The organism is Streptococcus lactarius (assembly GCF_016642265.1).
GTDB classification, from domain to species: Bacteria; Bacillota; Bacilli; order Lactobacillales; family Streptococcaceae; genus Streptococcus; species Streptococcus lactarius.
The window spans coordinates 234,688-290,188 of the sequence record NZ_MRXX01000001.1 but is presented as its reverse complement, the minus strand read 5'-3'; the positions used below and the strand labels follow the sequence as shown (position 1 = coordinate 290,188).

General features: G+C 39.9%; 68 protein-coding genes and 2 tRNA genes. 66 read left to right on the top strand and 4 right to left on the bottom strand.

The window, feature by feature from the left end:
- The first annotated feature begins 69 nt into the window (after positions 1-69).
- From BTU61_RS01555 to BTU61_RS01545, 3 genes are read left to right on the top strand one after another with little or no spacing between them, the layout of a single operon-like run.
- Positions 70-279 (top strand): helix-turn-helix domain-containing protein, encoded by a 210-nt coding sequence (locus BTU61_RS01555; protein ID WP_031575328.1) that lies wholly within the window; start codon positions 70-72, stop codon positions 277-279.
- 3 nt (positions 280-282) lie between these two features.
- The gene (locus BTU61_RS01550) at positions 283-1,194 is read left to right on the top strand and encodes a DUF3102 domain-containing protein (RefSeq protein WP_200772050.1); all 912 of its coding nucleotides are present in this window, start codon (positions 283-285) and stop codon (positions 1,192-1,194) included.
- Positions 1,191-1,616 (top strand): ORF6C domain-containing protein, encoded by a 426-nt coding sequence (locus BTU61_RS01545; RefSeq protein WP_200772049.1) that lies wholly within the window; start codon positions 1,191-1,193, stop codon positions 1,614-1,616. Before BTU61_RS01550 ends, BTU61_RS01545 begins: the two co-directional genes overlap by 4 nt.
- Positions 1,617-1,714: 98 nt before the next feature.
- Here the strand turns inward: BTU61_RS01545 and BTU61_RS01540 are convergent, their stop codons facing one another.
- Positions 1,715-1,987 (bottom strand): hypothetical protein, encoded by a 273-nt coding sequence (locus BTU61_RS01540; protein WP_049488111.1) that lies wholly within the window; start codon positions 1,985-1,987, stop codon positions 1,715-1,717.
- Between the two features lie 120 nt (positions 1,988-2,107).
- Here BTU61_RS01540 and BTU61_RS01535 point away from each other — a divergent pair, with 120 nt between their 5' ends.
- The 49 genes from BTU61_RS01535 (at position 2,108) to BTU61_RS01295 (ending at position 35,511) form a co-directional block, all read left to right on the top strand.
- Entirely contained in the window at positions 2,108-2,263 is a 156-nt protein-coding gene (locus BTU61_RS01535) for a hypothetical protein (protein ID WP_160312932.1), read from the top strand.
- 14 nt (positions 2,264-2,277) lie between these two features.
- Complete coding sequence (locus BTU61_RS01530; RefSeq protein ID WP_049472199.1) at positions 2,278-2,556, top strand: hypothetical protein; 279 nt, start codon at positions 2,278-2,280, stop codon at positions 2,554-2,556.
- Positions 2,557-2,647: 91 nt separating this feature from the next.
- A complete protein-coding gene (locus BTU61_RS01525; protein ID WP_157915963.1) occupies positions 2,648-2,824 on the top strand; it encodes a hypothetical protein in 177 nt (58 codons plus the stop codon).
- 10 nt (positions 2,825-2,834) lie between these two features.
- Positions 2,835-4,160: a replicative DNA helicase gene (dnaB, locus tag BTU61_RS01520; protein WP_200772048.1), complete on the top strand. Its 1,326-nt coding sequence runs from the start codon at positions 2,835-2,837 to the stop codon at positions 4,158-4,160.
- Between the two features lie 3 nt (positions 4,161-4,163).
- Entirely contained in the window at positions 4,164-4,925 is a 762-nt protein-coding gene (locus BTU61_RS01515) for a conserved phage C-terminal domain-containing protein (protein ID WP_200772047.1), read from the top strand.
- Complete coding sequence (locus BTU61_RS01510; protein ID WP_200772046.1) at positions 4,925-5,734, top strand: ATP-binding protein; 810 nt, start codon at positions 4,925-4,927, stop codon at positions 5,732-5,734. The genes BTU61_RS01515 and BTU61_RS01510 overlap by 1 nt, the downstream gene beginning before the upstream one ends.
- Positions 5,734-6,228: a MazG-like family protein gene (locus BTU61_RS01505; protein WP_200772045.1), complete on the top strand. Its 495-nt coding sequence runs from the start codon at positions 5,734-5,736 to the stop codon at positions 6,226-6,228. The genes BTU61_RS01510 and BTU61_RS01505 overlap by 1 nt, the downstream gene beginning before the upstream one ends.
- Positions 6,225-6,506 carry a DUF3310 domain-containing protein gene (locus BTU61_RS01500; RefSeq protein ID WP_049472206.1) on the top strand — a complete coding sequence of 94 codons (282 nt, stop codon included), beginning with the start codon at positions 6,225-6,227 and terminating at the stop codon, positions 6,504-6,506. The genes BTU61_RS01505 and BTU61_RS01500 overlap by 4 nt, the downstream gene beginning before the upstream one ends.
- Positions 6,507-6,511: 5 nt before the next feature.
- Positions 6,512-6,913 carry a helix-turn-helix transcriptional regulator gene (locus BTU61_RS01495; protein WP_200772044.1) on the top strand — a complete coding sequence of 134 codons (402 nt, stop codon included), beginning with the start codon at positions 6,512-6,514 and terminating at the stop codon, positions 6,911-6,913.
- Complete coding sequence (locus BTU61_RS01490; RefSeq protein WP_200772043.1) at positions 6,903-7,133, top strand: hypothetical protein; 231 nt, start codon at positions 6,903-6,905, stop codon at positions 7,131-7,133. Before BTU61_RS01495 ends, BTU61_RS01490 begins: the two co-directional genes overlap by 11 nt.
- Before the next feature lie 56 nt (positions 7,134-7,189).
- The gene (gene ssb, locus BTU61_RS01485; protein ID WP_200772042.1) at positions 7,190-7,600 is read left to right on the top strand and encodes a single-stranded DNA-binding protein; all 411 of its coding nucleotides are present in this window, start codon (positions 7,190-7,192) and stop codon (positions 7,598-7,600) included.
- A 61-nt stretch (positions 7,601-7,661) separates the two neighbouring features.
- Positions 7,662-8,036: a helix-turn-helix domain-containing protein gene (locus tag BTU61_RS10230; protein ID WP_244967042.1), complete on the top strand. Its 375-nt coding sequence runs from the start codon at positions 7,662-7,664 to the stop codon at positions 8,034-8,036.
- Positions 8,033-8,536, top strand: coding sequence for a helix-turn-helix transcriptional regulator (locus BTU61_RS01475; RefSeq protein ID WP_200772041.1), 504 nt, complete (start codon positions 8,033-8,035; stop codon positions 8,534-8,536). Before BTU61_RS10230 ends, BTU61_RS01475 begins: the two co-directional genes overlap by 4 nt.
- Complete coding sequence (locus BTU61_RS01470; protein WP_200772040.1) at positions 8,533-8,895, top strand: DUF1642 domain-containing protein; 363 nt, start codon at positions 8,533-8,535, stop codon at positions 8,893-8,895. The genes BTU61_RS01475 and BTU61_RS01470 overlap by 4 nt, the downstream gene beginning before the upstream one ends.
- A 128-nt stretch (positions 8,896-9,023) precedes the next feature.
- Positions 9,024-9,455: a DUF7448 domain-containing protein gene (locus tag BTU61_RS01465; protein WP_200772039.1), complete on the top strand. Its 432-nt coding sequence runs from the start codon at positions 9,024-9,026 to the stop codon at positions 9,453-9,455.
- Positions 9,456-9,465: 10 nt separating this feature from the next.
- Complete coding sequence (locus BTU61_RS01460; RefSeq protein WP_200772038.1) at positions 9,466-9,876, top strand: YopX family protein; 411 nt, start codon at positions 9,466-9,468, stop codon at positions 9,874-9,876.
- Positions 9,876-10,073: a DUF1653 domain-containing protein gene (locus BTU61_RS10355; protein WP_200772037.1), complete on the top strand. Its 198-nt coding sequence runs from the start codon at positions 9,876-9,878 to the stop codon at positions 10,071-10,073. The genes BTU61_RS01460 and BTU61_RS10355 overlap by 1 nt, the downstream gene beginning before the upstream one ends.
- 148 nt (positions 10,074-10,221) lie before the next feature.
- Positions 10,222-10,401: a hypothetical protein gene (locus tag BTU61_RS01450; RefSeq protein ID WP_200772036.1), complete on the top strand. Its 180-nt coding sequence runs from the start codon at positions 10,222-10,224 to the stop codon at positions 10,399-10,401.
- A 100-nt stretch (positions 10,402-10,501) separates the two neighbouring features.
- Entirely contained in the window at positions 10,502-10,741 is a 240-nt protein-coding gene (locus BTU61_RS01445; RefSeq protein WP_200772035.1) for a hypothetical protein, read from the top strand.
- A gap of 166 nt (positions 10,742-10,907) precedes the next feature.
- On the top strand, positions 10,908-11,357 hold the full coding sequence (locus tag BTU61_RS01440) for a hypothetical protein (protein ID WP_200772034.1): 450 nt from the start codon (positions 10,908-10,910) through the stop codon (positions 11,355-11,357).
- A 96-nt stretch (positions 11,358-11,453) separates the two neighbouring features.
- Positions 11,454-11,525 (top strand) — tRNA-OTHER (locus BTU61_RS01435).
- A 57-nt stretch (positions 11,526-11,582) separates the two neighbouring features.
- Complete coding sequence (locus BTU61_RS01430) at positions 11,583-12,125, top strand: site-specific integrase (RefSeq protein WP_195326944.1); 543 nt, start codon at positions 11,583-11,585, stop codon at positions 12,123-12,125.
- Between the two features lie 213 nt (positions 12,126-12,338).
- A complete protein-coding gene (locus tag BTU61_RS01425; RefSeq protein ID WP_200772033.1) occupies positions 12,339-12,656 on the top strand; it encodes an HNH endonuclease in 318 nt (105 codons plus the stop codon).
- Between the two features lie 128 nt (positions 12,657-12,784).
- Entirely contained in the window at positions 12,785-13,129 is a 345-nt protein-coding gene (locus tag BTU61_RS01420; protein WP_200772032.1) for a hypothetical protein, read from the top strand.
- The gene (locus BTU61_RS01415; RefSeq protein WP_200772031.1) at positions 13,126-14,766 is read left to right on the top strand and encodes a terminase TerL endonuclease subunit; all 1,641 of its coding nucleotides are present in this window, start codon (positions 13,126-13,128) and stop codon (positions 14,764-14,766) included. Before BTU61_RS01420 ends, BTU61_RS01415 begins: the two co-directional genes overlap by 4 nt.
- A gap of 13 nt (positions 14,767-14,779) precedes the next feature.
- A complete protein-coding gene (locus BTU61_RS01410) occupies positions 14,780-15,034 on the top strand; it encodes a hypothetical protein (RefSeq protein ID WP_200772030.1) in 255 nt (84 codons plus the stop codon).
- Between the two features lie 53 nt (positions 15,035-15,087).
- Positions 15,088-16,239, top strand: a complete 1,152-nt coding sequence (locus BTU61_RS01405; protein ID WP_200772029.1) for a phage portal protein — start codon at positions 15,088-15,090, stop codon at positions 16,237-16,239.
- Entirely contained in the window at positions 16,220-16,990 is a 771-nt protein-coding gene (locus BTU61_RS01400; RefSeq protein WP_200772028.1) for a head maturation protease, ClpP-related, read from the top strand. The genes BTU61_RS01405 and BTU61_RS01400 overlap by 20 nt, the downstream gene beginning before the upstream one ends.
- Before the next feature lie 14 nt (positions 16,991-17,004).
- Positions 17,005-18,120, top strand: coding sequence for a phage major capsid protein (locus BTU61_RS01395; RefSeq protein WP_200772027.1), 1,116 nt, complete (start codon positions 17,005-17,007; stop codon positions 18,118-18,120).
- Between the two features lie 16 nt (positions 18,121-18,136).
- Complete coding sequence (locus BTU61_RS01390) at positions 18,137-18,406, top strand: phage gp6-like head-tail connector protein (protein ID WP_200772026.1); 270 nt, start codon at positions 18,137-18,139, stop codon at positions 18,404-18,406.
- A gap of 13 nt (positions 18,407-18,419) precedes the next feature.
- On the top strand, positions 18,420-18,605 hold the full coding sequence (locus tag BTU61_RS01385; RefSeq protein WP_234700064.1) for a hypothetical protein: 186 nt from the start codon (positions 18,420-18,422) through the stop codon (positions 18,603-18,605).
- Complete coding sequence (locus tag BTU61_RS01380; protein ID WP_200772025.1) at positions 18,598-18,978, top strand: phage head-tail adapter protein; 381 nt, start codon at positions 18,598-18,600, stop codon at positions 18,976-18,978. Before BTU61_RS01385 ends, BTU61_RS01380 begins: the two co-directional genes overlap by 8 nt.
- Positions 18,971-19,375, top strand: a complete 405-nt coding sequence (locus BTU61_RS01375) for a hypothetical protein (protein ID WP_200772024.1) — start codon at positions 18,971-18,973, stop codon at positions 19,373-19,375. Before BTU61_RS01380 ends, BTU61_RS01375 begins: the two co-directional genes overlap by 8 nt.
- Positions 19,372-19,752, top strand: coding sequence for a hypothetical protein (locus tag BTU61_RS01370; RefSeq protein ID WP_200772023.1), 381 nt, complete (start codon positions 19,372-19,374; stop codon positions 19,750-19,752). Before BTU61_RS01375 ends, BTU61_RS01370 begins: the two co-directional genes overlap by 4 nt.
- A 14-nt stretch (positions 19,753-19,766) precedes the next feature.
- Entirely contained in the window at positions 19,767-20,369 is a 603-nt protein-coding gene (locus tag BTU61_RS01365) for a major tail protein (RefSeq protein ID WP_200772022.1), read from the top strand.
- Between the two features lie 89 nt (positions 20,370-20,458).
- Entirely contained in the window at positions 20,459-21,097 is a 639-nt protein-coding gene (locus tag BTU61_RS01360) for a hypothetical protein (protein WP_200772021.1), read from the top strand.
- Between the two features lie 42 nt (positions 21,098-21,139).
- On the top strand, positions 21,140-21,433 hold the full coding sequence (gene gpG, locus BTU61_RS01355; protein ID WP_200772020.1) for a phage tail assembly chaperone G: 294 nt from the start codon (positions 21,140-21,142) through the stop codon (positions 21,431-21,433).
- A gap of 14 nt (positions 21,434-21,447) precedes the next feature.
- On the top strand, positions 21,448-21,624 hold the full coding sequence (locus tag BTU61_RS01350; RefSeq protein WP_200772019.1) for a hypothetical protein: 177 nt from the start codon (positions 21,448-21,450) through the stop codon (positions 21,622-21,624).
- A 38-nt stretch (positions 21,625-21,662) separates the two neighbouring features.
- Positions 21,663-26,048 carry a phage tail tape measure protein gene (locus BTU61_RS01345; RefSeq protein WP_200772018.1) on the top strand — a complete coding sequence of 1,462 codons (4,386 nt, stop codon included), beginning with the start codon at positions 21,663-21,665 and terminating at the stop codon, positions 26,046-26,048.
- The gene (locus BTU61_RS01340; RefSeq protein ID WP_200772017.1) at positions 26,048-26,743 is read left to right on the top strand and encodes a phage tail domain-containing protein; all 696 of its coding nucleotides are present in this window, start codon (positions 26,048-26,050) and stop codon (positions 26,741-26,743) included. The genes BTU61_RS01345 and BTU61_RS01340 overlap by 1 nt, the downstream gene beginning before the upstream one ends.
- Entirely contained in the window at positions 26,740-30,099 is a 3,360-nt protein-coding gene (locus tag BTU61_RS01335) for a phage tail spike protein (RefSeq protein WP_200772016.1), read from the top strand. Before BTU61_RS01340 ends, BTU61_RS01335 begins: the two co-directional genes overlap by 4 nt.
- Before the next feature lie 13 nt (positions 30,100-30,112).
- Complete coding sequence (locus tag BTU61_RS01330) at positions 30,113-30,334, top strand: hypothetical protein (RefSeq protein ID WP_200772015.1); 222 nt, start codon at positions 30,113-30,115, stop codon at positions 30,332-30,334.
- Complete coding sequence (locus BTU61_RS01325) at positions 30,334-31,002, top strand: hypothetical protein (protein ID WP_200772014.1); 669 nt, start codon at positions 30,334-30,336, stop codon at positions 31,000-31,002. Before BTU61_RS01330 ends, BTU61_RS01325 begins: the two co-directional genes overlap by 1 nt.
- 49 nt (positions 31,003-31,051) lie before the next feature.
- On the top strand, positions 31,052-31,306 hold the full coding sequence (locus BTU61_RS01320; RefSeq protein ID WP_234700063.1) for a DUF7365 family protein: 255 nt from the start codon (positions 31,052-31,054) through the stop codon (positions 31,304-31,306).
- 21 nt (positions 31,307-31,327) lie between these two features.
- Positions 31,328-31,591, top strand: coding sequence for a phage holin (locus BTU61_RS01315; RefSeq protein WP_200772012.1), 264 nt, complete (start codon positions 31,328-31,330; stop codon positions 31,589-31,591).
- A gap of 66 nt (positions 31,592-31,657) precedes the next feature.
- Positions 31,658-32,503: a lytic exoenzyme target recognition domain-containing protein gene (locus tag BTU61_RS01310; RefSeq protein WP_200772011.1), complete on the top strand. Its 846-nt coding sequence runs from the start codon at positions 31,658-31,660 to the stop codon at positions 32,501-32,503.
- Positions 32,504-32,514: 11 nt separating this feature from the next.
- Positions 32,515-32,979 carry a hypothetical protein gene (locus BTU61_RS01305; RefSeq protein WP_200772010.1) on the top strand — a complete coding sequence of 155 codons (465 nt, stop codon included), beginning with the start codon at positions 32,515-32,517 and terminating at the stop codon, positions 32,977-32,979.
- Between the two features lie 14 nt (positions 32,980-32,993).
- The gene (locus tag BTU61_RS01300; protein WP_200772009.1) at positions 32,994-33,338 is read left to right on the top strand and encodes a hypothetical protein; all 345 of its coding nucleotides are present in this window, start codon (positions 32,994-32,996) and stop codon (positions 33,336-33,338) included.
- Between the two features lie 10 nt (positions 33,339-33,348).
- A complete protein-coding gene (locus BTU61_RS01295; RefSeq protein ID WP_200772008.1) occupies positions 33,349-35,511 on the top strand; it encodes an SGNH/GDSL hydrolase family protein in 2,163 nt (720 codons plus the stop codon).
- Positions 35,512-35,590: 79 nt separating this feature from the next.
- On the opposite strand, the gene BTU61_RS01290 is transcribed toward BTU61_RS01295, so the two are convergent.
- A complete protein-coding gene (locus BTU61_RS01290; protein ID WP_200772007.1) occupies positions 35,591-35,782 on the bottom strand; it encodes a hypothetical protein in 192 nt (63 codons plus the stop codon).
- Between the two features lie 590 nt (positions 35,783-36,372).
- On the opposite strand from BTU61_RS01290, the gene BTU61_RS01285 reads away from it, so the two are divergent.
- From BTU61_RS01285 to BTU61_RS01250, 8 genes are all read left to right on the top strand, one after another.
- A tRNA-Ser gene (locus BTU61_RS01285) sits at positions 36,373-36,460 on the top strand.
- A 95-nt stretch (positions 36,461-36,555) separates the two neighbouring features.
- Positions 36,556-39,657, top strand: a complete 3,102-nt coding sequence (locus BTU61_RS01280; protein WP_338058540.1) for a DNA polymerase III subunit alpha — start codon at positions 36,556-36,558, stop codon at positions 39,655-39,657.
- An 83-nt stretch (positions 39,658-39,740) separates the two neighbouring features.
- Positions 39,741-40,754, top strand: a complete 1,014-nt coding sequence (gene pfkA / locus BTU61_RS01275) for a 6-phosphofructokinase (protein WP_200772005.1) — start codon at positions 39,741-39,743, stop codon at positions 40,752-40,754.
- A gap of 65 nt (positions 40,755-40,819) precedes the next feature.
- Positions 40,820-42,325, top strand: coding sequence for a pyruvate kinase (gene pyk, locus BTU61_RS01270; protein WP_200772004.1), 1,506 nt, complete (start codon positions 40,820-40,822; stop codon positions 42,323-42,325).
- Between the two features lie 159 nt (positions 42,326-42,484).
- Positions 42,485-43,045, top strand: coding sequence for a signal peptidase I (gene lepB / locus BTU61_RS01265; protein WP_200772003.1), 561 nt, complete (start codon positions 42,485-42,487; stop codon positions 43,043-43,045).
- 101 nt (positions 43,046-43,146) lie between these two features.
- The gene (locus BTU61_RS01260; protein ID WP_200772002.1) at positions 43,147-43,788 is read left to right on the top strand and encodes an amino acid ABC transporter permease; all 642 of its coding nucleotides are present in this window, start codon (positions 43,147-43,149) and stop codon (positions 43,786-43,788) included.
- Between the two features lie 12 nt (positions 43,789-43,800).
- On the top strand, positions 43,801-44,430 hold the full coding sequence (locus BTU61_RS01255) for an amino acid ABC transporter ATP-binding protein (RefSeq protein WP_200772001.1): 630 nt from the start codon (positions 43,801-43,803) through the stop codon (positions 44,428-44,430).
- 9 nt (positions 44,431-44,439) lie between these two features.
- Positions 44,440-45,267: an amino acid ABC transporter substrate-binding protein gene (locus BTU61_RS01250; RefSeq protein WP_200772000.1), complete on the top strand. Its 828-nt coding sequence runs from the start codon at positions 44,440-44,442 to the stop codon at positions 45,265-45,267.
- Between the two features lie 27 nt (positions 45,268-45,294).
- Here BTU61_RS01250 and BTU61_RS01245 read toward each other — a convergent pair whose 3' ends face one another.
- The gene (locus tag BTU61_RS01245) at positions 45,295-46,485 is read right to left on the bottom strand and encodes a cation diffusion facilitator family transporter (RefSeq protein ID WP_200771999.1); all 1,191 of its coding nucleotides are present in this window, start codon (positions 46,483-46,485) and stop codon (positions 45,295-45,297) included.
- Between the two features lie 152 nt (positions 46,486-46,637).
- Here BTU61_RS01245 and pcrA point away from each other — a divergent pair, with 152 nt between their 5' ends.
- From pcrA to BTU61_RS01225, 4 genes are all read left to right on the top strand, one after another.
- Positions 46,638-48,923 (top strand): DNA helicase PcrA, encoded by a 2,286-nt coding sequence (pcrA, locus tag BTU61_RS01240; protein ID WP_200771998.1) that lies wholly within the window; start codon positions 46,638-46,640, stop codon positions 48,921-48,923.
- 337 nt (positions 48,924-49,260) lie between these two features.
- Positions 49,261-50,535: a DUF2130 domain-containing protein gene (locus tag BTU61_RS01235; RefSeq protein WP_200771997.1), complete on the top strand. Its 1,275-nt coding sequence runs from the start codon at positions 49,261-49,263 to the stop codon at positions 50,533-50,535.
- 9 nt (positions 50,536-50,544) lie between these two features.
- The gene (locus tag BTU61_RS01230; RefSeq protein WP_200771996.1) at positions 50,545-50,988 is read left to right on the top strand and encodes a GNAT family N-acetyltransferase; all 444 of its coding nucleotides are present in this window, start codon (positions 50,545-50,547) and stop codon (positions 50,986-50,988) included.
- Between the two features lie 31 nt (positions 50,989-51,019).
- Entirely contained in the window at positions 51,020-51,820 is an 801-nt protein-coding gene (locus BTU61_RS01225; RefSeq protein ID WP_200771995.1) for an alpha/beta fold hydrolase, read from the top strand.
- 313 nt (positions 51,821-52,133) lie between these two features.
- Here the strand turns inward: BTU61_RS01225 and BTU61_RS01220 are convergent, their stop codons facing one another.
- Positions 52,134-53,450: an FAD-containing oxidoreductase gene (locus BTU61_RS01220; protein ID WP_200771994.1), complete on the bottom strand. Its 1,317-nt coding sequence runs from the start codon at positions 53,448-53,450 to the stop codon at positions 52,134-52,136.
- A 180-nt stretch (positions 53,451-53,630) separates the two neighbouring features.
- Between BTU61_RS01220 and truB the strand changes: the two genes are divergently transcribed.
- Both truB and BTU61_RS01210 read left to right on the top strand, forming a co-directional pair.
- Complete coding sequence (gene truB, locus BTU61_RS01215) at positions 53,631-54,527, top strand: tRNA pseudouridine(55) synthase TruB (RefSeq protein WP_200771993.1); 897 nt, start codon at positions 53,631-53,633, stop codon at positions 54,525-54,527.
- 4 nt (positions 54,528-54,531) lie between these two features.
- Positions 54,532-55,452 (top strand): bifunctional riboflavin kinase/FAD synthetase, encoded by a 921-nt coding sequence (locus tag BTU61_RS01210; RefSeq protein WP_200771992.1) that lies wholly within the window; start codon positions 54,532-54,534, stop codon positions 55,450-55,452.
- Positions 55,453-55,501: the final 49 nt, after the last annotated feature.

Sequence of the window (55,501 nt, the reverse complement as noted above, 5' to 3'; positions counted from 1 at the left end):
AGTTGTCAATCATTTTATAAAAAAATTTACTAACTCTTTAACTCTATAAAAAAATAAAGGAGAAAAAACATGAGCCAACAACATCGCAAGTGGATCGAGCTTGTAAAAGATCGAATTGAAAAACGTGGATGGTCACAGACAGACTTGGCCATTGTTGTAGGTGTTAGTCCATCAGCTATCACACAACTTTTCAAAGATGGAAAAGGTAGTGATGACTTGAAGCTTCGTATTAACAAGAAGTTGAGAATTAATGAGTCGTGGGAAAAATTTGAGGAGTAGGAAATGAACGAAATCACTTTATCAAATAACCTAGCTCAAATTGAGTTAGAAATCAATCACCACAAGCAAATAGCTGGTCAATCTATCTGGGAAATCGGCAGACGATTGAATCATGTGAAAGAAAATGACTTGGTACATGGTCAGTTTTTGGAATGGCTGGCAAAGATGAACATCGAGCGAACAGAAGCTCATAGAATGATGAAGGTTGCAGAGGAACTTCCAAATGTTGCAACGTTGCAACATTTAGGAACCACAGCACTTCATCTGATCGCAACTCTTCCAGAAGAAGAGAAAGAGGAGCAAATCCAACGCATCGAAGATGGTGACACTCCGACAGTGCGAGAGCTACAGGAAGTTAAGAAAAAACTCAAACTCAGCCAACAAGCAAATGAGCTTCTACGAGCTGAAAACGAGAAAATCAAGTCTTCCAAGCTAGAAGTCAAGGAAACTATCAAGGAAGTCGTACCGGAAGATTACAAGGCCACACAGGACCTTAACAAGCAATTGCTGGAAAAGAACAAGGAACTATCTAAAACTGTCAAGGCAATGGAAGAACGCTCCGAATTCATCGAAAAGCAACTTGCTGAGACACTAGCCCAGCGTGAAGAGGTCGATAAGAAATCTGCTCAGTACGATGAATTGACACGAGCGATTGAAGAATCGCAAGGGCAACTCAATAGCGTACAGAAGCAAATCTCAGCTTACAAGAACATCACAAACCTTTTACAAAAGGGGAACGATTTCTTAGCAAGCATGGGAGGTCTGATCTATGCAGATGAAGAAAAGGTCCTCAAAGCAGATGGGATCATCCGAAACGAATTTGATAGTTTTATCAGTCGTGGTTTACGCTTTTTCCATGATCTGGATAAGATCAGAAAGGAAGGCAACGATATTTTAGAAGGAGAATTTGAATGATGAATGAAGTCGAAAAGGTCAAACAGGACCTAACAACAGAAGATGTGATGATTCACGCTTTGCAGGAATTGAAAAAACTGAAAGAAGGGCAATCGGTTCTATCTGCCGATGTGGACTATCTTAAGAATGAACAACCAGTAAATCCATCCATTTGCTTGGCGTTGGAAAAGCTTCGTAAACAGAAAGTTGTGTCACTACTTGGTGGAAAAGATAGTCAAGCTTATCGTGATCGGCATTTTGCCCAATCTGTATTTTCTCAGGCTGCTAAAGATTTCAAAGATTATTTCCGTATTCCACGGTACGATCTATTGAAGCGTAAAGATGAAGAGCGTGCATTTGACTATTGGAATAGCTGGGAGCCATCAGCAAATACCAAGCTAGAAATCAAAGCCCGTAACGGACAGATGAGTTTAGTCGGGTGAAGAGGTAAATATGAAAATAAAATTTAAAAAAGAACTTGTTAAAAAACAAGTCCTTATATCAAAAGACGGGAAAACTACTGTAATACTTAGTGATTCGACTATTCACTTTCAAAAGTAATTACAAGTTTACCATCAACAGTATTGGAAATTGGTTTTCTATTAGACCACACTTCATTTTCTTCACTTTTAACTAATAGAACTAAACCATTTTCATGTACCGACAATAAATCAATAAATTTCTCGTTATCTACTGTTGTAGCAAATTTCAAAACAGATTTAGATGATGGATCAACACTGTCTACATCTGAGGTTGAAAAACGATATGGCAAGAAACTTACTTCATTAGGCAACATTTCATTAATGTAATTCATAGATTCCCTCCTTTCATAAAAATTGACAGACGATTTTCATAAGGAGTAAGAGGTCTTATTTAATCGTTTTTTGTCAGTAGTAAGTTAACACAATAATATAGAAAGGTCATCGGTCTTGAGATGGATTTTGAAGATGAAATTATAAAGTTATCTGACTTGCTAATTGAACAATCAGAAACTTATAGTGAAGCTTTGATTAAGTTACAAAAGCTCACAAAAGATATAGCTCATGAAGTAATTTTAAGAGCTATAGAACAAAAGAAAAATAAAGAATAGAAAGGATTAAAAAAATGGTCCTAGAACTATTTGGAACTGAATTTAAAGATAAACTCTTTGAAGAGCTGGTTTCAATCAACATCAAAGCTATGGAAGAAGCTAAGCGTAGATCAAGCAGAAATATTACATGGGTGCCGATCAAACAGCTACAGGAAGCGACCGGATGGGGTAGAACTAAACTAGAAGAATGGAGAGATCAAGGGAAATTCCAATTTCAACAGTCCGGAAAGGGCGGGAAGTATCTCTACAATTTGGAAGATGTTCAGCGATTCTGTCGAAGCTTACAAAAATAAAAAAAGCGCCTTGAGAAAGGCACTTTGAAAGAACTATAAACTAATTATAACACAGGAATTATTTTTATAAAAGAATATTGGAGGAATTAACATGTTAGCAGAAATCTTAGTCGGAGTATTAATCATCGTAGTCCTATTCCAAATGATCATCATCAGCTCAATCAGTGAGCGGTGCAAGGAATCAAAACGAGAACTAAAGAAGATGATCGCTGAACAACAACGTATCCAAGAAGCACGAGAAGCAATGCGTTTTGGTTATCGTAGATAGGAGCTAGTTTATGGCAGAAAAAAACACAATCCTGCCTCACGATATTCTTGCTGAACAAGCGGTAATCGGATCAATATTTGTCGATCCAGATAAGATCCTCATTGCTTCTGAATACCTCACAAAAGAAAGTTTTTACAAACTATCACATGGCATCGTCTTTGGAATCATGGAAGATTTGTCGGACAGGGGGGAACCAATCGACCCCGTATCAGTTAAATCAGCGCTTGACTCAATAGGCGAATTTGATCGAATCGGAGGGATGGCATTTCTTGCTAGTCTCATCAATGCTGTACCAACCAGTGCTCACATTGAGCATTATGCCAAGGTTGTAGCCGAAAAAGCGAGAGCACGAAAGGTTATTGAAGATCTCAATCAAACAATAGCTAACGTATATGATGGGCAATCAGATCTAAATGACATACTCGTTCAGACTGAGCAAGCATTATCAAACATAGCAAATGACAAGCAGACTGGCTTTCGTCCAATCATTGATGTCATTGATTCCACGCAGTCAATTATTGACGAGCGCTCCCAGCGTGTTGGTGATGTAACAGGAACACCAACAGGTTTTACAGATTTTGACAATATCACGACTGGTCTACATACTGACAATCTGATTATCCTTGCAGCAAGACCAGCGATGGGAAAAACAGCTTTCGCTCTAAATATCGCTCAAAATGTGGCAATAAGAGCTGGAAAACCAGTGGCAATATTCTCTCTTGAAATGGGGGCAGAAAGTCTTGTAGAGCGTATGCTTTCAGCCGAAGGACTGATTCCGTCATACCATGTAAGGACAGGTAATCTTTCAGAAAGTGAATGGCGCAGGATGATCCTTGCTCAGGAACAACTTGCAAAAGGAAAAATCTATATTGACGATACAGCAGGAATTCAAATCGCTGAGATTCGATCCAGAGCCAAGCGCTTGTCTCAAGAAACTGGCGGTCTTGGATTGATTGTAATCGACTATCTCCAGCTAATTACTGGTAGAGGTCGAGAAAATCGACAACAAGAGGTGTCTGAGATATCTAGACAGTTGAAGATATTAGCAAAGGAATTGAAAGTTCCGGTAATTGCATTGAGTCAGCTATCTCGTGGGGTTGAACAACGAAACGACAAAAGGCCTGTGCTCTCAGATTTAAGAGAGTCAGGATCGATTGAACAAGATGCCGATATAGTCGCATTTCTCTATCGAGAAGCTTACTACAATCGTGAGGAGCAGGAGGAACCTGATAATGTTACAGAATTAATCCTTGAAAAAAATAGACATGGCAGTTTAGGAACGGTCAAACTATTCTTTCACAAGGAATATGCAAAATTTTCAAATAAGGAGGCCTGATGAATGGTAACTGAGAATCGTAGATATTACTGGTTACAGCTAAAAGATGACTTCTTTAATTCCAAAGAAATGAAGCTCATGAGAAAGCTTCCTGGTGGAGAAGAAATCACGATCATCTACCTAAAAATGATGCTGGCAAGTCTAGCAGAGCAAGGGAAACTTTATTTTGAGGGATTGGCAGAGGATCTAGCAGAAGAACTATCTCTGTTGATAGACGAAGATCCAGAAGCAATCAGATTGACACTGATGTTTTTAACGAAAAAAAAATTATTGACTACATCAGACAATTATCAGTTTAACCTCGAACAAGTTCCAGAAATGGTAGGGAGTGAAACAGCAAGTACCCGTAGATCTCGCAAGCATCGAGAGAATCAAAAAGTGTTGCAATGCAACACCGATGCAACAAAAGGCAACGGAGATATAGATATAGATATAGATATAGATATAGATAAGGAGAAAAAAGTCCAATCAGATGTCTATGACGAAATTATCAAATATCTAAATGACAAAACAGGATCTCATTTTAAACCTACTAGCAAATCAACTCAAAGACTAATTAATGGTCGTTTAAGTGAGAATTACTCAATAGATGATTTTAAACATGTTATTGATGTAAAAAGCCTTGAATGGAAAAATGATTCTAAGATGTCCAAGTACTTAACTCCAGACACTTTGTTTAATGCGACTAAATTTGAAAAGTACTTAAATCAAAAGATGCCTTCGAGTGCATCAACTCAGCAACAAGATGAAAGGTTGGGATTTTAATGTATCAGGATTATACAGTAGATTCTACCAGCGAACCTAAAATTTGCAACAAGCATGGTTCCAAGATGATCAATGCAAAAGTCATGATTGATGGATCCCAGAAATCGCTTGACATTTGTCCAGAATGCGAAAAAGAAGAAATCAATAAATTTCAGGAACACTTAAAGCAAGAAGCAGCTATCCAGTCCATTCTAGCGAATACATACAAAGTATTTGATCGTGAGAGCATCTATTCCAAGGAATTGGAAGATAAAACACTTAATAATTACGATACTGGAAATAAGTCGTGTGAACGAGCTTTGAATTTTTCAAAAAGAATGTTGCGTGACTTTCTGAAGTACGAAACAGGAAATGTAATCTTGAGCGGTCCTCCAGGGGTCGGAAAGAGCCATTTATCTATTGGAATAGCCAAAGCATTGAATGAAAAATTTAAAGAATGCAAGCAACCAAAGAGTGTGCTATTCATTTCGACTTCTGCGCTCTTTTCAAAGATTGAAGAAAGCTTCAATGGTCGAGGAGACTTCACAGAAAGTTATGCTGTGAATCTATTGAGCAATGTTGATTTTCTCTTCTTTGACGATTTGGGAAAAGAAAGTAGCATGAGCGGAAGCCTCAAAGAAGCAAATGAGTGGAGACAACGAGTACTGTTTAAAATCTTGGACAATCGTCAAACAACATTCTTTAACACAAACTTATCGAGCAACGATATTAAAACAATTTACAACAAGGCCCTTGCTGACCGAATTTTCAAGGGTGCAAGCAAACATATTTTTAAATTCCCAGAAAATACAGAAAGCAGGAGATATTGATGGAAAACAAACAATTAAAAGATTTAATCGCAAAAGTTCAGCGCTGGTTTTATGACCGAAATTTGCAAACGCAAGATCCTAACAAGCAATTTTTGAAATTGTATGAAGAGATCGGTGAATTATCACGAGGACTGGCAGAGAACGATGAGGAAGTCACGAAAGACAGCATCGGAGACATCACCGTAGTATTGATCGGTTTGACATTACAGTTAGGAATCAAAACAGAAGAAATTTTCCCAGAAAATAATACATTCGTATTTTCCAAGGCAGCAAAGTCAGAAGACTATTTTGTCTTAATGATGGACCAATCATTGGCCGCATACTTTAACCGACAATCATACCAACTAAAAAATGTTGTTTATGAGTTGATGCGAATTTCAGCATTGCTACATCATGATTTCGTTGAGTGCTTGAATATCGCTTATGAAGAAATCAAGGATCGAACAGGGAAATTAGTGGATGGTGTTTGGATTAAGGAGGAGCGACTAAAATGACAGAAGAAATTTTAAACAATGGCTTTGACAAAGTAAATAAACCTAATCATTACTGTGGACAGTATGGTCTGGAATCTATTGATATTATTCGCAATTTTGCTGGAGGACCAAAAGAAGTCCGTGGATTTTATTGGGGAAATGTCATCAAGTATCTTTGTCGCTACCAAAAGAAAAACGGATTGGAAGATCTAAACAAGGCAAAGAAGTACTTAGACTGGCTCATCGCAGATTTGAAGCGTGAAGATCTCGAAAAGACAGCGATTGTTAAACAGGAGTGAAAGTTATGAGACATTATACTAAAAATCAAATGGATCACTTTCGTCAGCAATTACAATTGTTGATTTTAGGAAAAGGTCTCACTCGCAAAGAACTCTCTAGGAATCTATATCGTGGTGAACAGACGATACAAGAATGGATCACTAAGGATGGCATCAATCCTGACCATGTCCAAGAATTGTGCGAGTATTTCGGTATTGAGGAAAAAACTTTGATGGGTGATCCGGAAATTCTTGCCGACTATAAGCTATATGATCGTGATAAGTATATCTGTACAGGGACTTTAAAAGAACTGAGCAGAATTACTGGAAAAGATGGTGCATTACTCAAATACTACATTCACTTAAACGAACAAGGACGACATGCAGGACATCTAAAACTAGAAAGGGTAAAAGAAGATGAAACGTAAAATCGATTGGCTAATCATTAACTTGGTATTGCTGGCAGGAGTTACATTGGTAGTTGCTATCAATCTCAACTCCAGATTGGCCAAACAAGAAAAAACAATCAAGGATATGCAGTGGACTATCCAAGAACATGAATTAAGTATTCAGCGCTTTGCTGAACAAAATACTGCGCAAGAGGTAATCCTAAACAAATTAAATCGGGAGTATCAATCGCAGGAATGAAAGAAAGCAGAAGCAGTTAAGGAAGCTGCTGAAATGAATAATGTTGGAGGATAATAATGATCAACAATGTGACTCTTATTGGTCGGTTAACCAGAGATGCAGAGCTACGCTATACACCGAGCAATATAGCAACAGCACAATTTAATATCGCATGCAATCGAAATTTTAAAAATACAAATGGTGAATACGATGCAGACTTCATCAACTGCGTGATGTGGAGAGAGCAAGCGGAAAGATTTTGCAATTGGACCAAAAAAGGAATGCTGGTCGGAATTACGGGAAGAATTCAGACTCGAAACTATGAAGGAAATGACGGAAAACGTGTATATGTGACTGAAGTTGTTGCAGAAAATTTCCAAGTTTTGGAAAAGCGTGACAACACTGCCAACCAGAACAGCACGACTGAACAGATGCCACCTAACTATGCAAATCCGATGGACATTGATGAAAGTGATTTGCCATTTTAAGAACAAAAGGAGAAAAAACAATAGCATTTACTTTGAAGAAAGAAATTTAGGAGGTGGAGTGGTGAATAGGCTTAGAGAGTTACGAAAAGAAAAGAAACTAACCCAAAAATATTTAGCGCAAAAATTAGATGTTGCAAAATTGACTATTTCAAGATGGGAGAGAGGGATACATCAAATAAAACTCGATAAAGCGGAAATGTTATCCAGCATCTTCGGAGTGTCTATACCATACTTATTAGGAATTGATGCCGAGAATAGCACAAACTTGCCAGCATACAAAACGCACATGCTGAATATAAATAATATTTTAATTGACTTGCTCCGCAATGCAGATAAACTGACAGCCCAAAATTTGAGTGATATTAAACGAGAGGCTAGAAATTTATACGAAAATCTAGTGTGGCTGCAATACGAGGCAGAAAGGATAGAAAAATGAAAAAAGAGTTAGAAAACCACTATGCAGAAAAGTTTAATAAGCCGGATCCCGCATGTGAACTCAAATATGGTAAACGTATTAAAGAGCTTAGAAAAGCTAATAAGATGACTCACAAAGAGTTAGCAGGAAAAATAGGGATTGCCCCTAGAACTCTTCAAATGTGGGAAAGTGGAAAAAATCTTTCTTTTATTTCTAAAATGTCAAAATTGGCCGATCTCTTTGGCATATCAATTACTGACCTTTTTGACCTTCATGGACCAAAAGGAATGGATAAAATTAAAGAGTCGGGACAACTCAAAAAAATCAAAATTGTTTTTTCAAATTCACAAGAAACTGAATTCTTGGTGAACGATCTCACCCAAGATGAACTGACAGAAATCCTCAGTCAGTTTTACGATGGAAGATTGATGGTAATTCGAAATTTTTATGCAAACCCAACAAACGTCAATTATATTATTGTTGATGATTTTGAAGAATACAATGAGGAGGTGGAAAAATGAATAAACAAGAATTGATAAAAAGTTATGAGAACGCTCGCTTTGGTATTGTTTCAGTAAATGGAGTTTTGAAAGATTTACGGCAATTAGACGAATCACAAAAAGTCACAGTACCGCAGTTTGTGGCGGATTATATTGAATATGCCATAGAGAATGATTGGGATTTTCAAGATTTATTTAAGTGTATAGAAGATGAAGAAGATGAAGAACTTCTGAGATGGGTTTATCACGAACGTAATCAAGAAACGCTTGCTGCCGCTTGGATCAATGGCTATACAGTTGAGAAAGAGAAGCGGTATTTGGTGAAGATTAAAGGGATCGACAGCAAAAGTTGCTATTTAAAACGTGTCGGCAACAAGTAGATTATTAGTGGATCTGATGAATATAGGTATATGTATATACACACGGCACACACCCAAAAAGAGCTTAAAAAAGCTGGTTTTTGTGAGGTGTTTAATAGCCCATTATTTGAAGTTGAGGAGGTGGAAGGATGACAAAAACTATAGAATCGCCAGACTACTATGCACCATACGGGAGAAATGCACGTTATGGAACTCTGGAAGAGTTAAAAGAATTACTACTCTATAAGCGCATTGTGAGATGGGATGCTGATTATTTGTTGCTAGAAAATGGAGTTAAAGTGACAATCGAGATGTCAGAGAATGATTGTTGTGCTTGTGCTGGTGGGGAATTTCAAAACGTAACGCTTGACGCAGTAATCACTGACATAAAAATTGGAGAGCAAACAAAAGAAGAAGACGATTTTGGAACAACTACCAGTACGAACACGGTTATTATTTATCATAACCAGAACCCGATAGCCTTAGCTGAATGCGAGGCAGATAATGGAAATGGTGGCTATTATTATAGCGTGGCTTCTCTAGTGATTGGAAATATCCATTTTCCAGTGGTAGATGCTTAGGAGGTGCAAGATGATTCCAAAATTTAGAGGACTATCTATTGATGAGAAAAGTAAAGGAGAATGGCAATATGGTTATCTGATTGAAGACAATGGACAAGCCTTTATTATCAACGAAGTGGTAGAAGCTAACGAACAATACATAACTATTGGTTCTTGGGATCCAGTAAGACCAGACACAGTAAGTCAATCAACAGGCTTGTATGATAAGAATGGTAAGGAAATTTTTGAGAGGGATATCCTTGATTATAATGGCAGAAAAGTTATTGTTAAATGGCATGGTTCTTATGCTTGTTTTATCTACGAGTTTGTAGACGAACTAAAAAATAGAACGACAGAATGGCAACCGCTATATCTCTCTTATTATAAGTTTGAGATTATCGGAAATTCGCTAGAAAATCCGGAATTGTTGGAGGTAGAGTGATGAAAAAACCTACGGTTGGATCATATTGGGTTCACAAGAAAACTCTTAGAGTATGTAAAGTAATAGCTGTAGGCCTATGGGAAGAAACGCTAGAAGAGTGCGTGGTCTATGTGTCTTTGGATAAGGACCAGAAATGTTGGATTAGACCATTAGAGATCTTCATGGACGGAAGGCTTTATGAGCGACCATATAATTAAATTGAAGAGGTGGAAGAATGACACGACCAAACAGATACCCATATACTAAAAATCAATGGGAAGAAGAAACAACGCTGGTATGTTTTGGTGATGATAGTCGCCTTGAATTAAAGACCAAAAGAAATCGATTGACGGGGGAAACGAAGCAATGACGATTGTATTTTATTTAAAAGATGGCCGTGAATTTGAAGCGCACGGATGTAGTTGGAATGATTTGGATAGATTGGCCAGTCAATTTAATAATGGGCATCTAATGCGTGTTAAGGGTCTATATATCAATCCAAACGAGCTAATTTCTTACGTAGTATACGATGAAGAGGACAACTAATGGACTTACAAAATTTTATCTATTTACTATTCTGTCTAGTCTGGCTAACTGGCTTGATCTGGGCTAGTGTGATCGCTTTTAAAAGCAGAAAGGACAAGCGATGAGTTTAGATGATGTACATATACCAATCAACGAAGATGAGGTACTTTCGATAGCTCAAATAAATAATCGTTTAGAGATTGCCGTTTTATCAAGCATTGGAAAAAAATATGGATATGATCCATCATTTATAACTGATTCATATTTTGATGATCTGTATGATGCGGTATTACCGTTTAACGATATACAAGATTTAAAACGTATTATCGACCGTATTATTGAGGTGGAGGACAATAAATGAGGGTATATGTTGTTAGAAAATACCATGGACGCTCAAGCTGGTGCGATCCTAAACACTTAGCAAAGTATACAGAGAAAGAATTCCACGATAGATCCGAGGCACTTGCTTACCGTGAAAGCTTAGGATTGAATGGAATTATAGAAGTATACTGCAGGGAGGTTAGTAAATGAATCTAAGAAGTCGGTTTGGATATTTGATTTTAGCTTTAAAACAGTATCCTTTTGACAAAGAAATCAAGGAGCGAATTGAAGAAATTGAAGTTCCATGGAAATTAACTGATCCAAATACTGGGATCAAAAGCAATAAGGTGATGACTCCAAAAGCCTTATCTGATATTATCAAAAAAGAATCAGATCCAGAGTTGCACAGACTTGAATTGTTGAAAGAAGCTATCAGCATGGTCAAAAATTCAACTCCAGAAAAAGAGTGGGCAGCAATCAAAGATGTATACATCGATGGAACGCTGACAGTCGAAGGGGCTTCAATCAAATATCTGCATTGTAGTAAGTCACTTGCATACAAAGGAGTGATTGAACCATTCTTTAGTAACCTTGAAAAGAAAATCTATGAACTATCTGTAAATACTAAAATTAACATTAATTTGGAAAAAAGTTAAAAATACGGTCAAAATCGTGGAAAAAATTTAAAATCAAGGTGGTAAAATTGTATTATCGGGTAAAACCGAAGAGAGGTCTCCTTATAGAAAATTGGTTGAGAATTAGTTCAGGAGGCAAGAATACTGGACAATTATCCAGAGACGCAGGTTCGAATCCTGTATTCTCAATGAAACAAGTCAGCAGTTGCTGGCTTTTTATTTTGTAAAGAGAGAGGGGGTGACACTATGAACATTGTGGATCCTATTCGGGATAAAGACGACATAAAAGCGATGAAGGAATACCTCAGAGAATGGAATGAGAGAAACTATCTGTTATTTCTGTTTGGGATTAATTCAGGCTTGCGTGTTGGAGATATCTTGAGGATACGAGTGAAAGATGTTCAAGGATGGCATATCAAGATAAAAGAGCAGAAGACTGGTAAGCAGAAACAGATCAAGATGACAAAGACTTTGAAAAAGGAAGTCAGAGAATATATCAAAGACATGCCACTACATTATTACTTGTTTCAAAGTCGTATCGGAAAAAATAAACCACTCGATAGAAGAACGGTAGACTGGATATTAAAGACGGCTGCTCTCGAATGTGGCATTGAAAACATTGGGACTCATTCAATGAGGAAAACATTCGGATATCATTACTACAAAAAATATAAAGACGTGGCAATGCTCATGGATCTATTCAATCATTCATCTCCTGCAATCACCTTGCGATACATTGGAATTAGACAAGATCAACGAGATAAAGCCATGTCTAATTTTGATTTATAGTTATCAATTAGACACAACGAGTAAAACGCTAGTTAGTTTTTTAAAATCCGTCTAGATTGTTTATCTTATTGAGTTCTTAACACAAGGGCGAATCAGACAGAATATAAGATATGTCTAATTCAAACGAGGAAAACAGAAGAATTTTCAGAAATAACATAATGAATTTCAGAAACAAGTCTATGAAACTATGAAATGTTACAGAGGATTTAAGGATTGAAAGTAGATATTTCGACAAGAGAAAGTCGCAGGGAGTTTTATCTTTCGAAATCATGGAGACAATTAAGACTCGAAGCAATGAGTCGAGATCATTTTGAATGTGTCTGGTGTCGAGATGAAGGAAGGGTGACGACAGATAACCTTGAAGTCGATCACATAAAGGAACTGGAATACTATCCAGAGTTTGCCTTAGATATAGACAATCTTCGCACTCTCTGCAAGGAGTGTCATAATAAGCGACACAATCGCTTTCAATTTCGCAAATCTTCCAAGTTACAAAATAAAAATTTTCGCTCAGACGAATGGTGGGGCTGAAAATTCAAAAAATAAAAAAATTAAGACCCCCCGGTCGAAAAAAATCGATTGAAATCGGATCTTGGGAACCGGTGGGAGGGGTCGATTGTCCAAATATAAAGCACTATTTTTAGAGGGGGAGGGGGCTCATGGAAGAATACTCAGAAAAAAATATAAAAGAATTAGAAAATCAGTTACTTTCTAAAATCAGTTATTTCAGCACTCGAAAAAAGGACGCTGTCCAACTCGAAAAAGTTCACCGCTATCTTTACTTGGTTCGGTTGCTTTACGAATTGAAAGACAGACTTAAACAAGACGGCCTTGTTATCACTGTCCATAATGGCCAGCAAAGATTTCAGAAAGCAAATTCATTGATCAAAGAGATTAATACAACCAGTAATCAGCTTCTTGCAATTGAAAGATCGTTTGACTTTGAAGTTGAGAATTCACCAGTTGAAAAGAAACCGCCATCAGATGGAAGTGATCTATTGTGATTTCTCATCCTTTAGTCGACGAATACATTAAACTTTTTGAAACTGGGAAAATAATTGTCAATAAAGAGCGATCTTTGTTGTTCAATATCGTCAAAGAGAAAATTTATCCAAGGGATGATCTCTATTTTGATGATGAGTTGATTGATAAGTACATTCAGTTCACCGAAAAGAATTTTTTCCCACTTGCTAAATATCAAAAATTTTTGACACCGTTCATTTTCCTTTTCCGAAAAGAGGATGGTGAACCTCAATTTGACGAATTCCTTCTAACATTGGCTCGTGGTGGAGGTAAGAATGGATTCATGTCTAGTAGGGATGCTTTTTTTATTAGCCCGTTATACCCGATCAGGGATTACGATGTAACAATCACAGCCAACTCTGAGAAGCAGGGCAAGGTGTCATTTGAAGAGGTGTACGAAACTGTACAACGAAGAGGATTAGAGGACCATTATTATTTAACAAAGATGTCTATTACAGGTCGGGCGAATAACTCGGTCTTTTCTTATCGGACGAATAACCCGAAGACAATGGACTCTGCACGTGATGGATGTCTTGAGTTTGATGAAATTCACCAGTTCGAAAACGATTCAGCAGTAAAGATCCAGCGGTCAGGGCTTGGAAAAATAGCTCATGCTCGTACATTTTACAACGGTACTAATGGTCGTGTTCGTGAGGGTTTCTATGACAAGATGATTGAAAAATCAATGAAGATCTTGAATGGGGAACTTGACGATTTTCGGCTCTTCCCATTCATCTGCAAATTGGATAATCCTGAAGAAGTAGATGACATGAAGAATTGGGCAAAGGCCAATCCAATGTTAGATGAAACGACACCTTATGCAAAAAGGTTACTTGCAAGAACTAAGGCAGACTATGACGATCTTGTGCTGGAGCCATCTGGCAGGCAGGAATTCATGACCAAACGGATGAACTTACCAGAAGCAGATCTTGAAAAAGATGTGACCACTCGTGAAAAATTAATGGCAACATTAAGAGATCCTGGCATCGATCTTTTAGGAAGATCTTGTGTGGCTGGCTTTGACTATGCTAGTATTCGAGACTTTGCAAGTGTTGGGCTTCTCTTCAAAAATGGTGACGAATTCATTTGGAAGCAGCATAGTTTTGCTCGCAAACAATTTCTGGATGTGTTCAAGATTAAGGCTCCAATCAAAGAATGGGAAAAACAAGGACTTTTCACGATTGTAGATGGACCTAGTATCGATCCAAGAATGTTAGTTGCAAAATTAGTCGAGTGGAGCAAACTATACAATATCGAGTTAGTTTGCGCAGATAGTTTTCGTATGGATTTATTAAAACCACTTCTAGAAGAAGCTGGTTTTGTATTTGAATTTTTACGGAATCCAGGAGCGATCCAATCTAAAGTGGCTCCAATCATTGAGGACGGATTTGCGAATGAGCGGTTCATCTTTGAAAATGATAAGTCAATGCTTTGGTATACGGACAATACTTTCGTGAAGGAAGACAAGGACGGGAATAAGAGATTCTTGAAAAAAGAGCCAGTAAGACGTAAGACAGATGGATTCCACGCTTTTATTGCTGCTCTTTACAAGAGAGAAATTGTCCAGGAAAGCACCGTAGGAGACTTCTTGGATGTTATTGAGGATTGGGATTTTTAGAAAGGAAAATGCTATGAATAAGCGTACCAAAAAGAAACAGTTAGAAATAGAAGTCAAGCAATTAAAATCTGAGCTATTTCTATTGAGTAGTGAAAATTTGCAGTTATTTGACAAACTCAATGAGTGCAAGACTGAACTCAATACTTTAAGTCAAGCATTGAAACGGCACGAAGTCATTTGCGAAAAAAATATTGAGCAAACAAACAAAGAATTTGACTCAATCAAGAAAGAACTGAAGCGTTCTAAAAAATCGTTTTTTAAACGATAAAAATGTGACTTTGGGTGGGTGGCTGGCAAAAAATATAGAAAGGAGGAAACGCCTTGGGATGGCTGAATTTATTCAAGAAAGATGTTCCTGAACCGAGTTTTGAGTTTGACGAACTAGAACGAATTTTTGGCAATTTGGAGTTGAAAAGTCTAGCTGTAGATAAAGCCGCTGAGTTTGTGGCCCGTATTTTTGCAAGGTCTGAATTCAAGTTCCTGGACAATGGGAAGAAAAAACCATCTAACTGGGATTATTTATTGAATGTTAGACCAAACAAGAACGAAACTGCCTCAGAATTTTGGCAAAAAGCTGTCTATCGTCTGATCACAAAAAATGAATTACTGATTTTTTTGTCAGATGACGATCAACTATTGATTGCAGACTCTTATATTCGCCAACGATATGCTGTTTTTGATGATACGTTTGCTTCAGTGACGTGTAGGGAGTATACCTTCAAGAAATCATTCAAAATGAGTGAAGTTATCTTCTTACAATACAACAATAACCGTTTGCAAGATTACTTCACGCAATTATTTAGCGATTACGAAAAATTGCACACTCGCCTGGTTGAAGCTTTATCACGAAATAATCAAATTCGTGGGGTTCTAAGTACTAAGACGAACGCAAGCTTTGACGAGAAGAAACGTGAAAAAATGCAAAGATATGCTGATGGTTTGTTTAAATCATTCACAACTAAGACCGTGGCTATCGTACCTGCTCAAGAAGGTATGGAATATTCCGAGTTAACAAACACTACTGGTACATCAAATTTATCTGTAGATGAATTAAAAAAGCTGCGTAGGCAGTTTGATGATGAAGTGGCTGACATTTTAGGAATTCCAAACGCTTTGATGCATGGTGATATGGCCAATTTGGAAAATAGTCAAAAGATGTTTAATACATACTGCTATCAGTCGCTTGTCAAGAAAATGACAGATGGGCTTAATTTTGCACTACTCAGCAATAGCGAGTACAAAAACAATAAGCGCATCAAAATTATCGGTGAAGGGCAGAGAGATAAATTTGCGCTTGCTCAGAGTATTGACAAGCTTATTTCTTCTGGCTCTATGCTGATCAATGAGGTTCGTGAGGAACTTGGCCTTGAAGCTGTACCGTGGGGTGACAAGCCTCTAATCACTAAGAATTATCAACTTGGTGAGGACATAGAGAAGGGAGGTGAGAAAAAAGATGAAAGTGATTCCGATTAAGGGAACAATTGTTTCAAACAATGATGTGTGGATCTACGACCTATTTGGCTGGGATTACACAGCACCGAAAAGTGTCACGCTCCCAGAAACTGGTGAGCCTATTGAAGTTCATATCAACTCTGGCGGTGGTGATGTTTATGCAGGAAGTGAAATTTACACCGCTTTAAAAGCCTATCAAGGAAAAGTTGTTGTAAAAGTTGTAGGTATTGCTGCTAGTGCAGCAAGCGTCATTGCAATGGCTGGTGATGTTGTTGAAATTAGCCCTACTGCTCAAATTATGATTCATAATGTATCATCTAGCGTAAGTGGTGATAGTAATGCACTGCTTCATGAAGCTGGTGTTCTTGAAGGCTTTAATAAGTCAATCGCAAATGCTTATGTAGGAAAGACAGGAAAAGCATTGGACGACCTACTTGAACTAATGAACAAGACAACCTGGTTTGACGCTGAATCTGCTGTAAACAATGGATTTGCTGATAGGATCATGTTTTATGGAAATGAAGCTCCTACATTAGTAGCTAGTGAAACTCCAACAATTCCACATGACTTTATCGACAAAATGAAGGAAGTGATGACTCCAGATGTCGATAAAATTGCTGAGTTGGTAGCTGACAAGTTAGAAGCTCGCAAAATGGAAAATGAGGCTTTTGAAAATAGTGAATTTGTACAGAAAAAATTTAATATTCCAGAAAGTCAAAAAGATAACTCAAACAAGACTGTGCCGAAAGGGTTCAGTCTTTTCGCATTTTAGAAAGGAAAACATTAATGTCAATGAAATTATCGAATGAATTTGAACAAACTCGCCAAAATTTCTTGAACGCAGTAACAAACGGTGCTCCTCAAGAAGAACAGGCAAAACTCTACAACGAAATGATTGAATCCATGACATCTGAAATGATGTCACAAGCACGTTCTGCTGCTCACGAAGAAGTTTCTGCTATGAATCCGTATGATGCAAAAATGTCTTCTGAAGCTCGTGAATTCTTCAACGCTATTGAAAAAACAGCTCCTGTAGGAGTTGAGAAGCTCTTCCCACAAGAAACTATTGATCGTATCTTTGAAGATATGGTTAAAGCTCGCCCACTGTTGGAACAAATTGGCCTGCGCAATGCTGGTATCCGCTTGAAATTCCTCAAATCAACTCAAACTGGTCAAGCAGTATGGGGCAAGATCAACGGTGAAATCCAAGGACAATTGAAGCAAGAATTCAGTGAAGAAGAAACAATTCAATCTAAATTGACTGCATTTGTTGTGATCCCTAAAGATTCTGAAAAATTTGGACCTGCATGGTTACAATCTTTCGTCTCTACACAAATCACAGAAGCATTTGCAACTGCTTTGGAAGCTGCGTTTTTGAACGGTGACGGTAACGATAAGCCTATCGGCCTTTCTCGTACACTAACAGGAACAGTAGCAAGTGGGTCAACAACTTACGCTGAAAAGGCTGTAGAAACAACAAAACTAACCTTTGCTGATTCAGCAACAGTTGTCAAAGAATTGACTACTGTATACAAATATCACTCTGTTAAATCTGACGGAACAACTCCAGTCGCAGTTGAAGGTAATGTCGTGATGGTTGTCAACCCAGCAGATGCTTGGGATGTTAAAAAACAATATACATCACTCAATGCACAAGGTGTTTACATTACTTCAATGCCATACAATTTGATTTTGGTCGAGTCTGTTGCACAAACAGCTGGCAAAGTTACCACTTTCGTAAAAGGCCGCTATGATGCACTTGTTGGTGGAGGAATCGAATTTGGACGCTTCACTGAGACTTACGCTCTTGAAGACTTGAACCTCTACACTGCCAAACAATTTGCTTATGGTAAGGCACAAGATGAAAAAGCTGCTGCTGTCTGGAAATTGGAAATTAAATAATAGGTGGTGACACCAAATGGAAGACAAAAAACCATTTCATTCGCTTCTTGGAGCCTTCAAGGAGCGAATGAAAATCTTTCATGATGCCGAAGACGAGAATCTTTCACGTATGTTGACCTCATCTGAGGAAGCTATTTTTGATTTGACAGGGGCAATCGATCTGTCAGATAGTCGCACAGAAGAGTTAGTCTTAGAACGTGCGAGATATCTCTATAACGACCAGGTAGAGTTTTTCTTTGCAAATTTTCAAGGGGAAATTCTAGAATTGTCACTAAAAAACCACTAATAGGAGGAAGATAGTGCTAGAAGTAACGCAAGATTTCTTTGATTTCAAAGAAAGTATTGTCCGACATACTGGAGATGTTTTTCAAGTTGATGAAGATCGAAAAAATGAACTATTAGCCAAGTTGCCTGATTTTATCAAAGAGTATAGTATTGTTCCTTTGACAAAGTTAGATGAAGAAGTAGATGATGCAGATGAATAAACCTGATTTTAGATACAAAAAGCCAGAAGTAACTACAAGCGAGCTGAGGACTCCAGTGGAGTTTTACACCTCGAAGATTAGCGATGGACTTCATGGTCGAGATGTGAGTTTTGAAAAAGTATTTTATACTTTCGCAAAAGTGTACTCACCTAGTCTAAAAGACATTGAAATTTCAACTGGAAAATCTATGGAAGCGAGGATGACTCTGAAGATCAGGGATCCTTTAACAAGCTATCAGCCAGACAATAGACATTTTGTGCAAGTAAATGATCACCGATTAGAAAATAAAAAATGGCAGATCATTGATATCCGTCCAGATTATGACAACCGTGATTTTTTAATTGTTGTTATAGGAGGAACGCCAAATGACTAGTGGCGCAACGTTGGTAGGCTTTGATGAAGTCATCAGAAACTTGGAAGCACGACTTAGCGATGCAAAAGTGAGAAGATCAGCTAATAGGGCTTTGAAAGGCGCAGCAAATGAAACTCTAGAAGACTTCAAAGGGGCTTTGGAAGTTTTCAAGGATACTGGCGAAACAATAGCAAGTGCAACAGTCGGAAATGTGACTGGAGCTTTCGAAGGAGTTCCAATGGTAAAACTTGGTTTTGGTGCTGGCTCACGTTGGCGATTAGAACACTTGAATGAATTTGGTTATGCTAAAAAATCAAACCCAAGAGGTTTTGGCGTGATTCGGAGATTTTCAGAAGCTAATCGTGAGAAGTTCAAATATAGGTTAGCAACTAAATTGAAAGGGGAAGGACTTGGATGATGAAAGATAAAATATCGGAAATCTATGACGCTTTAATGCATGATGACAGACTTTCAGCCATCACAATAAAGTCGTTTAAACGTCCTGAAACTTTAGAGGATGATCAAACTAGTATTGTTATCATTCCGCTCGGTCCACCAATTCAAAGCGATCAAGGAAGCAATACAAGCTTATCTAAAACATTTCTCTATCAGATTAATGTTGAATCAATAAATCATATTGAATGCAAAGAATTGCAAAGAATTGTTGAAAAAATAATGGAATCGCAAGGATTCTATCAAATCTCTGGGGGTCTTGACGAATGGATCCCTGAAATTAAACGTTATGCAGATGCCAGGACCTACAAGGGAAAAAGCAAACTGTATGACGATTATTAGGAAGGAAAAATAATATGACACAACAAAAACAAGGTACAGCAACAGTCGGTTTTAAAAGTTTGACTGTCCGCATTTTGGATGGTGCAACTCCAACTGAGGGAGAAAATCTTTTTATCATTCAAGGTAAGAAAGGTGAAGGTGCAACCCAAACAGCTAAAATTACAGGATTAGCAAACGATCCTCAAAAAACATTCGGAAGCAACATCGCCTACCACGTAAACAACCGTGGTGTCGGTGATTTGAAAGTCGAACTCGGCTTGCTTGATATTCCTGTTGCTCTCTATGTGAAAGCACTTGGATATGAAAACGATGATGATATCCTTGATTTTGGAGCCGATACTGTATCAAAAGACGTTTCGATTCTTCTTGAATCCAACACTGCTGATGGTGGTGGTGCTTATTATGGTTTCTACAAAGGAAATCTTTCAATGGATGCTATCGATCTGAATACGATCAAAGACAAAGCAGACGAACTTGCAACAACTGATGTTTCATTCACTGCTGGAGCAAGTACTGACGAACAAACTAAGAACAAGTATGGAACAATGTACTTTGGTAGTGATCAAACTAAGATCAACAAAATGAAAGCTAAACTTGGAATGACTGCTGCTGCGTGATAATTGGGGCATCTAGCCCCTTTTATTTTCTCTCTATGTAGTTGTAAACCTTTTCAAATCTTGTTATAATAAGATATGGAGGTTTTGCAATGAAAAATAAAAAGGTTATGTTTTCAGCTGTATTGGCGATTATCATTTTATCGGTTATAGTCTTTTTTTCTATTTCACTAGCTAATTCAAGCAAGGAACTAGCAGAGACACACAAAGAATTGGAGAGTGTCAAGGAAGAAAAAAATAGGATCGAAAAAGAAAAAGATAAATTATCTTTGTTTGTTTCAAATGTGGATCACGGCTTATTTTTGGAAGCAAATGATTTTGCAATGAACTTAAATAGCATTATTTCATATAAGTTTGGTGAAGGGGTTCTTTTCGATAAGACTTCAATAGCCATAGGAGAACCGAAGAAACAAACTTCTGGGATGATTGCTATGGACCATGATTCTAGTAGTTTTATCCCCGTTACAACGACAGTTACTATTAAGAATGATGATACAGCAAATGTCCAGATCAATTTAGGTAAATTTCTTGCAAGCGATGATAAAGAAAATTATCTAGCATTCGATTCTATCATTTCAAATGAAAATACTGTTGCCGTTGAATCAAAAAATACAATTGTTGTACAAGCTGGGAAAGAAGCTACTGTCGCAATCGTTTATGCAATGAATAAAAATAAAGCAGATAACGAAGTCAATAAAGTTGAATTCGCAAAAACATCGTGGACGAAATAAGAAACACCCGTCAAGGTGTTTTTTATTATAGAAAGGATAACAATGTCAAAAATTACATTCACTATGAAAAACGAAGCTGGAGAAGATGTACTATACTCTAGTAAAGAAATTACTACTCGTGATTATCGTGATTACTTAGTATTGAACGATTCACTCACATCTGATAAAACAGAAGTTGAAAAGCTTGATGAGCAGTTAGGATTTATCGCCTCATTGTTTGAAAATGTAACGGTAGAGCAATTATTGGAACATACTGATTTTGCCAAAATTATTGACGTATTTACTGATATCTATGCTCATCTTGTGGGTGATGTAGACCCAAAGGAGAAAAAGTAGACCCTAAGAATGCTTTGAAACACCTCTACAAGTTTGTCAAAGAAGTGGCTGATGGCCCATATAACATGAATGTACATGATATTATGGATCTGAGTTGGGAAGATCTTATCAACATTATCGACCTGAATGAAGAACAGCCAACAGAAACACCACTTGATTTGTCTGACATTTTCGGAGAAGTTGAAGTATAAGCCTCTTTGGGCTTTTTTTGTTTGTAAAAGGAGGAAAAATGGCAGGTGGAACGCCACTAGGACAAATGTATATCGAACTAGGGCTGGACGTGTCAAAGTTCAATCCTAGCTTAACAAGTGCTAAAAATGCCGTAAAATACTTTCAAAACAATGTCAAGGCACTTGATAGCACTCTAAAAAACAATGGTAAGAGTACAGAACTCCTAAAAGCAAAATACAAGTCTTTAGGACAAGCCATTGAAGCACAAAAAAAAGTACTCGATCAAATGAAGCAGAACTTCGATAAACTTGATCCTGGTTCAGCTAAATTTGACAAAGCCGCTGCTGATATTGAGCGTGAAAATGCCAAGTTGTCAGCAATGGAAGGGCAACTGTACAAAGTTGAACAAGCATTGAAGGCTGTAGGCCGTGAAAATAGCTTTTCAGGTAAAATGGAAGCCCTTGGGAAGAATTTGGTTAAAAGTGGAGATCACATTCAAACATTCGGGAAGAAAGTTTCTGATTTTGGTGGGACATTGACAAAAGGTGTCAGTGCTCCATTGATTGCAAGTGCTGGATTTGCCTTAAAAGCTGCAATCGACTATGAAACGGCATTTGCAGGAGTCAAAAAGACTGTAGATGGAACACCGCAACAGTTTGATAAGCTATCTGCTAGTATTCGTGAGATGGCAAAAGAAATGCCATCAAGTGCAGTTGAGATTGCAAATGTTGCAGAAGCAGCTGGACAATTAGGGGTGCCAATTGGAGCAATCAAGGACTTTTCTAAGACCATGATCAATCTTGGTGTCTCTACCAACTTGAGCTCTGAAGAAGCAGCATCATCAATTGCTAAAATCGGTAATATTATGCAAGTCTCTGGAAAAGATCTGGGTACTTGGTCTGCACACTTTGGATCAGCAGTAGTAGACTTGGGGAACCATTTCGCAACAACCGAACGTGATATTGTCGAAATGACCAATCGTTTGGCGGCAGGCGGAAAGCTTGCTGGATTAACAACGCCTGAAATTCTAGGGCTCGCTACTGCAATGAGCAGTGTAGGTATAGAAGCTGAAGCAGGTGGAACTGCAATGAACCAGACACTTACTGGTATAGGAAAAGCTGTTGCTGGAGTTGGTAAAGGAGCAAAAGAAAAACTGCAACTTATCGCAAGCACAGCAGGAATGACAGCAGAACAATTTTCTACTGCGTGGAAGCAAAAACCAGCTGAAGCTTTGCAAGCATTTATTAAAGGACTCCAGAAAGCTCATGAAGAAGGCAAAAACATGGACGGTATCCTTGATGAACTCGACATGTCTGGAATTCGTCAAGGGAACATGCTTAAATCACTAGCTTCTGCGTCTGACAAGATGGGCGAAGCTGTCCGTAGGTCAAATAGTGCGTGGAAAGAAAATACAGCTCTTACAAACGAAGCTAAGAAACGTTACGAGACAACAGAATCCCAGTTGAAGATCTTTAAGAACCAGGTAACTGATCTGGCAATTGAATTTGGTGGTCCATTGTTAAAAGCTATGAACTCAGGCTTGCAGGCTGTGAAACCATGGATTTCAAAACTTGCTGATATGGCGAAAGCTTTTAGCGAGATGAGTGAGTCTCAACAGCAAAACATTATCAAATGGGGTCTCCTTGCAGCAGGAGCTGGACCAGCATTGTCCATTCTTGGGAAAGGAATCGGTGTTATTAGTGGAATTACCAAAGGAATCGGATTTTTAACTCAAGGTATCGGAAAAATCGGTGGTGGCTTCTCAATTTTAAGCAAGACATTCCAGCTATTTAAGGAGGGGAATAGTCTAGCCTCTTCATTCAAAACAGCCACTTCTAGTATCTTGTCAACTGGAACTGCTGCAGAAGGAGCGGCTGCAAGCGCAGGCAAGTTTGGAACTGCTTTGAGAATTCTCGGGAGTGCTTCTACTTGGGGTGTTATTTTAGGCGGTGCCGCATTGGCGTATGTTGGGAGTATCGCAAGAAGCATGGCAGAAGCAGATGAACGAACCAGGACATGGGGGACATCTGTTAACAAGGTCCAGGCAGAAGAACTCACAAGACTGAAATCTAAAGTAGATGACGCACATCAAGCCATGGTTAGTTTTGGGACAGGCGGAGCGCAAGCAGTAGAAAATGTACGTAAGAGCGTACAAGGACTGTCCGATGATCTTCAAAAGGCAGTTGACAAAGATCTCGAAAGAACTTTAAAAGGTCTTGAGAAAATTGGAGCATCTGAAGAAATTCAAAAACGTGCTGTCTCTCAAGCAGAACAACAAAAGAAGAATATCCAAACCATGACGGATGAAATCCTCCAGATCTATCAAAATGCATCTGATCAACACAGAAATATCACTCGTGAAGAACAAGCAGTTATTTACGATTATGAAAATCAATTTATCAGCAAGCAACTGGAATTGCAAAAATACTCTGCAGATCAACGAACTGCTATCACGAAAGCGATGAATGGTCAAATCAATGATCTGAATGAGACACAGTTATCTGTTGGGGTTGGTGTTGTTGAAAAGTGGATCAAGGATGAAAACAAGCTTTATAAGGAGCAAGTAGAAACCTTGAAAGATGCTCACGCTAAAGGTATTTACAGCCAAACTGAATACAACCAGAAGATGGAAGAGTTAAACTCTCAACACAAGGCTAAAATGGAAGCGTTTGGCCGTGAGTATGCAGCTCTTCAAAAGAGATTGAGTGAGAAATCCGCTCTTAAATTGAGTGATGACAATCAACGTAAGTACTACTTTGAAGGCCTGAGAAAGAGTTTCGCTGACCTCGGACTCGACTATGACAAGATGATGGCCAAAGCTGATCAATTTTCTGAGATTGTTGGTAGATCATCTGGTATGGTCGCCAAAAGTTTGGAAAATATGTCCGCCGAAACGAAAGACGCCAACCTTGCTTGGAATACTTTGGTATTCGATCCTAAAACTGGACAAGTCAAGACCAACGCTCAAGAGGAAGTGACTAAAGCTCTTCAAGCCGAAAATGGCTGGGAGAATATGCAGTTTATCCTCAAGCATGCAAATCTTGAAACTAATGCTAAGATGACGATCGGTGAAGCACTTGTTGAAACTGGAAAATGGGATAGCTTGTCTTTACAAGAAAAAGAACTTGTGGTTGGCAATAATCAAGGTATGAAAGCAGTTCTTGACAGCAAGACGTTGCTTGAGCAATACAATGCCATGCCAGCAGAGATCAAGGAACTCTTGATGAAGAATACAGACTTTCTTTCGTCTGGTGAGCGTGCTACTGCGATCATTGAACGCTGGAATACGCTGACCCCAGAACAGAAAGAGCTGATCTTAAAGGATGCTGCAAGTGATAAGGCCGAACGTGTACGACTAGCGGTTGACTCTCTTACTGGTATGGCTCACGTAGTCAATTTAGATGCAGAAGATAAAACGAAAAGTGCTATTGCTAGTGCGATGTCTAGCATCTTGACACTACCTACTGACCACAAAACGGACCTGATTGCAACTCCAGACGGTGTGACGCTTGGAAGTAACCTAGCTATGAGTGCACTTGGCTTGTTCAATAATTTCGCAGTGCCTGATAAGTATCTGAATGCCGATGCCAGCAATGCGACTAATGCAGCACAACAAGCTATTAATAAACAGCAAGAATGGAATAATACACCATCCCCAACTAAGCCACAGACTGGTGATCCATCAAATGCAATTAACGCAGCACAACAAGCAATCTATAATCAGAATGCTTGGAATAATACACCATCTCCAACAAAACCACAAACTGGAGATCCATCTAGTGCAATCAATGCTGCGCAACAAGCAATCTACAATCAGAATGCTTGGAATAATACTCCAAGTCCTAGCAAAGGAATTTATGCTGATAGCTCTGGAGCAGTTGGAGCAGCACTAGCGGCCGCTAGTGCGATTACGTCAATTCCGACTTATTGGACAACCGTCATTACAACGATCACAAATTCGATAAAAGGACACGCTAAAGGTACAGACTACCACGAAGGCGGACTTGCTATGGTCAACGACCAGAGAAACCCAAACTACAAGGAGATGGTCACATTACCAGATGGTAGTTCATTCGTTCCAGAAGGTCGTGATGTCATTCTTAATCTTCCTCGTGGATCAAAAGTTTTGCGTGCAGACAGAACGAAAAGATTGATGAAGAAATTAGGAATTTCTAAATATGCGACTGGTGTCGGAATTCCAGAAGATGCGAAATTCTTGAAAGAAATGGAACACGCAAGAAAGCAATTCTCATTCACTAGCGAGACTGTCAATAGCTATAGTGGTGAAAACATCGTTGCTGAGATCGCAATTCTGAGAGCAAGTTTAGAGAAGATCCTTACTGCTATTCTTGAAAAGCCATCAGAAACATACTTAGATGGTGATGTCTTAGCTCAAAATAGCTATCAGAGGTATTCTAAGATCATGGCAAGGGAGGGAATTTAATGTTTAACATGATTATCAATGGTTTTAATACTGGAACGATCCCAAACTGCTATGTGACAGATTTTGGAGAGGACCAGAGTGCAACACCAAGATTTGAAACCAATACAATTTATGGAGCAAATGGCGACTACAATCTATATGATGGTGCTTATGACGGATACGATAAGACAGTCACTTTATATGTTGTCAAGACAAGCGAAATTGAAACCATTATCAATCAATTTAAACCAGAAGAAAACAAGATCGAGTTCAGCCATCGGCCAGGCTCTATTTTTTATGCTGACTTTCAAAGTTCATCGTTTAAACAAAACGGTATCCATGCTTGGACTCTAGAAATTAAGCTAAAAATGCATCCATTCAGGTATTCAAATGACGAAACAGAACTGGTCCTAAATGGAAATGGTACTGTAAACAATCCAGGGACTGTCTATTCAGAGCCGATCATCACTATTGAAGGAAATGGAGATGTGACGCTTACAATTGGGAAACAAGTCATGCAACTTACAATTGATACAAAGGCTGTCATAGATTGCCGTCATAAAAAGCAAAATGTTTATGACAAAAACGGAAATTTGAAAAATACATTAAGGACCAGAGGTGGTTTCTTTGAATTAGCTCCAGGAACGTCTGGTGTTGTTGTATCTGGGACAGTATCAAAGATCAAAATCAAAGGAAATTGGAGGTATAAGGTATGATCTATCTGCAAGAGGGGAATTTCCCTCTTAACGAGGCTTTTAGTGCAGAAATCATTCAAGAAGCCAATAGTACTTATCAACTTACTTTCAAATTCCCTACGTCTGATTCAAAATGGGAGCTACTCACGCCTGAAACTGATCTAGTTGCAGACGATCTGCATGGAGAGCAGTACTTTACAATTTTTGAAGTGGAAAAACAACATGGTTATATTACTGTCTACGCAAATCAAATTGCCACACTTTTAAATAGTTTTTCAATCAATACAATCAATGTTGATCGGGTGAATGGTGCCACTGTGATGAATGCACTTGTTTCAGCTTTCAAAAGAGAAACACCATTTACATTTTTCTCTGACGTAACGTCAAAGCATACTCTCAATCTAAAAGATATCTCAGCGATGGAAGCATTAGCAAAAGACAAGCATTCCATCGTTGGACAATGGGGTGGAGATCTTGTTCGTGATAAATACAGTGTCCGATTGCTTGAACATGGTGGGATCGAAAACGAATCATTGTTTGCCTATAAAAAGAACATGAAGTCGTTTCAAGAGTCGAAGTCCACCAAGGAGTTGAGGACACGGATCCATTTTAAAAAGGTTATTGAAGCTCACGAGGAAGGGAAGAAGGATCAGATCCTAACCGTGACCGTTGATAGTCCGCTGATTAATAAATACAAGCATATCTACGAAGCAGATATGGAAGTACAGGATCAGGATGTCGTTGATCAGAAAACACTTGAAGAATATGGAAAACGCTATTTTCACGAGACACTATGCGACATGATTGAAGAAAGCCTTGAAATTGATGTTGTAGGCCAGGCAGATCAACCAGTACACATGTTTGATATAGTGAGCATCTTCCATGAACGATATAATGTTGATATTCGCAAGAAAATCACAAAATATAAGTTCAATCCAATGAGCAAGAAGCTTGTCAGCATTGGTTTTGGTGAAGTATCCAGGTCTCTAGCTGAATCTATTTCTGGAATAGTGAATGATTCTGTTGATAAGAAAATGAAATCTTATGATGCGGAATACGAAGCAAAAGTTCAGAAGCTTGTAGACAATGCAAATGCTGAATATGATAAGCAGTCAAATGATCTGAAACAAAAGATTACCGATGGAATTGAGCAAGCAAAAGCTCAAGCAGAAGTCGTTAAGCAGGAAATTTCAAACTCAATTGATCAAAAAATAGCAGATGCTAACACGATCAATAAAAATGAGATCAAAGAAGAATTCAATGCAAAATATGGCGACATCGCTGTCAAAATGGAAGGGCTAAAGTCTACTACTGACCAATTAAAGACCAGTGATGCAGATATTAAGAAAATAATCAATGACTTCAAAGCTCAAACACAAAGCCAATTTGTCGGTGTCCAAGGCGCTCAATCACGCTTTGAGCAAACGACTGAGAAAGCCATTTCTGACCTTACTAATGTTACAAATGGCAAGGCAGATCACTCTTATGTCGAACAGACAGTGGCTGGTGTCAAAGAAGAGTTCACTTCAATTGGCGTTGGCGGTGGCCCAAACATGCTCAGAAACTCAAGGGCAGATGAAGGCCTGAAATATTGGACAGAAGCAAATAACAGATTAGCATTCACATTCCATCAATTCTACTTCAATGGTCAAAAACGAATGTTTGAATTGAGACCTGGTGCAGTCGTTAAAAGCCCACGCTTTATTGTAAAGCAAAACGTTGACTACGTGTTGAATATCCTTGGATTTGATAATAACTCTAAATATTTCCGAATCTATTTCTGCAAGCGCAAAAAAGGCTCAACAGCAGATTTTGAAGAGAAACAATTGGTATTTGACGGGAATCCACAATTGACAGATGGGCCTGTTTTTAACAATTCAAAAGCAATCAAAAAATCATTCCAATTTAATGTTGGAAATTTTGATGATGGTTATCTTCAATTTGAATACGACAGAAATAACCCTAACAAATGGTCAGGACTATTTATGACAGAGCTTGACTTCTACGAAGGTACAAATGACCGTAAATGGCAGCCTGCGCCAGAAGATCAAAATTATCTAGTAGAACAAGCACAAGCCACTTTTGAAAAGACAGTTCAAGGCCTTTCCACTCAATTAACAAAATTAGAGACAAAAACTGGTCCAAGCGGTGAACTTGAACAGCGCATGCTGACCTACTCTGAAAAAGCTGCTGTAGATGCCCTGAAAGGAACAAGGCAGATTCTAGAACAATGGTATGTTGCCAAGTATCAATATACGGAAGATGTAGCTGGAATCACAAGAAAATTTGAAGATTTAAAACAAAACAATGATCAAGTTATAGCTTCTAAGATTGCCGAATACAAGCAGACAGTAGACGGACAGTTTACAACAATCACAAATCAAATGGGCGATATGTTGAGAAAAACGGATATCCAGATCACCCCTGGTCAGATCAGTTTTGGTGTTGGTAAGGAAATCAGTGGAAGAACAATCAGCTCCTTGCTTGTACAAGAGCCAGAGGCCATTGCTTTGATCGCCAAACTGATCAAAGTTAAAGGTGACATGGTAGTTGATGGATCTATTTTAGGCCGTCATATCGCAAGTGAGAGTGTTGAGACAGGACACATGAAGGCTGGATCAGTTACTACACCTATCTTAGCTTCAAACTCAGTTACAGCTGATAAAGTGTTGGTAGATTCGGCTATGATCAATAAGCTGGTGTCAAATCAAGCTTTTATAAGAGAATTGACATCGCAGAAGGCATTTATCACACAACTTTCTTCGATTGATATTGCTGCAAATCGTTTTACGGGCGAATGCATCCAGTCATCAAATGGATCTCTCATCTTTGATTTGGCTAAAAATAAATTAACTATGTCAAGTGATACAGCGTCTATTGTGCGAGAAGATGCAGGATACCCGACACAGTTCATAAGATACGAGTCTAGCATCGAACAGAATCAGAAACATTCAAGGACAATTATTGGCAGCAATCGGAATGGCTCAAAAAATTGGAACTCTGTATCGTTTTCGGGAATAGTAGTCGATAACAATTCTAATAATGGAGTTGATAAGATTTTCCAATATGGGGATTATAATAACATGCGTCACGCTTCATCTGATGATGGCTGGAACTTTGGGGTGGTATCTCAAACTTTAACACCTGGTATCTGGAACAAAAACTCCGAAATTTGGTGTAGGCATTTTGTTATTCCTAAAAAAACAAAATCAGATACAGACAACCCAGCTGAATTTATCCGTTTAGATGAAAGCGTGGCTGCTTTATGGAGATTGTGGGCGCACGCAATTGGACAAATATCAATGACCACAGCTATGACTAATAAAGTTAAAGCAATGATTGATGCATTTGCTTACGGCCGTGACAATATTAACTAATAGAGGTAAATAAATGAACGAACAAACTTATGTAGCTATCATCACAGACTTAGCTAATCAATTGGCTAGTAAGTCAATCAATGAAGCTGAGTTTAAAGCACGATTGACCGAATCACAGGAACATGTAGCACAACTTGTAAACGAAGTTGAAAGCTATCGCTCAGTCTTAGAATCTGATAAAGATTTGAAGGACCTTTTTGAAGAAGTCAAAAATAAAAAGGAGGTGAATAAATAATGGATTACAAAGTACAGTTTAAAGCATACGATGCAGTAGCTGATACCACAAAAGTAGCCATCAAGCAGGACTTCCCCTATCGTGTTTTTGAGGAATTTCTTCCAAAGAATCGTACGACAGATGAAGACTCTGTGCTAGTTGAAGCTGTTCTCAATATCGTTCGCATGGAACTTGATACATCGGGAGCAATTGTAGCCATTAAGAAAGAGCTTGACAAGTCTGTCGAAGCTAACAATGATGCAATTGCTAAGATTCAGGCTCTCACGAAGGATAATGAAGTGAAAGCAAACCAAATCCAGAAGATCAAGGATGTTGCTGATTGGAACATTTTGGCCCGTGTAACGGATGTTGATAATCCAATGGATCCTACAATCTTTAAGCGTGGACTTGAGTTAGTAGATCTTGGACAAGTCGGGAAGACTTACCAACCGCAAGAAATCTTCACTCTTGAAGATCAAAGCCATACAGAAGCTTTTGGAGAAGGCAAGCGTGTCATGATCCAAGTGAATAATCCATTCACCTATCAGGGCGAAACCTTGGACCAATTGAACAGCCTTTACCAAAACGGTAAGATTGGTATCTGGAAATGGACGAAGCCTAAAGAAGAAAAACCAAGTGCTTCGACAGCAAAACCAGCAACAGAAACAGCAGAAAAACCTGCTGTATAAACAGATTGGAGCGTGATTTATGGTACATTTCACACCAGAGGACATCTCAATGATTGTAGGATTTATTGGCGTTCTGTTGGGAATTTACGGCAATTTTAAAGGTACAATTATTGCGCAGGAAAAGCGCATGGTTGTAATGGAAAAAGATATTGAGAATATGCGTGATTTCCGTTTGACGGCTGTCAGACGGCTAGATAATCACGATGAACAGAATAAGTCTCTACTCATTCTCGCAGAACAAGTCAAGGCTTTGAGCGAGGATATGAAAGAGTTGAAGGCTCTCATTCAAAGTAAAAATAATTAAAATAAAAAAAGAGGTAATATTATGAACAAAATTAACTGGTCAGTACGTATCAAAAACAAAAACTTTTGGCTTGCAATTGTGCCAGCCTTAGCATTGCTATTTCAAGCATTTGCCGATATTTTCGGCATCAAATTGGAATTTGGGCAAACCATTGATAAGATCCTAGTATTTGTCAATGTGTTGTTTGCCTTCCTCGTTTTGGTTGGAGTGGTGAATGATCCAACAACGACAGGATTGAGTGATTCAACTCGAGCACTTGGTTATGAAGAACCTAGCCAAGATTAATATATTTTTACTGGCAACCATTTATTTTTGGGTGTTTGCCTTTGATTTTAGAAAGGAGAAAAAATTATGAGTGTACAACAATCTATCGTAAATGGCTTTATTAGTCGTAGAGGGCTGATTACCTATTCAATGCTCGGAAGTCGTAACGGTTCAGATGGAACTGGGGACTGTTCTGGTATCATGTCGCAAGTGTTGAAGGAAGCAGGTATTCCAATCCAAGGCTTACCATCGACTGTCACGCTTGGACAACAACTCGCAAACAATGGTTTCTATCGTGTAAGTCGTAATCAAGACTGGACCGCTGAAACAGGCGATATTATCCTTATGTCATGGGGTGCTGATATGGCCTCATCTGGTGGAGCTGGTGGTCATGTCGGAGCGATGATTGACGGTACGTACTTTATTTCGTGCGACTACTCAACGCAAGGTGCAGCAGGACAAGCTATTAATACTTATCCTTGGGATGATTATTATAGCTGGAATAAGCCAGCTTATATTGAGGTGTGGCGATATGCTGACACAGCACCTCAAACAAACAATCAAGCAAACACAGCCGTACAGCCTCAAGAAAAGGCTTATTACGAAGCAAATGAAGTCAAGTATATCAACGGTATCTGGCAAATCAAATGTGACTATCTCGCACCAGTCGGCTTTGATTGGACAGAAAACGGGATACCTGTTTCCATGGTAAACTGGGTAGATGAAAATGGAAACAACTTGCCAGATGGTGCAGATCAAGACTTCAAAGCTGGAATGTACTTTAGCTTTGAACTCGATGAAGTCAATATCTCAGACACAGGCAAAGGCGGATATTACGGTGGCTATTACTGGCGATTGCTTGAATTTGGCCAATTTGGCCCAGTCTGGCTATCATGTTGGGACAAGGATGATCTAGTTAATTATTATCGTTAAGGTGGCGAATTATGCAAATTAACTCAACAAACCTAAAACAGTTTGAAGGTGGAGTAGTAGTCAAACAAGGAGACTCTGCCTCCACTTTTGGATATTGGTTATTGGATGAGCAGATGAATCCTATCAGTGACTTAAACGGTAAGAATGCAACAATTAGGATTTTCAATCAAAATGGAAAAGCAACTTTTGAAGGTACAGTTGAAAATTCAAAAGTTACTTTTAAGATCAACAAAGTTCTCACCGTTGGTTCTTACATAGTTGAGGCAGAATGTGACGGATATGTTTTCCCAAGTGATCGCTCTGCAAGATTAGAAGTCACCCAGTCAGCTGAAAAATTCACAAGTGAGTCAGAACTTGAATTAGTAAAAAATAATGTTCGGGATGAAGTTGCTAAATACATCAATGACCATCAAGGAGCTGGAGTCGTTGACGAATTGCCAGACCTTACTACACTATACAATCTAGCTAAAATTTAGGAAGGATACTAAATATGTCATTAAACACTGAAAAACTAACACAATTCGCACAAGCGGTCGGAGCTGATGTCAAGGAAATTAAAACAACCCTTGCAAACAAAGCCGACAGGTCTGAGCTTGGACAAGGTGGCATCACGCAACAACAGTTAGACACTGCAATTGCTGGTGTTAAAACTGCTATTTTAGGCGAAGGTGTTCCAGAAGAATTGGACACACTCAAAGAGATCGCTGACCGCATCGCAAATGGTGGTGGATCAGCAGACCAAGCTATCGTTGCAAAGCTAACCGAATTTGGTCAGAAATTCACTGATCTTGAAAACAATGACCTTGTTTCTGCATACAATACTGCGAAAGCGTGATTGAATGAGTATGAAAAACCTTGAAAATCTAGCTACGGAAATCGGTAAAGACATCAAGGATATCAAAATGCGCTTTGCGACCAAGGATGAAGTTTCACAAAAAGTGGATAATAGCGTATTTGAGAAAGTTGAACAGCTATTAAAAGATGAGAATAAGATTAATAATTCAGTTTGGCTATGGAACAAAAATATGGGTATTTTCAACTCAAATGACTGGTTCAGATATAAGCCGATTTTTGCTAATAAAGGCAACAAGTTCTATTTATTGAATATCCGTGGTGTATTCAGTTACGTTGTTTCAAAAGATGGAACACGTTTATTGAATAAATTTTCTCAATCAGATTCATTGGTTACTACCGAGTATGTAGCTAGTGAGGATTCCATCCTTTACATCACATCGAAGCCAAACGAAAATGCAAAGTTATTCAACGCTTCATTAAGAGAGTTGCAAAACGCAAACGTGGACTTTGCCAATCTTCCAAACGACTATATCTCTTTGAAAATTCCTAAACTTTCACTAGAAATTCAACCTGAAGAATTGAGCTTCGTTGACGTAGTGAAACAAATACTTGATGAGAAGACTTTCAAAGTTGGTAAAGCATGGTCTGGTAACGGTAATGGCACTTACGATGCTGGAACATGGGGAACTTATCCAGCGGTTAACCTAAAAGCTGGAGTCACTTACGGATTGAAGAATATCCGTGGAGTGTTCACGCACTATTTTGATAAGTCAGGATCTAAAATCCTTACCTTCTCAACCAAAGACGAGATAATCACAAGAGATTTCACACCGAATGTTGACGGATACATCCTTATCAGTCGTCAAACGGTTGATAAACCGTCTAAAATCTTTCAAGGTGGCCTTGGAAGTGCTCGAAACCTTGACGGTCTTGAATATGGAACAAGTGCTATTACTCCTAAAGTACCGTTCATCATTCCAGACACGAGCACTACACAATTCGGATTGGACATTGCTGGCATTGATGTGACACAACAAACGACTGTTAACAACCTCAGTTATATGTCACCTATCAAGAAATGGGAGAAAAGCCGTGGTTTCATTGATACGATTAACGTATACGTTAAACAAACTGGAACATACAACTTTGCGATTGGGAATATTGACCAAAACGATTTGATTGTATCCCCTCGAGCGTTCCAAAAGCAGTTGAACGCTGGATATAATACGCTAGATGTTATCAATGAAGAACGAGAGATCTTCTACGGTGAACAGTTGTTCTTTGAATCTCATGATAATACAGTCTATGCTGCTAAAGGTGAACGTAACTTAATTCAAGATGCACAGCACGTTACGAGCAACGCTGGGTATTCTGGTAAGGTCATGTATGGAACGGATAACGCTATTCCATTCAACTACAAAGTTGCGGACGAAAGCACAAAAGAAAAGGCTGAAATCTTGAAGCAAAAAGTAGATAAGATTGAACCAATCGTATCTAGCTTGGAGTTGTTCAAGAAAACGCCTATGCTAGTCAGTCCAAACGGTACTAAATACCGTTTAATCGTAGATAACAGTGGTAACCTATCAACCGTATCAAGCGTACCAAACAAGGTTGCAGTTTTTGGTAACTCAATCTTGAGCCATCATTGGTTACAAGGAATGGGTATGGCAGCAAGCGCCCCTGATAAAGACTATTTCAGCTTGATTAAGAGTTACATCTTATCTAAAAATCCAAGCGCTAGTGTAGTCCGTGGGAACGGTGCAGACTGGGAGTCAGAACCAAGCAAGCGTAAAGAAGTATTCGATAGTAAGATGAAACAATCCTTGAGTGCTGATACAGATATTGTTATCTTGCAATTTGGGGATAATCTTAACACAGACGAAAAACGCAAAAACCTTGAAACTGACATTCCAAATCTTGTAAGCTGGATACGTGCCGTTTCACCTCGTGCGCTCATTTATTGGGTAGGTATCTATTACGCCTCACCAGACTTTTTAGACCGTGTGAAGCGCATTTGTGAGCCTTTAGACATTACGTTTGTCGATATCTACAAATATTCTAAAGATGCAATCTATAAATCTGAAATGAACAAGGTTCTTCGATTGCCTGACGGGTCCAACTACACAATCACTAATCAAGGTGTTGCAAGCCACCCAGGCGACATCGGACACAAAGCAATTGCAGATGAAATTATCAAAAATTTCTTGTTTTAAATTCAACAGCGGTAGCATAACGCTACCGTTTTTTTATTTGCGCTGATTTCCGTCAAAAAAAGTGATGATTAAATAAACATCACTTTGCTTTTTTTAATTGATTAGCGTATTCTGTCATTTTAATTGCATGTTTTAAACGCATGTTCATAATATCAGAAACACCATTTTTATATTTATCTATTGCTTGAGTAGACAAACCACAATTTTTACTAATAGCATAGGCTGTTGCATTTTCTAACAGCCATTCAATAGCGTTGATATCTACTAACATCTTCACCTCACAAAAAACCAAATAATCACTATAATCAGAACTATTCCTAAAATAAATTCAATTTTTTCTTTAACAGTAGTTTTTCTAACATTACATTTTACTTTCATATAGATACCTGTTATAATTAAAGCAAGCCCCACTAGGGGGCGGATAGTGAGTGATCACTATCCGAATTCGATGTGCCACTCAATACTAATGATGAACAAGTTTATTTTTACCACTATCTTATTCGTCTTAGCATTGATTGGCTTTTTTCTTCGCCTTAACATTTATTTTTCCTTTCTTTAGTTTCCTTGTCTAAGGTTTCCTCCTTAACCTTATGTATCTATTATATAACTAAAGTTGTATAATGTCAAGCAATTTGATTAACTTTTTAAAAGAAAAATAAAATTTATTTTCCTATTAAATAACTTTCTTTTGTATCTATGATAAAAAAGAAAACTTGAACTTTCTTGGAAGCTATGCTAAACTAGTAATACAAATGGTGAAGCAGTGAAAGTTTAGAAGCAGTTCCTAAAACAGACCCAAAAAACAAAAAACAGCGAATTGATTGACTTTTAGAAACTCCCACCGGCTCCATATATAATTTTGGAAGATTACTCAAGAGGCTTAAGAGGCCGTGTTGGAAACGCGGTAGGCGTGTAAAAGCGTGCGTGGGTTCGAATCCCATGTCTTCCGTTGTTGAGACATCATTGTGTAACAGTGGTGTTTTTTTGTACAAAAAGGAGTGACCAAAGGGGTCACCAAAATAGACAATGCAGAAAGGAGAAAAAGTGATTGCACAGCTAGATACCAAAACAGTTTATACCTTCATGGAAAGTGTGGTCAGCTTGACAGATTATGTCGAGAAAGCCAAAAGCATGGGCTATGAGTCCTTGGGAATCATGGATGTTGACAATTTGTATGGTGCTTATGAGTTTATCGAAGCTTGCGAGGCCGCTCACCTCAACCCCTTAATCGGTCTGGAAATTGGGCTGGAGCTTGGGGATCAAACCATTCCTTTTCGCTTGTTGGCCTTGTCAACCCAAGGCTATCAGAACTTGATGAAGATTTCAACGAGTAAAATGATGGGAAAGAACAGCTGGGAAGATGTGAAGCACTTGATGCAGCATGTCGCAGTCATTGTTCCGGCTCCTTATGCCAGTGAGGAGTTGCCTTTATCCTGTGATTACTATATTGGGGTTTTTGCGGATACACCCGCAGCCTCATTTACGCATCCCGTTCTCCCTCTTCATACGGTACGTTATTTCGAAAGGTCTGATCTGGAAGCTCTCCAGATGCTTGCTGCGATTAAGGAAAATCAAACTTTAACAGAAACAGGTTCGATGGATGCGAGCTTGGCCTTAAAAAGTCCCCAAGATTTGAGAAAAGTCTTTGAAGTAGCCTTTCCTCAGGCGGTAGAAAATCTAGAACAGTTAGTAGCAGGTATTCATTACCAAATTGATACCCAGTTAAAATTGCCTCGTTTTAACCATAAAAAACCAGCAGTAGAAGAACTGAGAGAATTGTCGCAAGCAGGTCTTGTTCAGAAAAACTTAAGAGGTGCAATCTACCAGGAACGATTGGAGCAGGAGTTAGAGATTATTCACCAAATGGGCTTTGATGATTATTTCTTGATTGTCTGGGACCTCCTTCGTTTCGGACGCTCTCAAGGCTATTACATGGGAATGGGACGTGGATCTGCTGTAGGCTCACTAGTTGCCTATTCCCTAGGGATTACAGGGATTGACCCTGTGGAGAAGAACCTCCTCTTTGAGCGCTTTTTAAATGTGGAGCGCTATACCATGCCGGATATTGATATTGATATTCCTGATATCTATCGTCCAGAATTTATCCGCTATGTGAGAGACCGTTATGGGAGTTACCATGCGGCTCAGATTGTAACCTTTTCAACCTTTGGCGCGAAGCAAGCCATTCGCGATGTCTTTAAACGCTTTGGAGTTCCTGAGTACGAACTGACCTCTATTACCAAGCGTATTGGTTTTAGAGATACATTGACGACCGCTTATGAGAAGAACCTGGCCTTTCGACAAGTAATCCGTAGCCGAACGGAATTTAAGCGTGGCTTTGAGATTGCAAAAAGAATCGAGGGCCAACCTAGACAGACTTCGATCCACGCGGCTGGGGTCGTGATGAGTGACCAAGATTTGACCGATCATATTCCTCTCAAGTATGGAGAGGACATGTTCATTACCCAGTATGATGCCCATGCAGTAGAGGCCAATGGTCTGTTGAAAATGGACTTTTTAGGCTTGCGCAATTTAACCTTTGTTCAAAAAATGAAGGAAGCAGTCTATGAAAAGTATCAAGAAGATATACGAATAGAAGCCATTGATTTAGAGGATCCAGCAACGCTGGCCTTGTTTGCGGCTGGGGATACCAAGGGGATTTTCCAATTTGAACAGGCTGGGGCCATTCGTCTTTTGAGGCGTGTGAAACCCAATCATTTTGAAGAAGTGGTAGCGACCACCTCTCTCAATCGTCCAGGAGCTAGTGATTACATTGACAATTTTGTAAAACGAAAACATGGCCAAGAGAAGGTGGAAATTTTAGATGCCTCTATCGCAGATATCTTAGAGCCTACCTATGGGATTATGCTTTACCAAGAGCAAGTGATGCAGGTGGCTCAGCGCTTTGCAGGATTTAGCCTTGGGAAAGCCGATATCTTACGGCGCGCCATGGGCAAAAAAAATGCTGCAGAAATGCACAGGATGGAAGATGATTTCATCGCAGGGGCTCAAAAACTCGGTCATACCAAAGAAAAAGCTCAAGAAGTCTTTGCCATCATGGAAAAATTTGCCGGCTATGGTTTTAACCGGTCCCATGCCTATGCCTACTCTGCCTTAGCTTTTCAAATGGCTTATTTCAAGGTTCATTATCCAGACGTTTTCTTCGATGTTATGCTCAATTGTTCGAGCAGTGACTATCTGACAGATGCGCTCCAGTTTGACTTTAAAGTAGCTTCCTTATCGATTAATACCATTCCATACAGGGATAAGTTTCAAGATAGAAAAATCTACTTAGGCATGAAAAATATCAAGGGATTTCCGAGAGAGTTTGCCTATTGGATCATCGACAATCGTCCTTTTGAAAGTGTCGAAGATTTCATTTTACGACTTCCAAATCAGTATCACAAATTGCCTTTATTAACTCCTTTGGTCGAGCTTGGCTTATTTGATAGTTTTGAGAAAAACCGACGCAAAGTCCTTCAAAATTTACCGAATTTGTTGGTCTTTGCGGATGAATTGGGTAGTCTGTTCGGGGATTCCAATTACTCTTGGACGGAGACAGAAGACTTTAGCCAAGCTGAAAAATATGAGAAAGAGCAAGCTCTTATCGGGGTTGGATTAAGTCCTCATCCCTTAGCCACTATTGCGCAAATGAGTCCTTTTGAGATCCAGCCTATCTCGCAACTGGAGCAAGGCCAACAAGCTCGGATTTTGGTGGAAGTTCAATCCATCCGAACGATTCGGACGAAGGCAGGGGATCTCATGGCTTTCCTACAAGTCAGTGATACCAAGAAAAAATTGGATGTGACCCTTTTCCCAGAAACCTACAATCGATTTTCTTCTTTGATCAAAGAAAGTGGCTTTTATTACTTGTCTGGGAAAATCCAAGAACGAGAGGGTCACTTGCAAATGGTTCTATCAGAAGCGCAATTAGCGACCAATGAGAAATTCTGGATTCAATTGGCTGACCACAGTCAGGATCAGGCCATTCTTTCGATTTTGAAAAAATATCCTGGTCCTTACCCAGTTGTGATGCGCTATGAAGATGAAAAGAAAACCTTGCAACTGAAAGGGTATCCAGTTCAAAAAAACAAAGAGTTAGAAGCAGAACTCAAGAATCTGGTTATGAAAACGATTTATCGATAAAAACTATGGAAAATACGAGATATTTAGTCCCATTTGTGTTATAATTACGTAGAATGTAAAAGAAAAAAGGAGCAAATAACGAAATGAAACGTATTGCTGTTTTAACCAGTGGGGGAGATGCCCCTGGTATGAACGCTGCTATTCGAGCGGTAGTTCGTCAAGCAATTTCAGAAGGCATGGAAGTTTTCGGTATCTATGATGGATACGCGGGAATGGTTGCTGGAGAAATTCATCCGCTGGATGCTTCATCGGTTGGAGATATCATTTCACGTGGTGGTACTTTCCTTCACTCAGCTCGCTATCCTGAATTCGCTCAGCGCGAAGGCCAATTAAAAGGGATTGAGCAGTTGAAAAAACACGGAATCGAAGGTGTAGTTGTCATCGGTGGAGATGGTTCTTATCACGGAGCGATGCGCTTGACAGAGCTTGGCTTCCCAGCTGTTGGTCTTCCTGGAACAATCGATAACGATATCGTTGGAACAGACTTTACCATTGGTTTTGACACTGCAGTGACAACTGCAATGGATGCCATCGACAAGATTCGTGATACTTCATCTAGTCACCGTCGTACTTTCGTCATCGAAGTGATGGGGCGTAATGCTGGAGATATCGCGCTTTGGTCAGGTATCGCGTCTGGTGCGGATGAAATCATCGTCCCTGAAGAAGGATTCGATATCAAAGATGTGGTTGAAAGTATCAAAGAAGGTTATAAAAAAGGCCGTACGCATAATATCATTGTCCTTGCTGAAGGTGTAATGTCTGCGGCTGCATTTGGTGAGGCTTTGAAAGAAGCTGGTGATGAAAGTGACCTTCGTGTGACGGAGCTTGGACATATCCAACGTGGTGGTTCGCCTACTGCGCGCGACCGTGTCCTTGCATCACGTATGGGTGCTCACGCCGTTAAACTTCTGAAGCAAGGGATCGGTGGTGTAGCTGTTGGGATCCGCAATGAAAAAATGGTGGAAAACCCAATCCTTGGTGATGCAAAAGATGGTGCTCTCTTTAGCTTGACGGATGACGGTAAGATCGTCGTAAACAACCCGCATAAAGCAGATCTTGGTCTTGCTGAATTGAACCGTAGCTTGTCATCTATTTAATTTCATTACTTAAATTCGTTAACATGTCTTAAAAAGACAGATATATAAAAAAGGAGTCGTATATCATGAACAAACGTGTTAAAATCGTTGCAACTTTAGGTCCTGCGGTCGAAATCCGTGGTGGTAAGAAATTTGGCGAAGATGGATACTGGGGCGAAAAACTTGACGTTGAAGCTTCAGCGCAAAATATTGCTAAATTGATCGAAGCTGGTGCTAATGTTTTCCGTTTCAACTTCTCACATGGTGACCATGCTGAACAAGGTGAACGTATGGCAACTGTTAAACGTGCAGAAGAAATCGCTGGTAAAAAAGTTGGTTACCTTCTTGATACAAAAGGTCCTGAAATTCGTACTGAATTGTTCGAAGGTGAAGCAAAAGAATATTCATACAAAACTGGTGAAACTCTTCGTGTTGCGACAAAACAAGGAATTAAATCAACTCGTGACGTTATCGCTTTGAACGTTGCTGGAGCTCTTGACATCTTTGATGATGTTGAAGTTGGTCACCAAGTATTGGTGGACGATGGTAAATTGGGTCTTCGTGTTATCGAAAAAGATGCTGCTAAACGTGAATTTGTTGTTAAAGTTGAAAACGATGGTATCATCGCAAAACAAAAAGGTGTAAACATTCCTAATACAAAGATTCCTTTCCCAGCTCTTGCTGATCGCGATAACGATGATATTCGTTTCGGTTTGAAACAAGGAATCAACTTCATCGCTATCTCATTTGTACGTACTGCAAAAGACGTTCAAGAAGTTCGTGCAATCTGTGAAGAAACTGGTAATAGCCACGTTCAATTGTTTGCGAAGATCGAAAACCAACAAGGTATCGAAAACTTGGATGAAATCATTGAAGTAACTGATGGTATCATGATCGCTCGTGGTGACATGGGTATTGAAGTACCATTCGAAATGGTTCCAGTTTATCAAAAGATGATCACTTCTAAAGTAAACGCTGCTGGTAAAGTTGTTATCACTGCAACAAACATGCTTGAAACAATGACTGAAAAACCACGTGCAACTCGTTCTGAAGTATCTGACGTCTTCAACGCTGTTATCGATGGTACGGATGCTACAATGCTTTCAGGTGAATCTGCAAATGGTAAATACCCAATTGAATCTGTAGCAACTATGGCGAAAATCGATATGAACGCTCAAACTCTTTTGAAAGAATATGGTCGTTTGAATCCAGCTGCCTTTGAACGTCATTCTAAGACAGAAGTTATGGCATCAGCAGTTAAAGATGCTACAAGCTCAATGGACATCAAATTGGTTGTTACATTGACTAAGACAGGTCACACTGCACGTTTGATCTCTAAATACCGTCCAGATGCTGATATCTTGGCATTGACATTTGATGAATTGACTGAACGTGGATTGATGTTGAACTGGGGTGTTATCCCAATGTTGACACAAGCTCCTTCATCAACTGATGATATGTTCGATATTGCTGAACGTAAAGCAGTTGAAGCTGGTCTTGTTAAATCTGGTGATGATATCGTTATCGTTGCTGGTGTACCAGTTGGAGAAGCTGTTCGTACAAACACAATGCGTATCCGTACAGTTCGCTAATCTAATACAGAAATTTCAAAACCTTGTTTGCGATCACTAGATCGCAAGCGAGGTTTTTTAGTTGGAAAAAGGCTTGATCAAAATTCTCACTAATATTTACTTTCTCTTTTTTAAAGATCAAAAACATGGTATAATAAATCAAAAGGAAGGGAGACGGATATGCCAAGGAGAGATTTAATTAGAAATGTTATCATTGCGGGGTTACTGGTTTTGGTACTGGTATTGTTGCGTTTGTTTGTATTTCATCCTTTTCATATCAATGAAAAGATGGCCAATGCCTCTGTCAAAAAAGGGGATCTTGTCGTAGCAACCAGCAATGCCCATATTGATCGCAGTGACTTGGTCTTATACAAGGTGGGGGGAAAAAAATACCTTGGTCGGGTGATTGCGATCGGCAAGGATGAAGTCAGTTATGTGGACGATGTCCTGTATTTGAACGGAAAAGCGACACCAGAAGTTTACCTGAATAAAATGCTCAACAAGCATTTAGCGGCCCCGACTAGTAATGGCTATTATACGGATGATTTCTTCTTATCAGAATTAAAGGGAACCAAGGCTGGCCGTGTGCCATCCAACACCTATTTAGTCTTAAATGATAACCGTAGTGATACGGAAGATAGTCGTGAATTTGGTTACATCCACAAAAATCAAATTGAAGGAGTTGTAAACCTTCGTCTCTATCCTCTTAACAAATTTGGATTTATTAAAGTAGAAGAATAGCCGCAAAGGCTATTTTTTTTAATAGTTTTTAAATTTATCTAGTATTTTTTGAATAGTTATGGTATGATATTTTTTAATTATTTTTTAAGGGGGAGAATGCTATGCAGTATGCTTTGGAAATTTTACCAAGTTTGTTAAAGGGTGCCAGTCTGACCTTACAAGTATTTGCTTTTGTATTGATCTTATCTATTCCATTGGGGATTGTTGTTGCTTTTCTACTTCAATTACGTTCGAAGATCCTGCATGGGCTCTTAACCATCTATATTTGGATCATGCGAGGGACTCCCCTCTTACTTCAATTAATTTTTATTTATTATGTCCTACCGAGTATCGGGATTCGAATTGATCGTCTTCCTGCAGCGATTATAGCTTTTACGCTGAATTATGCAGCTTATTTTGCCGAGATCTTTCGTGGAGGGATCGTTGCCATTCCAAATGGCCAGTATGAGGCGGCTAAGGTCTTAAAACTAAGCTCCTGGCAAACGATTCAGTATATCATTTTGCCTCAAGTAGTCAAGATCGTCCTTCCAAGTGTCTTTAACGAAGTGATGTCCTTGGTCAAAGATACATCCTTGGTCTATGCATTGGGAATCAGTGATTTGATCTTAGCGAGTCGGACAGCCGCCAATCGGGATGCCAGTCTAGCACCTATGTTTTTGGCGGGCGCCATTTATTTGATTCTCATTGGGATTGTAACGGTGATTGCTAAGCGTGTTGAAAAGAAATTTTCATACTACAAATAGGAGGAGAAGGCCATGTTAGAATTAAAACAGATTTCGAAACGTTTTGGAGATAAGCAGATCTTATCAGATTTTAATCTTCTCGTTCCTGAAAAACAGATTGTCGCCATTGTTGGTCCTTCTGGCGGTGGGAAGACGACCTTGCTTCGTATGCTAGCAGGTCTTGAAACAATTGATTCTGGTCAAATTATTTATAACGGTGAAAACTTGCCTCTAGATGCCCTAGAAAAACGAAATCTTCTCGGTTTTGTCTTCCAGGACTTTCAATTATTTCCACATTTATCGGTTATGGAAAACCTGATCTTGTCTCCTATCAAGACTATGAATGTGAGTAAGGCAGAAGCCAGTAAAAAAGCGCTGAGCTTGCTGGAGCGCTTGGGGCTTGAAAACCATGCGGATGCTTATCCATTCTCTTTATCAGGCGGTCAAAAGCAACGGGTGGCTTTGGCACGTGCCATGATGATTGATCCTGAAATTATTGGCTATGATGAACCAACTTCAGCATTAGATCCTGCATTGCGATTGGAAGTTGAAAAGCTTATCTTACAAAACCGTGAACTAGGCATGACCCAGATTGTTGTCACCCACGATATCCCATTTGCAGAGGCTATTGCGGATATACTGATCAAGGTTGAGCCAAAATAGGAGGTGCCTATGAAACGAGTAATACCATGGCTGCTAGGTGTCCTTAGTCTCGTCCTTCTGACGGCTTGTGGTCAGACCGTGAGCGATCCGAAAGTAGACAACTGGCAAAAATACCAAAAGGAGCAGTCCATCACGATTGGTTTTGATAATACCTTTGTTCCCATGGGATTTGAGCAGAAAGATGGAACCTATGCGGGGTTTGATATTGATTTGGCTAATCAAGTCTTTGAGTCCTATGGGATTCGTGTCAACTGGCAACCCATTGATTGGGACATGAAGGAGACGGAATTAAAAAATGGGACCATTGATGCTATCTGGAATGGCTATTCAGCAACAGATGAACGTCGGGAAAGTGTTGCTTTTACAAAGCCCTATATGAAAAATGAACAGGTCTTGGTGACCAAGAAAGCATCTGGGATCCAATCAGTCGAAGGAATGACAGATAAACGTTTGGGAGCTCAGACTGGGTCTTCTGGTTATATGGATTTTGAAGCCAATCCTAAAATCTTAAAAAATAGAGTCAAAAATCAGAAAGCTACCCAATACCAGAGTTTTAACGAGGCATTGATTGATCTTCAAAATGATCGGATTGATGGACTCTTGATCGATCGAGTTTATGCGAATTATTACCTAGAAACAGAAGGCATTTTGAAAGACTACAATGTTTTTCCGATTGGTTTTGAATTAGAATCCTTCGCAGTAGGAGTGCGTAAGGCGGATAAAACATTGAAGAAAAAAATTGATGAAGCTTTCGTAAAACTCTATCAAAACGGCCAGTTCCAAAAGATCTCTAAGAAGTGGTTTGGAACGGATGTAGCAACAGACGATATCAAGTAAAAAAGCTAGGGAATACTTCCTAGCTTTTTAGTTGGTTTTATTAGTAATTTGATGGAAAATCTTTTGCCACGTTTCGTGGCGACGCCAGAGACTGGTATGGATTTGGCCGTCGAGTTCATAGCGGATAAGTTTGGTTTTTTGGCTGATGGACTCCAGTTCAAAGTATTGAAAGTGAACTTGGTCGCTTGCGATGGCTTCGATCAATTCTTCTTTGTGGTGTTCGTGACCGCTATCGTCAATCAAGGTATAATTATCCGCTAGAAGAGTATCGAACTCTTGCTTGGCATAGAGGCGTTTTTCGTAGGTCAAGAGTTTCTTTTCAACGTTTTCGATCAGCTCATCCTCAGGAATCGAGCTTGGTTCTACATGGACGTCAATGTCAAAGACGCCAAATTCTTCTTTTAGGAGATCCTCGACTTCTTCAGTGATCGCATGACTTTCATAAACTGAAAGATCGGGATTCATTTCCAAGACAACGTCCAGATAGATATTGCTTCCATAGGTCCGTCCGCGTTGGTATTTGACGCGGGCGATTTTTGGTAATTTGAGAATGGCTTTTTCATAATCTTCCAATAGGCTATCATCAAAGCCGTCTGAAAGACTAAAGGAAGATTCCATAAAGATATCGTAGGCTGTTTTGAGGATAAAGAAGGTAATGATGATAGCTGCGATCTTATCGACAATGGGATAGTTAAAAGCACTAGCAGCAATCGCGATCGATGTTCCAAGAGAGGTAACGACGTCTGAAAGATTGTCTTTTGCGGCTGCTTTTAAGGCTTTTGATTTGGCTCGTTTTGCTAGGCGTAGATTGTAAACGTAGACGCCGAGCATGACCATGGCCGAAAGGACTCCAACGGTTGCTCCAAGTGGATCGATACTGACAGATTCATTATTGAAAATCTTTTGGAGGGTATCTCTTAGGACGTCAAAACCAACATAAAACATGATGATCGAAGTTACCAAGCTGGCCAAATCTTCAATTTTCCAATGGCCAAATTTGTGGTCGCGATCAGCTGGTTGGCGGGCGAGACGAATCCCGATGAGCAGGGCAACGTTGCTAATAATATCGGATAAGTTGTTAAAACCATCTGCTACCAGACTGGATGAGTGGAGTAAATGACCGGTCGCTAATTTAGCACAAGATAGCAATAAATAGGCAATAATACTAACGATAGCACCACGTTCGGCCAGTTTTAAGTTACTGTTTGGTTTGTCCAAAATACCCTCCTAACCCTCTAATGAGAACCTTATAGTTTATAAGTTACTATTATATCGTTTTTAGAAGTGAAATTCAAATGTGTCCCTTTTTAGAATAAGCTGGGTCGGTTTTTGTGGTATAATAGAACGATTGAATGAATGAGGAGAATGAGATGAATCCTTTATTGAATGGTATGAATGATCGCCAAGCAGAGGCGGTCCAAACGACGGAAGGTCCCCTCTTGATCATGGCGGGGGCTGGTTCGGGTAAGACACGTGTCTTGACTCACCGTATCGCTTACTTGATCGATGAAAAAATGGTCAATCCTTGGAATATTTTGGCCATTACCTTTACCAATAAAGCCGCTCGGGAGATGAAGGAGCGAGCTTATCAATTGAATCCAGCCACCCAAGATTGCTTGATTGCCACCTTCCACTCCATGTGTGTGCGTATCCTCCGTCGAGATGCGGATCATATTGGCTACAATCGTAACTTTACAATAGTCGATACGGGTGAGCAGCGGACCTTGATGAAGCGGATCTTGAAGTCCTTGAATTTGGATCCTAAGAAATGGAATGAACGAACCATTTTGGGGACCATATCTAATGCTAAAAATGACCTGCTTGATGAAGTGGCTTATGCTGCACATGCGGGGGACCTGTATAGCCAGATCGTCGCCAAGTGCTATGAGGCTTACCAAAAGGAACTCCGTCAGTCAGAAGCAGTAGACTTTGATGATTTGATCATGCTGACCTTGCGTCTGTTTGATCAGCATCCAGATGTCCTGACCTATTACCAGCAGAAGTTCCAATACATCCATGTAGATGAGTACCAAGATACCAACCATGCCCAATACCAGTTGGTCAAACTCTTGGCTTCTCGCTTTAAAAATATCTGTGTTGTTGGGGATGCTGACCAGTCTATCTACGGTTGGCGGGGAGCTGATATGCAAAATATCCTGGACTTTGAGAAGGATTATAAGGAAGCTAAGGTTGTCCTTTTGGAAGAAAACTATCGCTCGACCAAGACCATCCTACAAGCAGCTAACGATGTGATCAAACATAATCGCCACCGTCGTCCGAAGAATCTCTGGACCCAAAATGAAGACGGGGAAGAGATTGTCTATTACCGAGCTAATGACGAGCAGGATGAAGCGGTCTTTGTTGCCAAAACCATTGAAGAGTTGAGTCGCGAAGCGGGCTACAAACACCGTGATTTTGCGGTTCTCTACCGGACCAATGCCCAGTCACGGACCATTGAAGAAGCGCTGCTCAAGTCCAACATTCCCTACACGATGGTAGGGGGCACCAAGTTCTACAGCCGGAAGGAAATTCGGGATGTCATTGCTTATCTGAACTTGATTGCTAACCTCAGTGACAATATTAGTTTTGAGCGCATTATCAATGAACCTAAGCGGGGAATCGGACCGGGTACAGTGGATAAGATTCGTGATTTTGCGCAAATGCAAGAATCCTCGCTCCTAGATGCTTCGGCCAATATCATGCTCTCAGGCATCAAAGGAAAAGCAGCCCAAACCATCTGGGACTTTGCCAATCTCATTCTTGATTTGAGAGAAAAATTGGACCAGCTGACCATTACAGAGTTGGTCGAAGAAGTCCTTGATAAGACAGGTTATATGACGGCTCTAACCAATCAGGGAAATTTAGAAAGTCAGGCCCGCATCGAGAATATCCAAGAGTTCCTGTCTGTTACCAAAAATTTTGATGAAAATGGTGAGTCTGTTGAAGACGAATCAGGAGTAGAAACCTTGAGTCGTTTCTTGAACGACTTAGCCTTGATTGCCGATACAGACGATGGAGCGCAAGAGACCTCAGAAGTGACCTTGATGACACTTCACGCGGCCAAAGGCTTGGAGTTTCCAGTTGTTTTCTTGATTGGGATGGAAGAAAATGTCTTTCCTCTTAGTCGGGCAGCAGAGGATCCAGATGAGCTGGAAGAAGAACGTCGTCTGGCTTATGTAGGAATCACGAGGGCAGAGAAGGTTCTCTTCTTGACTAATGCCAACTCTCGTTTGCTCTTTGGGCGGACCAGCTACAACCGGCCGACGCGCTTTATCAATGAGATTAGCTCAGATTTATTGACCTACCAAGGATTAGCGCGTCCAGCTAACACTAGCTTTAAGGCTTCTTATAGTAATGGTGGCGGAACGACCTTTGGAAAAGGTATGAGCCTGTCACAAGCCCTTCAAGAACGCAAGAGACAAGCAGCCCCAAGTGCTCTAACTTCATCAAGTCTCCCCTTTAGCAATAGCAACCAAGCTGGTGCCAAAGAAAGTGTTGCTTGGTCCATAGGCGATATTGCTATTCACAAGAAGTGGGGCGAAGGAACTGTGCTTGAAGTATCTGGTAGTGGCAACACCCAAGAGCTCAAGATCAACTTCCCAGAAGTGGGTCACAAGAAACTCTTGGCCAGCGTCGCTCCGATTGAGAAGAAATAAACTGAAACCAGTAAGCTTAGCTTGCTGGTTTTGCCTTTTATAAAACTTCCCTTATGTGAGGACGGACGGTAGCGACTCCCTTTGGGATTCCATACCTTAGATTTGAGCCTTCCGTCTCAAATCTACCGAGCAGGAGAAACAAATCTGTTTCTCCTGCTTTTCTCACAGCGGGAAGTTTTAATGGCCTTCGTCCTGCTTTCTCAAATGCTCTCATTTACTCTATTCATTGCCATAAACATAATTGTGAAGGGAAATAGTAGGAGCAAGATTAGCTTGCTGGTTTTGATTTTACTGGTTGCATGATATAATAGACTAAGAATAGAGAAAGAGGCAGGCTATGAACGAAATCAAGTGTCCCAACTGTGGGAAAGTCTTTACAGTCAACGAGAGTCAATACAGCGAACTTTTGTCACAGGTACGGACAGCAGAGTTTGACAAGGAAATCCACGAGCGGATTCGGCAAGAGTTGGCTTTAGCTGAGCAAAAGGCCCTCAATGAGCAACAAGAGAAATTAGCAAAAAAGGACCAAGAAATTGCTCGGTTACAAAATCAGGTTCAACAGTTTGATACCGAAAAAGAATTGGCTAAAAAAGAGGTGGAGCAAACCGCTAGCCAAAGTCTGCTAGAGAAAGAAAAAGAAGTTCAATCGCTGGAAAATCAGCTGGCTACCTTACGTTTAGAGCATGAGAATCAACTGCAAAAGACACTATCTGATATAGAGAAAGAACGTGATCAGGTCAAAAATCAGCTCCTCCTACAAGAAAAAGAAAACGAGCTTTCTCTGACTTCGGTGAAACAAAACTATGAAGCACAACTTAAGGCAGCAAATGAGCAGGTTGAGTTCTACAAGAATTTCAAGGCCCAACAATCCACCAAGGCCATTGGGGAAAGTCTGGAGCAGTATGCAGAGAGTGAATTCAACAAGGTTCGCAGTTTTGCCTTCCCAAATGCCTATTTCGAAAAGGACAACAAGGTTTCTGCGCGTGGGTCTAAAGGGGACTTTATCTTCCGTGATTTTGATGAAAATGGGCTCGAATTCATTTCCATCATGTTTGAGATGAAGAATGAGGCCGACGGCACAGAGAAAAAACATAAGAATGCCGATTTTTACAAGGAATTAGACAAGGATCGTCGAGAAAAGAACTGTGAATATGCGGTTTTAGTGAGCATGTTAGAGGCAGACAATGACTACTTTAACACAGGTATTGTGGATGTCAGTCATGAGTATGAAAAGATGTATGTCGTGCGTCCTCAGTTCTTTATCCAACTGATTGGGCTCTTGCGCAATGCGGCTCTTAACTCTCTTAAATACAAGCAAGAACTAGCACTGATCCGTGAACAAAATATTGACATCACCCACTTTGAAGAAGACCTGGATGCATTTAAAGTTGCCTTTGCTAAGAACTACAATTCAGCTTCAGTCAATTTCGGCAAGGCTATCGATGAAATTGACAAGGCCATCAAACGGATGGAAGAGGTCAAGAAATTCCTCACCACATCCGAAAATCAACTCCGCCTCGCTAACAATAAGCTGGATGATGTTTCTGTTAAAAAATTGACTCGGAAGAATCCGACCATGAAGGCTAAGTTTGATGCGCTGAAGGAAGAATAGGAGGATCCTATGCAGATACGAAAAGCAACTATGAAAGATGCTGAAGCCCTACTGTCTTTATACGAAGACTTAGGCTATCCAACGACCGCTTCTAAGCTGTCTCGACGTTTAGAACTGATTCTTTCTCAACCGCATTATGGCTGTCTTCTAGCTGAAAGAAACGGAGAAATTTTAGGTTTCTTAGGTTATGCAAAGCTCTTCTTTTTTGAAGCAGATGGATCTTACTATCGTATTTTAGCTTTGTCAGTTTCAAAAGAAACAAGACGCCAAGGAATTGCTAGTAGGCTAATCGATGAATTGAAAAAACAAGCGGTAAAAGAAGGAGTTGAGGCACTGGCTTTAAATAGTGGATTAACCGCTGAACGAAATGCTGCACATCAGTTTTATCAGGCAGTTGGATTTGAAAAAGTGACTGCCGGCTTTGCCTTGCATTTAAAAACCCAACATAAATAAATCATGAAAAAATAGTAGAGGGAACGAAATAATGTCTTCAACAAAAGGGAAAACCTTATATTTTAACGATAAGAGCATGGATTATGTGACCTTTGGTAAAGGTAAGCAGCCATTAGTGATCATACCAGGCTTGGGGGATGGGTTGCAGACGGTTAAAGGAAAGGCCCAGCTCTTTTCCCTCTCTTATCGTCTACTTGCCAAGCACTATAAAATCTATGTTTTTTCTCGAATTAATGAGTTGAGACAGGGCTATACGACGCGGGATATGGCAGCAGACGTAGCAGAAGCAATGGAGACACTAAACCTATATACCGCTTATGTTATGGGGATTTCACAAGGTGGAATGATTGCCCAATGGCTAGCTGTAGATTTTCCAGAAAGGGTTCAAAGGCTCATCCTAGCTGTGACAACAGCGAAGCCTAGCCAACTTGCTAGAGAACGAATTGAGCATTGGCAAAAACTCAGTCAATCTGGAAATTTTAAGCATCTCATGCTGGATATTGCACAGCACTCCTACACGCAAAAGAGCTATCAAAAGTGGCGGTTGCTTTATCATATTATGGGTCGCTTGGGGCGAATGAAAGATGAGAAACGAATTGCCATTCAGTCTCAGTCTTGCCTGGATCACGATAGCCTTGAGGTCTTAAAGGACATTCATTGTCCGACCCTGATCCTTGGTGCACTTGAAGATGATGTGATCGGTGTGAAGGGATCCAAAGAACTGGCAAAAGGGATTTCGGGTTGTCAGCTCCTTATTCTTAAGCATTCAGGTCATGCTCTGTATGAAGAAAATAAAGCATTTCAAGAGGCTGTCTGTGGATTTTTACATTAAAAGACGCTGGTAAAATTCCAGCGTTTCATATTGAAGACAAATCATCCTTCAAAACTTTCCTTTGGTGAGGTCGGACGTCAGCGAACTTCTAAGAAGTTCCATGACTTAGTTTTGAACTTAAAGTTTCAAAACTCCTGAGTGCTTGAAACGTAATGTTTCAAGCACTTTTCTCACAGCGGAAAGTTTTATAGTTGCTTAAATGACTCAAGAAAATAGAAATCATTTTTTTAGAAATTGTCTAGCTATTTTATGTAAAAATAGTTTGTCTACATTCTAAAACGCTGGAAAAATTTTTCCAGCGTTTTTATTCTATTTAAATCGCAAAGAGATCGTTTAGGTTTTCTGCCATGGTTGGGTGGGTAAAGATTTGTTTTGCGATGTAAGTATAAGGGATCTTGTTGTCCATGGCCATAGTGATCAGGTTGATGAGTTCGCCTGCAGCTTCTCCAAAGAGAGTCGCTCCAAGAATTTCTTTGGTTTCTGGGTTGACCACGGCTTTGAAGGCACCTCGAAGGTCTGCATTGACATGGCCACGTGGCATGGCAGCAACTGGCAATTCTTTGACAGCAACTGGAAGTCCTTTGTCGCGTGCTTCTTGCTCGGTCAAGCCGACTTGGGCCAATGGAGGAGCAATGAAGAGGGTTGTCGCATAGTTTCCACGTGTTTCGAGATTGTAGCTTCCATCACCTGTGAGGTAGTTGAAGACGATGCGGAAGTCATCGAGGGACATATAGGTGAATTGAGGGCCACCATTGACATCCCCAACTGCAAAGACACCAGGAACACTGGTTTCTAAATGACGGTTGACTTGAACCGCTCCACGATCCGTAACTTGGATGTCTGTGTTTTCAAGACCAAGTCCAGCTGTGTTTGGCTTACGTCCGGTTGCGTAGAGGAGGATATCGAACTCGAAGTCTCCTTTATCGGTTACAACCGTTAAGCTGTTTTGGCCATCTTTAATTTCTTGGGTATGAACACCTTGCAAGAACTGAATACCATCTTCTTCAAGGTAGCCTTTTGCAAGAGTTGCGATGCTTGGCTCAATCCGTGGCAAGAACGTATCCGCAGCATCCAATACTGTTACTTGACTACCTAAGGTATTGTAGAGATGAGCAAATTCCAATCCAATTGGTCCACCACCAAGGACACCCAGGCGTTTTGGTAAGTTTTCCAAACGTTGGATACCGGTGGAGTCTACAGCAAATTTACTTTCAGCCAATCCTGGGATAGGAAGGACCGTTGGTACTGCACCAGTATTAATAATAATGGTTTCAGCAGTCAATTCTTCCTTTTCGTCACCAGCTTGAATTTCGATGACCTTGTTGGAAACGAATCGAGCTGTCGCGTCGATAATATCTACACCCGTTCCAGCAATAGTTGCGTAGTTCTTGCCGTTGAGACGAGTGGTGACCGCATTTTTTTCGCTCATGGCTTGCTCAAAATTCAAGCCTTTTTCCGCTGCGACAATCAAGGTCTTAGTTGGGATACAAGCGATATTGATACAGGTACCACCGTACATGGACTTGCTCTTTTCAATCAGAGCGACTTTTTTCCCTTGGCTTGACAATTTTGCGGCCAAAGTTTTCCCGGCTTTCCCGAAGCCGACAACGATTACATCATACGTTAACATATTATACACCTTCCTTTGATTTTCATTTTATCAAATGAACGAAAAATTGTCTGAAATCTGCTACGGAATTTTTTTGAAACACATTGGAGACGGGAATCAGCGACAAAAGAGAGCTTTCATGGTATAATAAAGGGTCGTTGACCTGGATGGTCACACAATCAGTTAGAAAGAGCAAATCAGATGGACGGAATTATTAATGTAAAGAAAGAAGCGGGTATGACCTCGCACGATGTGGTCTTTAAACTGCGCAAAATTCTGGGGACCAAGAAGATTGGCCATGGGGGAACCCTGGATCCGGATGTGGTAGGAGTGCTTCCCATTGCCGTTGGAAAGGCGACTCGTATGGTTGAATTCATGCAAGATGAGGGCAAGATCTACGAGGGTGAAATCACTCTGGGTTTTTCCACGACGACAGAAGATGCCAGTGGTGAAGTCTTAGAGCAGACTTCAGTGGAAGCGCCTTTAGATGCAGCAGAGGTAGACCTCATGATTGACCAGATGGTGGGAGAGATCGAGCAGGTACCGCCTATGTATTCAGCAGTCAAGGTCAATGGGCGCAAGCTCTATGAATATGCACGGGCAGGAGAAGAAGTGGAACGCCCTGTCCGAAAAGTGACCATTTATGAGTTTGCAAGGACCGGAGAGATTGTTTATGAAGAGAAAACAGCACGTTTCCCCTTCCGTGTCAAATGCAGCAAGGGAACTTATATCCGGACCTTGTCGGTGGATTTAGGGCAGAAACTGGGTTATGCAGCCCATATGTCCCATCTGACACGAACCAGTGCAGCCGGTTTGTCCCTTGAAGATGCCTTGACTATAGAAGAAGTGGCTGAAAAAGTAGCGAAAGGAGATTTGAGCTTCTTTCGTCCTCTTGAAATTGGGACAGGAGATCTGGAAACAGTAGAGCTGACAGTAGAAGAGGTTGGCGAAGTCCAAGTGGGACGCTTTATTCCGGTTGAGAGTGAGGCAAAAGAGTTGGCTGCTTTTTACCAAGGAAAACTAGTGGCTATTTTAGAGAAAAGGGAAGAACTTTACAAACCTCGCAAGGTTTTTCTGACAGAAAGTGTGTTACAATAAATTCATGAATATTCGTACGATAACTACTGCAAATCAGATCCACGTGGAGTGTGAGACGGTTTTGGTCTTGGGCTACTTTGATGGCCTGCATCTGGGGCATCAAGAACTCTTTAAAAAGGCACGTCAGATAGCAGATAAAAAAGGCTTGAAGGTCGCTTTGTTAACCTTCCCGGAATCTCCTAAGTTAGCCTTTGTTCGCTACCAACCAGAATTGTTGCTCCATCTGCAAAGTCCAGAGGATCGCTTTCAAACCTTAAAAGAACTTGGAGTAGATGAGCTCTTTCTCATTGATTTCACGTCTGATTTTGCTTCTAAAACAGCCAAAGAATTTATCCAGCACTATGTCAGAGCCCTGAAGGCCAAGGTCTTGATTGCTGGTTTTGATTATAGTTTCGGTTGTGATAAGAAAACAGCCTCTAATTTATCCGCTTATTTTGGAGGCCAAGTGGAAGTCATCGAACCCGTACTGGATCAAGGTGAGAAGATCAGCTCAACCCGTATTCGTAAAGCAGTTGTAGAAGGGCGCGTCAAGGAAGCAGCCCGTCTGCTGGGACGCCCCTTAGCTAGTCGAGGAATCGTCGTGCACGGGGATGCGCGTGGTCGGACTATTGGCTATCCAACGGCCAATCTAGCCCCGATTGATCGGACTTATCTACCATCTGATGGTGTCTATGTAGTCGATGTTGATTTTAAAGGGCAGACCTATCGGGGAATGGCCTCTGTCGGGAAAAATGTCACCTTTGATGGCAAAGAATTGCGTTTTGAAGTCAATCTCTTCGATTTTACAGGTGATATCTACGGTCATACCCTAACCATTCACTGGTTGGACAAGATTCGAGACATGGTCAAGTTTGATGGTGTAGCGTCTTTAGTAGCTCAATTAGAAGAGGACGAAGCAGTCGCACGCCAGTGGTCAAAAACATAATCTCAAGAGAGTGGGACAAAAGTCCTTGCCTCTCAATTGTCTTTGGATT

Bases quoted from the DNA above. Each gene is read 5' to 3' on its own strand.
- BTU61_RS01555 (WP_031575328.1), top strand. From the start codon at position 70: ATGAGCCAACAACATCGCAAGTGGATCGAGCTTGTAAAAGATCGAATT.
- BTU61_RS01550 (WP_200772050.1), top strand. From the start codon at position 283: ATGAACGAAATCACTTTATCAAATAACCTAGCTCAAATTGAGTTAGAA.
- BTU61_RS01545 (WP_200772049.1), top strand. From the start codon at position 1,191: ATGATGAATGAAGTCGAAAAGGTCAAACAGGACCTAACAACAGAAGAT.
- BTU61_RS01540 (WP_049488111.1), bottom strand. From the start codon at position 1,987: ATGAATTACATTAATGAAATGTTGCCTAATGAAGTAAGTTTCTTGCCA.
- BTU61_RS01535 (WP_160312932.1), top strand. From the start codon at position 2,108: ATGGATTTTGAAGATGAAATTATAAAGTTATCTGACTTGCTAATTGAA.
- BTU61_RS01530 (WP_049472199.1), top strand. From the start codon at position 2,278: ATGGTCCTAGAACTATTTGGAACTGAATTTAAAGATAAACTCTTTGAA.
- BTU61_RS01525 (WP_157915963.1), top strand. From the start codon at position 2,648: ATGTTAGCAGAAATCTTAGTCGGAGTATTAATCATCGTAGTCCTATTC.
- dnaB (WP_200772048.1), top strand. From the start codon at position 2,835: ATGGCAGAAAAAAACACAATCCTGCCTCACGATATTCTTGCTGAACAA.
- BTU61_RS01515 (WP_200772047.1), top strand. From the start codon at position 4,164: ATGGTAACTGAGAATCGTAGATATTACTGGTTACAGCTAAAAGATGAC.
- BTU61_RS01510 (WP_200772046.1), top strand. From the start codon at position 4,925: ATGTATCAGGATTATACAGTAGATTCTACCAGCGAACCTAAAATTTGC.
- BTU61_RS01505 (WP_200772045.1), top strand. From the start codon at position 5,734: ATGGAAAACAAACAATTAAAAGATTTAATCGCAAAAGTTCAGCGCTGG.
- BTU61_RS01500 (WP_049472206.1), top strand. From the start codon at position 6,225: ATGACAGAAGAAATTTTAAACAATGGCTTTGACAAAGTAAATAAACCT.
- BTU61_RS01495 (WP_200772044.1), top strand. From the start codon at position 6,512: ATGAGACATTATACTAAAAATCAAATGGATCACTTTCGTCAGCAATTA.
- BTU61_RS01490 (WP_200772043.1), top strand. From the start codon at position 6,903: ATGAAACGTAAAATCGATTGGCTAATCATTAACTTGGTATTGCTGGCA.
- ssb (WP_200772042.1), top strand. From the start codon at position 7,190: ATGATCAACAATGTGACTCTTATTGGTCGGTTAACCAGAGATGCAGAG.
- BTU61_RS01475 (WP_200772041.1), top strand. From the start codon at position 8,033: ATGAAAAAAGAGTTAGAAAACCACTATGCAGAAAAGTTTAATAAGCCG.
- BTU61_RS01470 (WP_200772040.1), top strand. From the start codon at position 8,533: ATGAATAAACAAGAATTGATAAAAAGTTATGAGAACGCTCGCTTTGGT.
- BTU61_RS01465 (WP_200772039.1), top strand. From the start codon at position 9,024: ATGACAAAAACTATAGAATCGCCAGACTACTATGCACCATACGGGAGA.
- BTU61_RS01460 (WP_200772038.1), top strand. From the start codon at position 9,466: ATGATTCCAAAATTTAGAGGACTATCTATTGATGAGAAAAGTAAAGGA.
- BTU61_RS10355 (WP_200772037.1), top strand. From the start codon at position 9,876: ATGAAAAAACCTACGGTTGGATCATATTGGGTTCACAAGAAAACTCTT.
- BTU61_RS01450 (WP_200772036.1), top strand. From the start codon at position 10,222: ATGACGATTGTATTTTATTTAAAAGATGGCCGTGAATTTGAAGCGCAC.
- BTU61_RS01445 (WP_200772035.1), top strand. From the start codon at position 10,502: ATGAGTTTAGATGATGTACATATACCAATCAACGAAGATGAGGTACTT.
- BTU61_RS01440 (WP_200772034.1), top strand. From the start codon at position 10,908: ATGAATCTAAGAAGTCGGTTTGGATATTTGATTTTAGCTTTAAAACAG.
- BTU61_RS01430 (WP_195326944.1), top strand. From the start codon at position 11,583: ATGAACATTGTGGATCCTATTCGGGATAAAGACGACATAAAAGCGATG.
- BTU61_RS01420 (WP_200772032.1), top strand. From the start codon at position 12,785: ATGGAAGAATACTCAGAAAAAAATATAAAAGAATTAGAAAATCAGTTA.
- BTU61_RS01410 (WP_200772030.1), top strand. From the start codon at position 14,780: ATGAATAAGCGTACCAAAAAGAAACAGTTAGAAATAGAAGTCAAGCAA.
- BTU61_RS01400 (WP_200772028.1), top strand. From the start codon at position 16,220: ATGAAAGTGATTCCGATTAAGGGAACAATTGTTTCAAACAATGATGTG.
- BTU61_RS01395 (WP_200772027.1), top strand. From the start codon at position 17,005: ATGTCAATGAAATTATCGAATGAATTTGAACAAACTCGCCAAAATTTC.
- BTU61_RS01390 (WP_200772026.1), top strand. From the start codon at position 18,137: ATGGAAGACAAAAAACCATTTCATTCGCTTCTTGGAGCCTTCAAGGAG.
- BTU61_RS01380 (WP_200772025.1), top strand. From the start codon at position 18,598: ATGAATAAACCTGATTTTAGATACAAAAAGCCAGAAGTAACTACAAGC.
- BTU61_RS01375 (WP_200772024.1), top strand. From the start codon at position 18,971: ATGACTAGTGGCGCAACGTTGGTAGGCTTTGATGAAGTCATCAGAAAC.
- BTU61_RS01370 (WP_200772023.1), top strand. From the start codon at position 19,372: ATGATGAAAGATAAAATATCGGAAATCTATGACGCTTTAATGCATGAT.
- BTU61_RS01365 (WP_200772022.1), top strand. From the start codon at position 19,767: ATGACACAACAAAAACAAGGTACAGCAACAGTCGGTTTTAAAAGTTTG.
- BTU61_RS01360 (WP_200772021.1), top strand. From the start codon at position 20,459: ATGAAAAATAAAAAGGTTATGTTTTCAGCTGTATTGGCGATTATCATT.
- gpG (WP_200772020.1), top strand. From the start codon at position 21,140: ATGTCAAAAATTACATTCACTATGAAAAACGAAGCTGGAGAAGATGTA.
- BTU61_RS01345 (WP_200772018.1), top strand. From the start codon at position 21,663: ATGGCAGGTGGAACGCCACTAGGACAAATGTATATCGAACTAGGGCTG.
- BTU61_RS01340 (WP_200772017.1), top strand. From the start codon at position 26,048: ATGTTTAACATGATTATCAATGGTTTTAATACTGGAACGATCCCAAAC.
- BTU61_RS01335 (WP_200772016.1), top strand. From the start codon at position 26,740: ATGATCTATCTGCAAGAGGGGAATTTCCCTCTTAACGAGGCTTTTAGT.
- BTU61_RS01330 (WP_200772015.1), top strand. From the start codon at position 30,113: ATGAACGAACAAACTTATGTAGCTATCATCACAGACTTAGCTAATCAA.
- BTU61_RS01325 (WP_200772014.1), top strand. From the start codon at position 30,334: ATGGATTACAAAGTACAGTTTAAAGCATACGATGCAGTAGCTGATACC.
- BTU61_RS01320 (WP_234700063.1), top strand. From the start codon at position 31,052: ATGATTGTAGGATTTATTGGCGTTCTGTTGGGAATTTACGGCAATTTT.
- BTU61_RS01315 (WP_200772012.1), top strand. From the start codon at position 31,328: ATGAACAAAATTAACTGGTCAGTACGTATCAAAAACAAAAACTTTTGG.
- BTU61_RS01310 (WP_200772011.1), top strand. From the start codon at position 31,658: ATGAGTGTACAACAATCTATCGTAAATGGCTTTATTAGTCGTAGAGGG.
- BTU61_RS01305 (WP_200772010.1), top strand. From the start codon at position 32,515: ATGCAAATTAACTCAACAAACCTAAAACAGTTTGAAGGTGGAGTAGTA.
- BTU61_RS01300 (WP_200772009.1), top strand. From the start codon at position 32,994: ATGTCATTAAACACTGAAAAACTAACACAATTCGCACAAGCGGTCGGA.
- BTU61_RS01295 (WP_200772008.1), top strand. From the start codon at position 33,349: ATGAAAAACCTTGAAAATCTAGCTACGGAAATCGGTAAAGACATCAAG.
- BTU61_RS01290 (WP_200772007.1), bottom strand. From the start codon at position 35,782: ATGTTAGTAGATATCAACGCTATTGAATGGCTGTTAGAAAATGCAACA.
- pfkA (WP_200772005.1), top strand. From the start codon at position 39,741: ATGAAACGTATTGCTGTTTTAACCAGTGGGGGAGATGCCCCTGGTATG.
- pyk (WP_200772004.1), top strand. From the start codon at position 40,820: ATGAACAAACGTGTTAAAATCGTTGCAACTTTAGGTCCTGCGGTCGAA.
- lepB (WP_200772003.1), top strand. From the start codon at position 42,485: ATGCCAAGGAGAGATTTAATTAGAAATGTTATCATTGCGGGGTTACTG.
- BTU61_RS01260 (WP_200772002.1), top strand. From the start codon at position 43,147: ATGCAGTATGCTTTGGAAATTTTACCAAGTTTGTTAAAGGGTGCCAGT.
- BTU61_RS01255 (WP_200772001.1), top strand. From the start codon at position 43,801: ATGTTAGAATTAAAACAGATTTCGAAACGTTTTGGAGATAAGCAGATC.
- BTU61_RS01250 (WP_200772000.1), top strand. From the start codon at position 44,440: ATGAAACGAGTAATACCATGGCTGCTAGGTGTCCTTAGTCTCGTCCTT.
- pcrA (WP_200771998.1), top strand. From the start codon at position 46,638: ATGAATCCTTTATTGAATGGTATGAATGATCGCCAAGCAGAGGCGGTC.
- BTU61_RS01235 (WP_200771997.1), top strand. From the start codon at position 49,261: ATGAACGAAATCAAGTGTCCCAACTGTGGGAAAGTCTTTACAGTCAAC.
- BTU61_RS01230 (WP_200771996.1), top strand. From the start codon at position 50,545: ATGCAGATACGAAAAGCAACTATGAAAGATGCTGAAGCCCTACTGTCT.
- BTU61_RS01225 (WP_200771995.1), top strand. From the start codon at position 51,020: ATGTCTTCAACAAAAGGGAAAACCTTATATTTTAACGATAAGAGCATG.
- BTU61_RS01220 (WP_200771994.1), bottom strand. From the start codon at position 53,450: ATGTTAACGTATGATGTAATCGTTGTCGGCTTCGGGAAAGCCGGGAAA.
- truB (WP_200771993.1), top strand. From the start codon at position 53,631: ATGGACGGAATTATTAATGTAAAGAAAGAAGCGGGTATGACCTCGCAC.
- BTU61_RS01210 (WP_200771992.1), top strand. From the start codon at position 54,532: ATGAATATTCGTACGATAACTACTGCAAATCAGATCCACGTGGAGTGT.